The organism is Arthrobacter sp. 05T444, from assembly GCF_056395905.1.
In genome coordinates, this window is the sequence record NZ_JBFTKK010000013.1 from 1 (window position 1) to 56,335 (window position 56,335).

At 62.9% G+C, this 56,335-nt stretch carries 55 protein-coding genes and 2 pseudogenes (1 of these 57 cut by a window edge); 33 read left to right on the top strand and 24 right to left on the bottom strand.

Annotated elements, in window-relative coordinates:
- Positions 1-195, bottom strand: a 195-nt coding sequence (locus AC1DD3_RS13400; RefSeq protein ID WP_476881855.1) for a hypothetical protein, incomplete at its 3' end; no start/stop codon positions are given.
- Between AC1DD3_RS13400 and AC1DD3_RS13405 the strand changes: the two genes are divergently transcribed.
- From AC1DD3_RS13405 to AC1DD3_RS13425, 5 genes are all read left to right on the top strand, one after another.
- Complete coding sequence (locus AC1DD3_RS13405; protein ID WP_476881856.1) at positions 194-349, top strand: hypothetical protein; 156 nt, start codon at positions 194-196, stop codon at positions 347-349. The two genes, AC1DD3_RS13400 and AC1DD3_RS13405, sit on opposite strands and share 2 nt — an antisense overlap.
- 178 nt (positions 350-527) lie before the next feature.
- Complete coding sequence (locus AC1DD3_RS13410; protein WP_230121379.1) at positions 528-908, top strand: LuxR family transcriptional regulator; 381 nt, start codon at positions 528-530, stop codon at positions 906-908.
- A gap of 221 nt (positions 909-1,129) precedes the next feature.
- Positions 1,130-2,185: an iron-containing redox enzyme family protein gene (locus AC1DD3_RS13415; RefSeq protein ID WP_476881857.1), complete on the top strand. Its 1,056-nt coding sequence runs from the start codon at positions 1,130-1,132 to the stop codon at positions 2,183-2,185.
- Positions 2,182-3,222, top strand: coding sequence for a glycosyltransferase family 2 protein (locus tag AC1DD3_RS13420; RefSeq protein ID WP_476881858.1), 1,041 nt, complete (start codon positions 2,182-2,184; stop codon positions 3,220-3,222). Before AC1DD3_RS13415 ends, AC1DD3_RS13420 begins: the two co-directional genes overlap by 4 nt.
- Positions 3,219-3,464, top strand: coding sequence for a CDGSH iron-sulfur domain-containing protein (locus AC1DD3_RS13425; RefSeq protein WP_476881859.1), 246 nt, complete (start codon positions 3,219-3,221; stop codon positions 3,462-3,464). The genes AC1DD3_RS13420 and AC1DD3_RS13425 overlap by 4 nt, the downstream gene beginning before the upstream one ends.
- Here AC1DD3_RS13425 and AC1DD3_RS13430 read toward each other — a convergent pair.
- On the bottom strand, positions 3,415-4,314 hold the full coding sequence (locus tag AC1DD3_RS13430; RefSeq protein ID WP_476881860.1) for an LssY C-terminal domain-containing protein: 900 nt from the start codon (positions 4,312-4,314) through the stop codon (positions 3,415-3,417). The genes AC1DD3_RS13425 and AC1DD3_RS13430 overlap by 50 nt on opposite strands.
- 501 nt (positions 4,315-4,815) lie before the next feature.
- Here AC1DD3_RS13430 and AC1DD3_RS13435 point away from each other — a divergent pair.
- From AC1DD3_RS13435 to AC1DD3_RS13450, 4 genes and pseudogenes are all read left to right on the top strand, one after another.
- A complete protein-coding gene (locus AC1DD3_RS13435; protein WP_476881861.1) occupies positions 4,816-5,079 on the top strand; it encodes a hypothetical protein in 264 nt (87 codons plus the stop codon).
- A 1,122-nt stretch (positions 5,080-6,201) separates the two neighbouring features.
- Positions 6,202-6,894 (top strand): histidine phosphatase family protein, encoded by a 693-nt coding sequence (locus AC1DD3_RS13440; RefSeq protein WP_476881862.1) that lies wholly within the window; start codon positions 6,202-6,204, stop codon positions 6,892-6,894.
- Between the two features lie 24 nt (positions 6,895-6,918).
- On the top strand, positions 6,919-7,473 hold the full coding sequence (locus tag AC1DD3_RS13445) for a DUF3090 domain-containing protein (protein ID WP_476881863.1): 555 nt from the start codon (positions 6,919-6,921) through the stop codon (positions 7,471-7,473).
- Positions 7,473-8,239 (top strand): annotated as a pseudogene (locus AC1DD3_RS13450) (SCO1664 family protein). Before AC1DD3_RS13445 ends, AC1DD3_RS13450 begins: the two are co-directional and overlap by 1 nt.
- 597 nt (positions 8,240-8,836) lie before the next feature.
- Here the strand turns inward: AC1DD3_RS13450 and AC1DD3_RS13455 are convergent.
- The 4 genes from AC1DD3_RS13455 to AC1DD3_RS13470 are packed head-to-tail and all read right to left on the bottom strand — an operon-like array spanning position 8,837 to position 11,950.
- Positions 8,837-9,211, bottom strand: a complete 375-nt coding sequence (locus AC1DD3_RS13455) for a hypothetical protein (protein WP_476881864.1) — start codon at positions 9,209-9,211, stop codon at positions 8,837-8,839.
- A gap of 20 nt (positions 9,212-9,231) precedes the next feature.
- Complete coding sequence (locus tag AC1DD3_RS13460; RefSeq protein WP_476881865.1) at positions 9,232-10,836, bottom strand: radical SAM protein; 1,605 nt, start codon at positions 10,834-10,836, stop codon at positions 9,232-9,234.
- On the bottom strand, positions 10,833-11,195 hold the full coding sequence (locus AC1DD3_RS13465) for a hypothetical protein (RefSeq protein WP_476881866.1): 363 nt from the start codon (positions 11,193-11,195) through the stop codon (positions 10,833-10,835). Before AC1DD3_RS13465 ends, AC1DD3_RS13460 begins: the two co-directional genes overlap by 4 nt.
- Positions 11,192-11,950: a prolipoprotein diacylglyceryl transferase gene (locus AC1DD3_RS13470; protein ID WP_476881867.1), complete on the bottom strand. Its 759-nt coding sequence runs from the start codon at positions 11,948-11,950 to the stop codon at positions 11,192-11,194. Before AC1DD3_RS13470 ends, AC1DD3_RS13465 begins: the two co-directional genes overlap by 4 nt.
- Positions 11,951-12,865: 915 nt before the next feature.
- Between AC1DD3_RS13470 and AC1DD3_RS13475 the strand changes: the two genes are divergently transcribed.
- The 3 genes from AC1DD3_RS13475 (at position 12,866) to AC1DD3_RS13485 (ending at position 15,939) form a co-directional block, all read left to right on the top strand.
- On the top strand, positions 12,866-13,864 hold the full coding sequence (locus tag AC1DD3_RS13475; RefSeq protein ID WP_476881868.1) for an NADP-dependent oxidoreductase: 999 nt from the start codon (positions 12,866-12,868) through the stop codon (positions 13,862-13,864).
- Positions 13,865-13,912: 48 nt separating this feature from the next.
- Positions 13,913-14,779, top strand: a complete 867-nt coding sequence (locus AC1DD3_RS13480) for an alpha/beta fold hydrolase (RefSeq protein WP_476881869.1) — start codon at positions 13,913-13,915, stop codon at positions 14,777-14,779.
- Between the two features lie 557 nt (positions 14,780-15,336).
- Positions 15,337-15,939 (top strand): TetR/AcrR family transcriptional regulator, encoded by a 603-nt coding sequence (locus AC1DD3_RS13485; RefSeq protein ID WP_230121461.1) that lies wholly within the window; start codon positions 15,337-15,339, stop codon positions 15,937-15,939.
- Positions 15,940-16,565: 626 nt separating this feature from the next.
- Here the strand turns inward: AC1DD3_RS13485 and AC1DD3_RS13490 are convergent.
- Positions 16,566-17,267 carry a GntR family transcriptional regulator gene (locus tag AC1DD3_RS13490; protein WP_230121460.1) on the bottom strand — a complete coding sequence of 234 codons (702 nt, stop codon included), beginning with the start codon at positions 17,265-17,267 and terminating at the stop codon, positions 16,566-16,568.
- A 236-nt stretch (positions 17,268-17,503) separates the two neighbouring features.
- Between AC1DD3_RS13490 and AC1DD3_RS13495 the strand changes: the two genes are divergently transcribed.
- From AC1DD3_RS13495 to AC1DD3_RS13520, 6 genes are all read left to right on the top strand, one after another.
- Positions 17,504-18,670, top strand: coding sequence for a mandelate racemase/muconate lactonizing enzyme family protein (locus tag AC1DD3_RS13495; RefSeq protein WP_476881870.1), 1,167 nt, complete (start codon positions 17,504-17,506; stop codon positions 18,668-18,670).
- Positions 18,671-18,762: 92 nt separating this feature from the next.
- On the top strand, positions 18,763-20,136 hold the full coding sequence (locus AC1DD3_RS13500; RefSeq protein ID WP_476881871.1) for a cation:dicarboxylate symporter family transporter: 1,374 nt from the start codon (positions 18,763-18,765) through the stop codon (positions 20,134-20,136).
- A gap of 116 nt (positions 20,137-20,252) precedes the next feature.
- Positions 20,253-21,197 carry a phosphoglycerate dehydrogenase gene (locus AC1DD3_RS13505; RefSeq protein WP_476881872.1) on the top strand — a complete coding sequence of 315 codons (945 nt, stop codon included), beginning with the start codon at positions 20,253-20,255 and terminating at the stop codon, positions 21,195-21,197.
- Positions 21,198-21,231: 34 nt separating this feature from the next.
- Complete coding sequence (locus AC1DD3_RS13510) at positions 21,232-21,855, top strand: isocitrate/isopropylmalate family dehydrogenase (RefSeq protein WP_476881873.1); 624 nt, start codon at positions 21,232-21,234, stop codon at positions 21,853-21,855.
- A gap of 537 nt (positions 21,856-22,392) precedes the next feature.
- Positions 22,393-22,605 carry a ketopantoate reductase family protein gene (locus AC1DD3_RS13515; protein WP_476881874.1) on the top strand — a complete coding sequence of 71 codons (213 nt, stop codon included), beginning with the start codon at positions 22,393-22,395 and terminating at the stop codon, positions 22,603-22,605.
- Between the two features lie 49 nt (positions 22,606-22,654).
- Entirely contained in the window at positions 22,655-22,795 is a 141-nt protein-coding gene (locus AC1DD3_RS13520) for a ketopantoate reductase C-terminal domain-containing protein (RefSeq protein ID WP_476881875.1), read from the top strand.
- A 75-nt stretch (positions 22,796-22,870) separates the two neighbouring features.
- Here AC1DD3_RS13520 and AC1DD3_RS13525 read toward each other — a convergent pair whose 3' ends face one another.
- The 4 genes from AC1DD3_RS13525 to AC1DD3_RS13540 form a co-directional block, all read right to left on the bottom strand.
- Positions 22,871-23,569, bottom strand: coding sequence for a maleylpyruvate isomerase family mycothiol-dependent enzyme (locus AC1DD3_RS13525; protein WP_476881876.1), 699 nt, complete (start codon positions 23,567-23,569; stop codon positions 22,871-22,873).
- A 166-nt stretch (positions 23,570-23,735) separates the two neighbouring features.
- Complete coding sequence (locus tag AC1DD3_RS13530; RefSeq protein ID WP_476881877.1) at positions 23,736-25,211, bottom strand: aldehyde dehydrogenase family protein; 1,476 nt, start codon at positions 25,209-25,211, stop codon at positions 23,736-23,738.
- 71 nt (positions 25,212-25,282) lie between these two features.
- Entirely contained in the window at positions 25,283-25,660 is a 378-nt protein-coding gene (locus AC1DD3_RS13535; RefSeq protein WP_476881878.1) for a zinc-binding dehydrogenase, read from the bottom strand.
- Complete coding sequence (locus tag AC1DD3_RS13540; protein ID WP_476881879.1) at positions 25,645-26,382, bottom strand: alcohol dehydrogenase catalytic domain-containing protein; 738 nt, start codon at positions 26,380-26,382, stop codon at positions 25,645-25,647. Before AC1DD3_RS13540 ends, AC1DD3_RS13535 begins: the two co-directional genes overlap by 16 nt.
- A 200-nt stretch (positions 26,383-26,582) precedes the next feature.
- Here AC1DD3_RS13540 and AC1DD3_RS13545 point away from each other — a divergent pair, with 200 nt between their 5' ends.
- The 3 genes from AC1DD3_RS13545 (at position 26,583) to AC1DD3_RS13555 (ending at position 30,218) form a co-directional block, all read left to right on the top strand.
- The gene (locus tag AC1DD3_RS13545; RefSeq protein WP_476881880.1) at positions 26,583-27,062 is read left to right on the top strand and encodes an AraC-like ligand-binding domain-containing protein; all 480 of its coding nucleotides are present in this window, start codon (positions 26,583-26,585) and stop codon (positions 27,060-27,062) included.
- A gap of 638 nt (positions 27,063-27,700) precedes the next feature.
- Positions 27,701-29,095: an MFS transporter gene (locus AC1DD3_RS13550; protein WP_476881881.1), complete on the top strand. Its 1,395-nt coding sequence runs from the start codon at positions 27,701-27,703 to the stop codon at positions 29,093-29,095.
- A 211-nt stretch (positions 29,096-29,306) separates the two neighbouring features.
- Entirely contained in the window at positions 29,307-30,218 is a 912-nt protein-coding gene (locus tag AC1DD3_RS13555; protein WP_230118254.1) for a LysR substrate-binding domain-containing protein, read from the top strand.
- A 49-nt stretch (positions 30,219-30,267) separates the two neighbouring features.
- Here AC1DD3_RS13555 and AC1DD3_RS13560 read toward each other — a convergent pair whose 3' ends face one another.
- The 5 genes from AC1DD3_RS13560 to benA all read right to left on the bottom strand — a co-directional run bounded on the left by AC1DD3_RS13560 (position 30,268) and on the right by benA (position 37,659).
- Positions 30,268-33,099 carry an AAA family ATPase gene (locus AC1DD3_RS13560; protein ID WP_476881882.1) on the bottom strand — a complete coding sequence of 944 codons (2,832 nt, stop codon included), beginning with the start codon at positions 33,097-33,099 and terminating at the stop codon, positions 30,268-30,270.
- 61 nt (positions 33,100-33,160) lie between these two features.
- Positions 33,161-33,985 (bottom strand): benzoate diol dehydrogenase BenD, encoded by an 825-nt coding sequence (gene benD / locus AC1DD3_RS13565; RefSeq protein WP_230118256.1) that lies wholly within the window; start codon positions 33,983-33,985, stop codon positions 33,161-33,163.
- A 2-nt stretch (positions 33,986-33,987) separates the two neighbouring features.
- Entirely contained in the window at positions 33,988-35,562 is a 1,575-nt protein-coding gene (gene benC / locus AC1DD3_RS13570; RefSeq protein ID WP_476881883.1) for a benzoate 1,2-dioxygenase electron transfer component BenC, read from the bottom strand.
- Positions 35,563-35,702: 140 nt separating this feature from the next.
- Entirely contained in the window at positions 35,703-36,239 is a 537-nt protein-coding gene (gene benB / locus AC1DD3_RS13575; protein WP_230118258.1) for a benzoate 1,2-dioxygenase small subunit, read from the bottom strand.
- Between the two features lie 37 nt (positions 36,240-36,276).
- The gene (gene benA, locus AC1DD3_RS13580) at positions 36,277-37,659 is read right to left on the bottom strand and encodes a benzoate 1,2-dioxygenase large subunit (RefSeq protein ID WP_230118259.1); all 1,383 of its coding nucleotides are present in this window, start codon (positions 37,657-37,659) and stop codon (positions 36,277-36,279) included.
- A gap of 339 nt (positions 37,660-37,998) precedes the next feature.
- On the opposite strand from benA, the gene catA reads away from it, so the two are divergent.
- The 4 genes from catA (at position 37,999) to AC1DD3_RS13600 (ending at position 41,764) form a co-directional block, all read left to right on the top strand.
- Positions 37,999-38,883: a catechol 1,2-dioxygenase gene (catA, locus tag AC1DD3_RS13585; protein WP_230118260.1), complete on the top strand. Its 885-nt coding sequence runs from the start codon at positions 37,999-38,001 to the stop codon at positions 38,881-38,883.
- Positions 38,884-39,007: 124 nt separating this feature from the next.
- Positions 39,008-40,108 carry an enolase C-terminal domain-like protein gene (locus AC1DD3_RS13590; RefSeq protein WP_230118261.1) on the top strand — a complete coding sequence of 367 codons (1,101 nt, stop codon included), beginning with the start codon at positions 39,008-39,010 and terminating at the stop codon, positions 40,106-40,108.
- A gap of 23 nt (positions 40,109-40,131) precedes the next feature.
- Positions 40,132-40,410, top strand: coding sequence for a muconolactone Delta-isomerase (gene catC / locus AC1DD3_RS13595; protein WP_230118262.1), 279 nt, complete (start codon positions 40,132-40,134; stop codon positions 40,408-40,410).
- 73 nt (positions 40,411-40,483) lie between these two features.
- Positions 40,484-41,764: a benzoate/H(+) symporter BenE family transporter gene (locus AC1DD3_RS13600; RefSeq protein WP_476881884.1), complete on the top strand. Its 1,281-nt coding sequence runs from the start codon at positions 40,484-40,486 to the stop codon at positions 41,762-41,764.
- Between the two features lie 27 nt (positions 41,765-41,791).
- Here AC1DD3_RS13600 and AC1DD3_RS13605 read toward each other — a convergent pair.
- Positions 41,792-42,328: pseudogene (locus tag AC1DD3_RS13605) on the bottom strand (LLM class flavin-dependent oxidoreductase); the annotation flags it as partial.
- Between the two features lie 1,179 nt (positions 42,329-43,507).
- Here AC1DD3_RS13605 and AC1DD3_RS13610 point away from each other — a divergent pair.
- Entirely contained in the window at positions 43,508-43,684 is a 177-nt protein-coding gene (locus AC1DD3_RS13610; RefSeq protein ID WP_230118364.1) for a hypothetical protein, read from the top strand.
- A gap of 526 nt (positions 43,685-44,210) precedes the next feature.
- Here AC1DD3_RS13610 and AC1DD3_RS13615 read toward each other — a convergent pair.
- Positions 44,211-44,693 (bottom strand): winged helix-turn-helix transcriptional regulator, encoded by a 483-nt coding sequence (locus AC1DD3_RS13615; protein WP_476881885.1) that lies wholly within the window; start codon positions 44,691-44,693, stop codon positions 44,211-44,213.
- A gap of 126 nt (positions 44,694-44,819) precedes the next feature.
- Between AC1DD3_RS13615 and AC1DD3_RS13620 the strand changes: the two genes are divergently transcribed.
- Complete coding sequence (locus AC1DD3_RS13620; RefSeq protein ID WP_476881886.1) at positions 44,820-45,536, top strand: SDR family oxidoreductase; 717 nt, start codon at positions 44,820-44,822, stop codon at positions 45,534-45,536.
- Between the two features lie 47 nt (positions 45,537-45,583).
- A complete protein-coding gene (locus tag AC1DD3_RS13625; protein ID WP_230118268.1) occupies positions 45,584-46,108 on the top strand; it encodes a PaaI family thioesterase in 525 nt (174 codons plus the stop codon).
- Positions 46,109-46,706: 598 nt separating this feature from the next.
- Here the strand turns inward: AC1DD3_RS13625 and AC1DD3_RS13630 are convergent.
- Together AC1DD3_RS13630 and AC1DD3_RS13635 are read right to left on the bottom strand one after the other, a co-directional pair.
- Positions 46,707-47,480 (bottom strand): DeoR/GlpR family DNA-binding transcription regulator, encoded by a 774-nt coding sequence (locus tag AC1DD3_RS13630; protein WP_230118269.1) that lies wholly within the window; start codon positions 47,478-47,480, stop codon positions 46,707-46,709.
- 86 nt (positions 47,481-47,566) lie between these two features.
- The gene (locus AC1DD3_RS13635; protein ID WP_290369741.1) at positions 47,567-47,932 is read right to left on the bottom strand and encodes an SDR family NAD(P)-dependent oxidoreductase; all 366 of its coding nucleotides are present in this window, start codon (positions 47,930-47,932) and stop codon (positions 47,567-47,569) included.
- On the opposite strand from AC1DD3_RS13635, the gene AC1DD3_RS13640 reads away from it, so the two are divergent.
- The gene (locus AC1DD3_RS13640) at positions 47,846-48,196 is read left to right on the top strand and encodes a hypothetical protein (RefSeq protein WP_230118271.1); all 351 of its coding nucleotides are present in this window, start codon (positions 47,846-47,848) and stop codon (positions 48,194-48,196) included. The two genes, AC1DD3_RS13635 and AC1DD3_RS13640, sit on opposite strands and share 87 nt — an antisense overlap.
- Before the next feature lie 227 nt (positions 48,197-48,423).
- Here AC1DD3_RS13640 and AC1DD3_RS13645 read toward each other — a convergent pair whose 3' ends face one another.
- The 4 genes from AC1DD3_RS13645 to AC1DD3_RS13660 all read right to left on the bottom strand — a co-directional run bounded on the left by AC1DD3_RS13645 (position 48,424) and on the right by AC1DD3_RS13660 (position 51,386).
- A complete protein-coding gene (locus AC1DD3_RS13645; protein ID WP_230118272.1) occupies positions 48,424-48,627 on the bottom strand; it encodes a hypothetical protein in 204 nt (67 codons plus the stop codon).
- A gap of 416 nt (positions 48,628-49,043) precedes the next feature.
- A complete protein-coding gene (locus AC1DD3_RS13650; protein ID WP_230118273.1) occupies positions 49,044-49,361 on the bottom strand; it encodes a histone-like nucleoid-structuring protein Lsr2 in 318 nt (105 codons plus the stop codon).
- A 323-nt stretch (positions 49,362-49,684) separates the two neighbouring features.
- Positions 49,685-50,281, bottom strand: a complete 597-nt coding sequence (locus AC1DD3_RS13655; protein ID WP_230118274.1) for a PASTA domain-containing protein — start codon at positions 50,279-50,281, stop codon at positions 49,685-49,687.
- Positions 50,282-50,594: 313 nt separating this feature from the next.
- Positions 50,595-51,386 carry a hypothetical protein gene (locus AC1DD3_RS13660; protein WP_230118275.1) on the bottom strand — a complete coding sequence of 264 codons (792 nt, stop codon included), beginning with the start codon at positions 51,384-51,386 and terminating at the stop codon, positions 50,595-50,597.
- 617 nt (positions 51,387-52,003) lie between these two features.
- On the opposite strand from AC1DD3_RS13660, the gene AC1DD3_RS13665 reads away from it, so the two are divergent.
- From AC1DD3_RS13665 to AC1DD3_RS13680, 4 genes are all read left to right on the top strand, one after another.
- Entirely contained in the window at positions 52,004-52,669 is a 666-nt protein-coding gene (locus tag AC1DD3_RS13665) for a hypothetical protein (protein WP_476881887.1), read from the top strand.
- A 279-nt stretch (positions 52,670-52,948) separates the two neighbouring features.
- On the top strand, positions 52,949-53,485 hold the full coding sequence (locus AC1DD3_RS13670) for a M23 family metallopeptidase (RefSeq protein WP_230118277.1): 537 nt from the start codon (positions 52,949-52,951) through the stop codon (positions 53,483-53,485).
- 258 nt (positions 53,486-53,743) lie between these two features.
- On the top strand, positions 53,744-54,070 hold the full coding sequence (locus AC1DD3_RS13675; RefSeq protein WP_230118278.1) for a hypothetical protein: 327 nt from the start codon (positions 53,744-53,746) through the stop codon (positions 54,068-54,070).
- 216 nt (positions 54,071-54,286) lie between these two features.
- On the top strand, positions 54,287-56,335 hold the 5' portion of the coding sequence (locus tag AC1DD3_RS13680; RefSeq protein ID WP_476881941.1) for a helix-turn-helix transcriptional regulator. It continues 813 nt past the right edge of the window; 2,049 of the gene's 2,862 nt are visible here — the first part of the coding sequence; it begins with the start codon at positions 54,287-54,289; its stop codon lies beyond the right edge, outside the window.

Below are 56,335 nucleotides of genomic sequence, written 5' to 3' on the forward strand. Positions count from 1 at the left end.
CCGGACCTGAGAAATTCCCACACACCACTCTCCACCCAGCCGCGGCCAGCAGACTTCCTCGGGGCCTACCTCCGGACCCGGGTACTGCGGTGCCGGTGCGGCTTCCAAATGGAAATACCGCACTAACCCCAGCCACCCGGACCCCAGCGACGCCAGCCCGGCCCAGCCCTTGCCGAACCAGAGACGAACATTCATGACGAACCACATCACACCACCCCCGGATCCCCCGGCGGCAGCCGGCCGGGAATGGACCCGAGTTGAAGACCTCGACCTGTCACCGCAGGGACTCGCCGATGCGCCGGCGAGCCGGGAGGACCCCGACAGCCTCGTCCATCCAGGCAACAGCTGAGCAGCCACGTCCACCGGAGCCCGGCGCCGCTGCACCTGCGCAAAACCTTCTCTCAGGCCGCCCTTAGACCGCATGCAGGAGCGACTTGAGGTCGCTTAGCACTTAATGCTAATCATGCTTACTATATTCACTGGGGCACGATGCTGACCCCGGTCGCCGGAACCCACCAGGAGGACTCATGCCCAGGATGTTTACCGCAGTCGCCATCGGACTGTTCCTCGCCGGAGGCGCAGTTGACCTCGCCGCACCTTCGCTGGCGGCTCCCTCCGAAGCGGCTGCGTCCAGTTCGACAGTTGATGCCCGGACCATGCCTGCGGTGCGGGTCCAGACGGAGACCACCGGCGCTCCGGACGCGGCCGGGACGCCTGCGCCCAGCGGGCAATCGTCGCCCTCTGCGACGCCGTCGGGAAACCCGGTAAACCCGGGCACCGGTGAGCCGGCCGAATCAGAGGCCACCAGAACGAATCTCGCGCCCTACGTGATCGGTGGAATCGCTTTGGTCACCCTCTTCGCGGCCTTCATCTGGTGGCGGCGCCGGCGCGGCAAGACCGTCGTCTGAGGTCCCCCGTTTCGCCCGGCCTCGTCTTCAGACATGACAGCCCGGCGAACTACGTCCCGGTCACCAGCGCCGACAACTGGCTGCACCCTCTTTTGACCGTTGGCATGATCGCCTTGGCCGTGCTGCTCACCCGCGACGCCGGCCTTCGAACCTCGGCCGACCTGCCCCCACCCCCCTTCAACGTCCGCAGCCGCAACGGTTGAGGGCACCATAGGAGCACAATGAAGATCCCCGAACCGCGCGGACCCGTCACCGCCGGGCTGCTCAGCCTCCTTTCCGGCCATCCCGGGGCCGACCCGTCAGCACAGGCGCACTTGCACCAGCTGGTCACGGTGCAGTTGCCCCTCGTCGGGGACATCATCGAAGACGAGGACCTCCAGTTGGCCCTGTTCTGCCTCTACGAGCTGCACTACACGGGCCTGGACGGCGTGGATGACCGCTGGGAATGGAACCCCGACCTGATCCGGGTCCGCCATCTGCTCGAGGTACGGTTCGAAAATGCCTTGCGCTCCGCAGCGCACCAGCACGCCGAACACACCAGCCTGCCCCCGGCGGAAACAATGAGCAGCGATGATGTCGCCGCCGTCCTGTTCGAACTCGCCGCCCAGGGCGGCGGGCCAAGCGTGTCCCGCCATGTGGCCAAAAGGGCGGACCTTGAACAACTCCGCGAGTTCCTGATCCACAAGTCGGTGTATCAGCTGAAGGAAGCCGACCCGCACACTTGGGCCATTCCCCGCCTGAGCGGGCGGGCCAAGGCCGCGCTGGTGGAGATCCAGGCTGACGAATACGGTGGCGGCCGCCCGGACCGGATGCACAGTGCCCTGTTTGGCCGGACCATGCGGGGACTGGGCCTTAACGACCAATATGGCGGCTACGTGGACGCCGTTCCGGCGATCTCCCTGGCCTCGGTGAACGTGATGTCCCTGTTCGGTCTGAACCGCAGACTCCGCGGAGCCATCGCCGGGCATCTGGCGATCTACGAAATGACGTCCTCCCGGCCCAACCAGCTCTACGGTCAGGGGTTCCGGCGCCACGGATTCGGCCCAGACGTGACCTGGTACTTCGACGAGCACGTGGAAGCGGATGCGGTGCACGAGCAAATCGCCGGACGGGACCTCGCCGGCGGCCTGGTGGAGGCAGAACCGGGCCTCCTCGGGGACGTGCTCTTCGGCGCCACAGCCGTTCTTGCGATCGACGCCCGGCTCTCCTCCCTGATCATGGACGCTTGGGACAACGGCAGGTCCTCCCTGCGAGCCGCTGTCCCGGCCGGCCTGTGACGCTCCCCGAACCCCTGCGGGCCGAGTACATCCTTCCACTGCGCTGGGCGGAGGATTCCGGGCTGGACGAGCTGGTGCCTTATCTGGAGCAACTATGCTCGTGGATCCGGGTAACCGTCGTCGACGGATCAGCGGCGGATCTCTACGACTGCCACCAGGCGCGGTTCCCGGTAGCCGTCCGCCATATCCGGCCGGCGCCAGGCGCAGGCGGCAACGGCAAAGTCACGGCCGTACTGACAGCCGTGCGCCTCAGCTGCGCGGAGAGACTCGTGATCGCCGACGACGACGTCCGCTACACCTATGAGGGGCTCACGTCCGTACTCGGTGGTCTGGATCATGCCCACGTCGTGCGGCCGCAGAACTTTTTCAGCCCCCTGCCCTGGCACGCGTGCTGGGATACCGCCCGGACGCTGATTAACCGTGCCTTCGCCGACGACTTTCCAGGGACGCTGGCCGTCCGGCGTGACGCGCTGGTTGCTACCGGCGGATACAATGCCGTCCTCTTCGAAAACCTTGAGCTGATCCGGACCGTCACTGCCGCAGGCGGAGTGGAAAAGCGGATGCCTGCACTGTTCATTGCCCGCCGGCCTCCGGCGTCCCGGCACTTCCTGGAACAGCGGATCCGGCACGCTTACGACGGCTTCGCCCAGCCTCGCCGGCTCTGTGCGGAGCTAGCTTTGGTGCCTCTACTGGCTGCCGTGCTTGTCCAGCCGCCGCGCCTGGCTGTCCCCGCTATCCTGGGATCTGCCGTGGCTGCCGTGGCTCTGGCGGAAGTCGGGCGCAGACGGCACCGGGGCCAGTGCGTCTTTCCGGCCCGGACCGTCCTGTTCGCCCCGCTGTGGGTTGCCGAACGCGCCGTCTGCAGCTGGATCGCGCTGGCACTGCGGCTCGGAGGAGGCGTTCCTTACGCCGGGACCCGGCTCAAGACAGCCGCGCATTCCGTCACGGAGTTGCAGGTCAGGCACGGCGGCAAGATCCGCCTCGCATTCTCACCCGACCCTTCATTTCTTGCCCAACCCCAACGGGAGTACACATGAATCAGGACCAGCAGCAGTTTCCCGGCAACGGCTCGATCGTCCTCTGCCCCGACGGCCCCATCCTCGTCCGGGGCGACTTCGACATCGTCACCCCTTCAGGGGAACCAGCGCCGCGGCAACGGCGAACTGTGGCCCTGTGCCGGTGCGGGGCGTCCGCGATCAAGCCCTATTGCGACGGCACCCACAAGATGATCAAGTTCCGGACCGAGTCCCCAGCCGCTCCGGGGGATTCAGATCAATGATCGGAAGGTGGCCGTCGGTGCGGATGGAGTCACCGCCCCCGTTTCGGTGGTGATATCCGGTCGAGAAGTTCCTGATGACATGCACCGATTCGACCGCGTTGGCCGCCCGGAGGGTCTCAATGATGAAATCGCGCTCTTCGTCGGTGCGGTCAGCAATTTTGTGCGTGATCTGGAAGGTGAAGAGGGACAGACCGACACTTCTGTCGTAGGTGCCCGCACCCACCCAGTCCACTCCTATGCCTCCGGGCAGCATCCAGTCGTAGGGGCATCTCCAAAACCGGATGTGATGCCGTTTACGGGGGTTACCGTCGATCTCACGCTGAAAAGCGATGTCCTGCTTCTTTCCGAACACGTAGAGCGAACTGACCGGCGCGGCCGCATAGCTGCGCCCGACCACCGTTGATTCAAGGGTTCGCCAGGCAGTCGAGACAGTCAGGGGGTCGGCCTCGACCCATCCCGCCGTGATCATCGCCTGCCGCAACTCCCCTGCCGGGCCGATGACGGCGAGGTTGATGGGATCCCCGAGCACGCCGTCGCCGGTCCGTGCGCGGCCGATGAAGTAGTCCGGAATGTATAGGCTGCTTAGGATCCTGTGGACGCGCGGCAAGAGGGCGTACGCCAAGACCAGCCAGACAGGCAGGAACACCCACACCTGCTCGGGCCCGCGCGTCAGGCGTGCCAGTAGGAAGTAGTAGACCGCCCACCCCACCGCCCCCGTAACCGCCACGTAGAACAATCGCTGCGCCACAGCCAGGACAGTGGCCCAGCGGCTCTGCCTGCGCTCCCGACGGCTGTCAGCCCGGGCATGGTTCGGTTCAGCCGGAACAGCCCGGGAATCCCCACCTGACATCACAGCGCAGTCCTTTCCATGGCGATCGCCCCACAGCCCAAGGTCATCCCTCGCACGAAATTGTCCACCATCAGACCGCCTCAGACGAAAAACCCAGAATAGGCGAGAAAAGACTCCATGTGGCGACTGATTCACCGGTGACGGCTCTGCCCTTCAAGCCGACGTAACGCCGGCCGCCGCCAGCCGGAACTGGCGCTCCATCTAGGATCCACGAAGCCCGCGGCGGGAGTCGAGCACGTCGATCCGCCCGTCACTTTCACGTATCCGGCTCCTTTTCAGGGGGAGGTCCCCGATACGGCAGCCACGTGCCTCATACGAGATCCTCAGCAGACAAGCCGTTGACGGAATGTAGCCACCAAACATTGCCGCCCTCGGCGCCTTTTCCCATCCGCGTCGGAATCTGCTCCGAACAACTCATGTCACTGGCCCGATCTGACACTGCCGAAGCGCGTGGCAGCTGACGTGAAACCGGGACCGATGTAACTACTGAAAAGAGCGCAAATGACCTCCCCTTCGCACTTCGACCGGTTCCTCTCCGAAGCCATCGCCGTCGACCGGGAAGCAGGAGCAGGGCTTGGGCCGGACGCACTGTACGGCCTCTACACCAGTTGGTGCCTGATGACTGATGCCCACACTGCAACCGCGAGAGCGCTCTTCAAAGCGCTTAAGGACCGGCACGGCATCAGTTCCTCGAACAACGCCCTAGCCATGACAGGTCCCGCCGCGCGCAACTACATTCTGGCCAGCGCACCGAATGTCATCTGAGGCGACACCGGAACCACGTTCCCAGGAAACGTGCGGAGCAACGCCAAGGCGGGGCATGATCGTCATCGCCGACGGACGCCAGATGAAGGCGCGAGGGCTGAACATCGCAGGGACGCAACCGGTGAGCGCACCTTGGGTAATGCCCGTCTCCTTCCGAACGATGGGTCCTGGCGTCGCTACTGATTGTCATTCCCCTCCTGATCGCCGGCTGGTTCTCCGCCCGAAAGGGGATCTACGCCGCCGCCCTTGAACGGCGGGGCTGCACCGGCAGCTTCCCGGTCGTAGCCAACCGGCCGGAACGCCAGGGCCACTGGTTCTTCCCCTCCGCCTATTGCACAGCGGGACGGGCAGGCAACCGCCGCCCGTCCCGCCCCTGCATCAAACATACGGAATCCGGGCCAGTCCAGCACCGGTACGGCCCAGTCCGTGACCCAAAGTGTGGACACTGTCCACAGCCCTATTCTCGCCCCCAAACAGCCGCACCCCGCATCGACAGGGTGCGGCGCTTCTTTGCCTAGAAACACTTGATCCTGCTGGAGAAGTTCAACCGCGGCTGCGACCAAGTCCCGCCCCCGCCCGTTGCCGACTCCCGGGCACGCCGCACGGCACGCTCAGCCACTAGTGGCCGAATACGTAGAGTGGGTCAACCACCGATGTCTCCACGGCGAGATTGGCCATATCCCGCCAGTCGAATACGAGCAGCTCCACGCGGGCCACCCTGCCCAGGGGCTGCTCTCAATTTCCAACTAAAAACGTCTCCACAAAAGCCGGGGCTTTTACAAAGAGTGCCGTGCCCTGGTTCTGGGCGCACAGCGCGGGGTAGGTGTGGTCCATCACAACCGATGGCACACGACCCGCTCTGAGATGGCGGGAACTTCTGGATCCGACGCGGAGCGGGCACAGGACGTCCTCCATGCGGGGGTCGACTTCGGCCGGGGTTCTGGCCGCCGGTTTCCGGTTTTGCTGCGTCGTCCATTAGCTGGTCAATGCGTGCCGAGTCCGTCTGGGCGGGTTTGAGCCCGTCGGCGTGCTTGAAGTGTTCCGCCAGTGCTTTATCTGTCTGTTCGACGCGCGACCCGGTACGGTTCACACCGCCATCGAGCGGGTGGTTAGGCTTGGGGGATGGCGACAGTTATTCTCGTGCGGCACGGCCGCACCACAGCCAATGCCACTGGGCTGCTGGCCGGCCGGGCCGTCGGCGTCAGCCTGGACGAGATCGGGCGCGACCAGGCGGCTCTGACCGGAGACCGGCTCGCGGCCGTGCCCGTGGTCGGGGTGGTGTCGAGCCCGCTTGAGCGTTGTCAGCAGACCGCCCAGCTTATCCTCGATCGCCAGGCTGGCACGCCGTGCGCGCCGGTCGATCCCGATCTCACCGAGTGCGATTACGGCCAGTGGCAGGGCCGCACGCTCAGTGATCTCGCGACCGAGGATTTGTGGCCGGTTGTGCAGTCGCAACCGTCCGCCGTCGTCTTTCCCCGCGGTGAATCCATGGCCGCGATGCAGGCTCGGTCGGTGGCAGCGATTCGACGCCACGATGCAGCCTTCGAAGCCGAGTACGGGCCAGGGGCCGTGTGGGTGGCGGTAAGTCACGGTGACATCATCAAGTCAATCCTCGCCGACGCGCTCGGCATGCACCTTGACCTGTTCCAGCGTATTAACGTGGGCCCCGCCTCCGTATCGATCGTGCGCTACGGCGCTAGTCGGCCGAGCGTCTACGCGACCAACACCGATGCGGGTGATCTGTCGTGGCTGTCGAACGGCACCCACTCCGGCGACGCGCCGGTGGGCGGCGGTGCAGGGCAAAAGGCACCATGAACCTCATGTGCCTAAAATACTGACATGCCTACACGTGTTCACGAGTTTGCCTGGCCCGATCGGGTCGTCGTCGGCACGATTGGCCTCCCGGGGGCGCGCACGTTCTACCTTCAGGTACGCGCAGGGACGCAGATCGTGAGTATTGCCCTGGAGAAGCAGCAGTCGGCTCTGCTCGCGGAGAAGATCGACGAAATTCTCGACCAGCTCATCACGGTCGACGGCAACCCCTTCAGCGTTCCCACGAGTACTCCCATTGAACTTGTCGACAACGACCAGCTCGAGGCCGTTCAGGAGCAGTTTCGCACCGGCGCCATGAGCTTAGGTTGGGACCCAACCACGGCCCAGGTCGTAATAGAGGCCTACCCCATCGCCGATGTCGATGCTGATGACAACGACACATCGCTTGATGAGGACGGCGCTAACGAGCCCGAAATGCTGGTGGTGCGAATGCCCGTCGGCACCGCCCGCGCATTTGCCAAGCGCACCCGTGAGATCGTGGTCGCGGGGCGTCCGACGTGCTCGCTCTGCGGTTACCCCATAGACGCCGACGGGCACATCTGCACACTTCCCGAGGTCTGATGCCAGCGCCGGACCTAGTGACCGCCGAGCTGACGCTCACCGGCCGGATCACGACGGCTTCAAACGCTACATTTTTGGGCAGCATCGGCGACGTGGTGGTCGTCTACAAGCCGATAGCAGGCGAAAGTCCGCTGTGGGATTTTCCCCACGGCACCCTGGCTCACCGGGAGGTGGCCGCCTACCTGGTCTCGCAGGCCTTAGCTGGGACGTCGTGCCGCACACCTGGCTGCGCGATGGTCCGATGGGCGAAGGAATGGTGCAGCTCTGGCAGGAGCAAGACCCCGCCCAATGCGCCGTGAACCTGGTCGCGGCGGACCACGTGCCGGAGACGGGCTGGAAGCACGTTCTCGAGGGACGAGATGAGAACGGACGGATGGTCGCCCTCGTTCACGAAGACTCGCCAGCGCTCAGACGCATGGCGGTGTTCGACATGGTCGTCAACAACGCCGACCGCAAAGGCGACCACATTCTTGCCATGACGGACGGACACCGGCACGGCGTGGACCATGGGCTCACCTTTCACCGTGACCACAAGCTGCGCACGGTGCTGTGGGGATGGCTGGGCGACGCTCTGACCGCCGAGGAACGCGACGGCATCGATCGTGTCAGCGAAGGACTGCACGGTGGGCTGGGCCGAAACCTGGCGCACTTGCTCAGCGCCGAAGAAATTGCAACGCTCGCCGCGCGCTGCGCCCGGTTGCGCTTGGCAGGGAGGTTTCCGGCTCCGAGCGGTGAGATGTCGGCGGTGCCCTGGCCGCTGTTCTAAGGGAACGACGGCTACGGGCTTCGCAGGCTGTGTCACGTTGATGGCATGGATCTAAAGGTAGCGACGGAGCTCATCATCCCTGAGACCGGAGAATTGTTGGCACAGCGAGCCGGACAGCTCGAAATCAACAGCCGCACAGTACACAGGACGCTTCAGAAATGCATCTGGGCGGGCGCGATGACCAAGGACTCCGGAAGTTCTCTTGGTCGCCACCCCGACCTGGAGCACCGACTGGCTACAGGAGTGGGTCAGCAGCTATCGTGAGGACAAGATCCGGGATTGAAACTGAAGGCATGCCGTGGACAGCAGGGTGGGAATGAGCAGGAGCCGAAATTATGGCTCGCTGTGCTGGCAGGTGCTGTCGCCCTAGTCACTGCCTTCTTTCTCTGGGCATCGTGGAAGAGCGAGCAGATCATCGCAGGGCTTAAGTCAATCGCCGAGCGTCTACAAGCGGAGCCGGGATGGGAGAACCTGGATACCCCGGTCTCCGGTGGCTGCTGCACTGTGTATTCCTCTCGATGGGCCTTGCTCCCAGTACGCATATCGTTGGGACGCCCACCGGACAGGCAAGAGGCGGCTGCCAACATCCTGAGGCGTCTACGAGCCGAAAAGTTGAACTGCCAGCGAATATATCCCCCACAACCCAGCCGCCAACAGGACGCCCAGGTAGGCCAAGACCAGCCTCGTATCGCGGAGGTAACAGTTCGACTTCGTCAGGCCCCTCCGTCGCGCTTTCCAATAGCCTGCGAATCCGACTGCAGCGAACACGGCCACTGCCACCGGACCGGCTGACCAGCCGAGCAGGGCAACGGTCGCGAAGATGCAGAGCCGCAGCGGATCGACGGGCGGCGGGGACTGCGGATCCGTTTCAGGGTCAGGGCTGTGTCCGTGCCGGACTGCGTGCTTGGAGCGCACGAGCTGCGACGGCAATGGTCCGGCTGCAATACGCCGGGCATCAGAAGCTGAACTCATCATTTCTCCCTATCGCTGACTCAGATCTGGCGGACTGGGAGAAGCTCCCGGCCTGTTGCTGTGCTTATACGTTGCCTTGCCAAGGCCGGCCACGCCTGGACAGCGCAGAAGGGAGCGCACTGGTGGTCGCCGGTGTCGCTCTTTGTGCCCACGTGGACGCAGCATTGCGTAAGCCGTTCCTCGATCATGGTCGAGATGTCCATGAAGGGCTTGACCATGATGCGGGTGACCCGTTCGGCGAGGAGTCGACGCAGCCGCTGTTGCTGCCCTGGAAGCTTGCCGGCAGCCAGTGTGGTGAGCGTGCCGATGCCGAGGTCGCACTGGGTGCAGATGTTCTTCCAAAGATCCATTGTCCGCGGGTGGGACAGCGAGGACTGCTCGCTCAGCAGGTCCAGCAGGGAGGACTTCATCAGGTTGCGCAGTTCGAGCGGGATCGCGCTGTCGGCGATGCGGTTGGCGATGCTGTCAGGATTGAGTTCCAGCCAGGCGAGCAGTTGATCGTGCCCGATGAGGGCTGTCAGCGAACGCCAGACCCCTGAGTCGTCCTTCAGCATGTAGCCCACAGACGCGCAGTGCGGATGTGAGCACGGGAGTGCTGTCAGGTCGTGCCATGAGACCACCCCTCCGGTCTGCTCCGCGAGCCTATCGAGTACCCCCGTATGGGTGAGTCTGTCCAGGGGGTCGATGCCGTGCCCCCGGCCGGAACCGAACACCGGCTGAAGCGCAACCCCGCCCACGAACGGGGTTTCCAAAGCCCTCATGACGACGGCGCCCACCTCACCGTCGTTGACGCCCAGTGTCGCTGTCATCGTCAGGGTGGTGAAAACACCTGCCTCGGACAGGCGCGCGATGGCCATGTCCTTGAAGCGGGTCAGGTCTCCCCCTCGGTGGTGGATGGATGCTCCTTTGGACGGGCCGTCGTATTGGAGGTACACCTCTACGCGGTCCCGGTGCCTGGCCAGCAGTGCGAGCAGTTCGTCGTCGGTCGCTATCAGGATGCCGTTGCTGTTCACCATGATCCGGACGATCGGCCGAGCGACGAGCTCATCCAGAAGTTCGCCCAGATGGGGATAAAGCGTCGGCTCGCCGCCGGAGAGCATCAGCACGTCCAGCCGCCCGTTTTCGCGGGAAAGCCGGGTGTCGATATTCGCCAGCACCTCGCTGAGCGGCGCCACTCCCTGCAGCTGGGGGCCGGAGGCAGTGAAGCAGGTGGGGCAGCGCAGGTTGCAGTGCTCGATGATGTCCTGCAGGAGGATACACGTGTGCTGCGTCTGCATGGCGGGCAGCCCGTAGGCGTAAGCCTCCGGTACCTGGCGGTAATTGCCGGCCTGGTCCGGGATGTGTTGCTTAGTCGGCGCCTGCCACTTCTCCAGGTAGCGCAGAATTTCCGGAGACTCGTCGTACAACGTGCTGACGAGTCCGTGGTCCGGGCAGCCGCGTTCGAGCCAGACCCGGTCGTCGCGGATCAGCAGCGCGCCGGAGAGGCGCCGCACCTGCGCGAGCGGGGGGTTTGTCTCGTGGCAGGCGGGACAGAAGGCTGTGACGTACCGGTGGATGCGGTCCCCGCGCAGCGGCTGGCCGGGGCCGGGCAGCGCCAGCCGGGAAGAGAACGAGGACGGATTCATCTCAGGCCTCTCATCTGCGCGAGGCTTCCGACGCAGATCCCACCGCCGAGGAGGGTGAAGATCCCCAGGCCAATAAGCAGCCCCGCACCTAACCGGGAGGTGCGTGGCCGGACCGCCAGCACAACGGCTACCGCCAGATACGCAGCGATAGGTATGAACGCTGCAGGCCCAGCGAGGAACGTCTTGTACCCTTCATCCGGAGCGATACCCCTTGTTGTCCCGAAGTAAAGGGCATAAAGGGCAGGAGCCCCCAACAGGATCCCGAACCCCATGGAGCCGCGTCTTGGTTCAGAGGGCGGCTCCTCTTGCTGGGGCGGTGGGGGCGGGTTCCGGGGAACGTCGGGGTTGTCCTCGCTCATGCCACTTTTCCTTCCAACTTGGGGCGGAGTGGTTTACCGAAGACCCGCAGCATCCGCCAGAACAGCAGGGGAAGAATCACCAGGAGGAACCATTGGGGCCGGCTCATCCCTAGCCAGAGCATCTCGTTGCCGCGGACGAATTCGACTCCGAACCGGAAGAAGGCGTAGGAAGTGACGTAGCAGATGAAGAGGTCGCCAGGACCAGGCAAACGGTCCCGATAACGCCACATGAGCGCGAATGCGGCCGCATGGAACACGATTTCATAGGCAAAGGACGGGTGGAGTCCTACCCCGGGCGGTCCGCCCAGCATCGCAGCCTGGCCGGGCGTGAGCGTTATCCCCCATGCACCCCCGGTAGGGGTGCCGGGCAGTTCCGTAAGGAGGCAGCCCACCCGCCCGATGACCAGCGCCAATGCGACCGCGGGCGCAAGCAAATCACCGGTGGATTCGCGGTAACCTGTCAGCCGTTTACCCAGATGGACGCCCAGCCACGCGCCCACAAGGCCCGCGAGGATGCTGCGGTCGCCGTTGCCCCACCAGTCCGCCAAGGAGACCTGCCGGGAAACATCCCATGTGAGGACCCTTGAGCCGATGGCCCCGAAGGCGATAGCGAAACCGGCAATGGGCCACAACCGTGGGTCGGACAGGCCGCGCCGGCGCTTCTCAAAGGCGTAGAACAGCAGGGCTGCGAGGATTCCCAGCCCTAACAGGCCGGCGTGCACCAGCCCGTCTCCCGCGAAGGGAAGCCCGATCATGAGCAGAGTGTAGCAGTGAGCATTGCTGACCTCCGGTCTTATATTTGGACGTTCACGGGAATTGCATATGGACGTGGAGCCGCCACGCGGCTTCAGAGATGAACCGCTGAGAGACGGGTACAGGGTGAACGTGCTAGCGGAGCCCTAGTTCTTGAAGTTAGGGCACGGGATTGTGCACCAATGGCATCTTTGCCTTGGGCTGGGACAGGACGAGCAAACGCCGCACTCCAGCCTGCCCTTCCCCGCTCGGTGGGAAGCCGAGGTCACTATTTGGCGGGTGTATCCCGCGCCTCGTGCATAACTATTTCGGACACTCAGTACCGACCACTTGGGCTGGCTGGGACAGCGTGCCAATCGTTACTCAAGTCCATGACCACGGTGCTTCCGAACCCCGGATCAGCGAACTGGCATGGGCGGCTGCGAACAAGGGAGGACCACGATTACCCCGCTTCGAACGCGCAGAACGCGCGCGCTTCGCGGCTCACTCGTACTCGCAACCAGCGGGCTATCGTCTCGAGAGGCGGGTGCCCGGCACGCCCGCAGCTTACGAGGGCCATAGCGATGCGCCCCAACCTGTGTGCCCGTGCAGGAACTTCCAAGCCTGGGGCGCCAGCCGCTTCAATCACCCGCCGAGAGGACCAGAACCACAGACCCGAGGAACTCGAGGAACTCCAGCCCTTCCCGTGCTACGAGAGGGTTCCCCGTGGCATTGGCATGCAGCGTCGGCTGGGACACTTCCCCTTGACAAATATCTGAGTAAAGTCATAATTGAGGTGAATCAGAATTGAGTATGGTCCATTTGGTGCCGCCGCTAGGACAACGTGCCCGGCGCGACCGGATGGCGCCCCCGAGAGATTGCCTGCATCACCGGCAGCAACTACTAACCAACACCCGTCATAGAAGGGACATCACGGCATGCGAGCGTTTGTCGTCACCAAGTACAGGGAGCCGCTGCGCGAAGCGGAGGTCGCTGAGCCGACCGTCGGCGAACGCGACGTGCTCGTGCAGGTTCAAGCAGCCGGCCTGAACCAGTTGGACGAGAAGATCCGGCTGGGTGAGTTCAAGCAGATCCTCCCCTACAAGCTCCAGCTGATCCTCGGCAACGACGTAGCCGGCACCGTCCTCCAGGTCGGGGAAAAGGTGCGCGGGTTCAAGCCCGGTGATGAGGTCTACGGCCGCCCCGACAAGGACCGCATCGGCACGTTCGCCGAGCGCATCGCCGTCGCCGAGGAAGACCTCGCACTGAAGCCCGCATCGGCCAGCATGGAGGAAGCCGGCTCGCTGCCGCTTGTGGCGCTTACCGCATGGCAGGCCCTCGTCGAGCAGGGCAACGTGCGCCCCGGGCACAAGGTTCTCATTCACGCCGGCGCCGGCGGGGTCGGCTCGATCGCCATCCAGCTCGCCAAGCACCTCGGCGCGACCGTTGCAACCACCGCGAGCAGCTCCAACGCCGGCTTCCTGCGGGACCTCGGGGCGGACATCGTGATCGACTACCGCACCCAGGACTTTGAGCAGCTCCTCAGCGGATACGACCTGGTGCTGGACAGCCTCGGCGGGGAAAACCTGCAGAAGTCACTGCGCATCCTCAGGCCCGGTGGCAAAGCGATTGGGATCTCCGGCCCGCCTGATCCGGCGTTCGCCCGCAAAGCCGGCCTGAGTCCTGTGCTGCGTCTGGCGATCACCGGGCTCAGTAGCAAGATTCGGCGGCAGGCGAGGAAGCTCGGCGTCAGCTATGAGTTCCTCTTCATGCGTGCCAGCGGCGACCAACTGCGCCAGATCAGCGCCCTGGTCGACGACGGCGTGCTGCACCCCATCGTAGGGAAGGTCTTCACCTTCGACCAGGCCCCACAAGCGCTGCAGTCCCTGGCCGCGGGCGGCATCCGCGGCAAAGCAGTACTCACGGTCACCGACTGACCCGCCGCCAGCCATTCATCCCGCAGACCATCCAGGAGAACAACCGTCATGGGCAACACCGACACCCCGAAGGAATTCGTCGTCACCTCGTACGCGAAAGCACCTGCCAACGCCATCACAGCCGGAGGTGCCACCTACGCCTACCGCGAGCTGGGGCCAAAGGGCGGCATCCCCGTCGTGTTCCTCGTGCACCTCGCTGCCACAATGGATAACTGGGATCCCCGCATCATCGACCCCATTGCGAAGAACCGCCACGTCATCACCTTCGACCAGCCCGGTGTCGGCGCCTCAACCGGACGGGTTCCCGACAGTATCGAGGCAATGGCCGGAGACGCCTACACCTTCATCCAGGCCCTCGGGTTCGACAAAATCGACGTCTTCTCCTTCTCACTGGGAGGCATGATCGCCCAGGACCTGGCCCTCAAGCATCCCGACCTCGTCCACAAGCTCGTGCTGACCGGAACCGGCCCGCGGGGAGGCAAAGACATCGACAAGGTCGTCGGCACCACCTACTGGGACATACTCCGCGCAACGCTGACACGGTCGGACCCCAAGGAATTCCTGTTCTTCAACCGCAACACCACCGGCAAACCCGCCGCGAAAGCGTTCATCAAGCGTCTTCAGGAGCGCACCGTCGACCGTGACAAGCCGATCAGCACCCGTGCATTCCAGACGCAGCTGAAGGCAATCCAGAAGTTCGGCCGCTCCGCCCCGTCGGACCTGTCCACGCTCACGCACCTCACCCTCATCGCCAACGGCGACAACGACCGCATGGTGCCATCCGTTCTCTCAGAGGACCTGCACCGGCGCATCAAGGAATCCCAGCTGATCATCTACCCCGACTCCGGCCACGGCGGCATCTTCCAGTACCACGCCAACTTCGCCCCTGCCGCCGTCGAATTCCTCGCCCCCTGACCTTCACGCTCGCGACCAGAAGGCACCAATGGGCACCTCACCGTCAACCACGCAACCGCATGTGATAAGACACTTCACTTCCTCGATCCTGCTGTGGGTGCGCACCGACCAGTCCCGCCAAACCGGCATGGACTGCTGGAAGGGCCCGCACTCCGGCATCATCGCCGCCACCCCAGGCCTGTCGGAATACCGGCAGATCCACCTAGCCGAACACAACCCAGCCTGCGGCCCGCCACCACCGGGGCGGAGACCGCTATCCCGGATGACCGGAAGATCGACGGCATCGCGGAAGTCACCTTCCAATCCGCCGCTCTCCCCCTGGGGTTCGCCGACAGAGCGGCCCGCGACGCCTTCCGGTTGAGATGCTTTCCCGCCAGCTGACGCCGCTGGCCTCCGCGATCCACGCCTACGACGTCGACGCCGCCCTCACCTATGTCAGGCAGGGCCAGGCCCTCCCCCACTACGAAGAGTAGAGACGCCGTGGGAGGGACTCGGGCTTCCCGGGATCGTTATACTCATTACTGAGTCCAGTCAGTTTACATCCGGAGGAACCCTCAATGCCTGTCGCGTCCCAGCCGCTCGGACGGCGCGAGCGGAACAAGCAGCAGAAGCTCGATCGCATCACTGCCGCAGCCAGCGAGCTGTTCGCGGAGCACGGGGTCGAGGAGGTCACAACCCAGCAAATCGCCGATAAGGCCGACATCGGCACCGGAACCCTGTTCCTCTACGCCAAAACCAAAGGAGAACTGCTCCTGCTCGTACAGAACGCCCACTACGCCGAAGCGCTCGAGCGGGGCGGGACTCATGCTCAAGCCATCCCGGATGTGCTGGATGCAGTGACGGCCATTGTGCGGCCGATCGTTGAGTGCAACCGAACCCAGGTAGACAACGGGCGCACCTACCTGCGGGAGATGGTCTTCGGCGACCCGACGGAGCCACACCACAGCGAGGCCCTCTCCATCGTCGCGCAGACCGAGGAGGCCATCGCTGCAGTCCTGGGCAGGGAGGAGCTCGCCGGTGCCGGTGATGCCGCAACGACGGCACGCATTGTCTCGGCGATCATGTTTGTCAGCATGGCAGCAAGCGTGAACGCTGCCTTGAGTGCCGAGGCGATCGTGCAGGACATCAGGACCCAGATCAGCCTGCTCGTGCGCCGCTGACGCCTCCGGCAAGAACTTCGACAAGGTCCAATGTCCAGGGCACGCCCCGTGCACTTTGTACGCTGAATAATCCGATCCCTGTGCCGCCCGGCTACCACTGTAGGGGCGGCGGAACCGAACTCGGACTGAGCCGGGCAACAATATAAAGGAAGCTGTCCCGACTCGGCATCACGGTGCACAAGTAATGCCAGAGTTTGGGCAGGGTGGCGAAGGTCCGTTATCGGCGTTGGATTTGCCAAAGGGAGAGCCCAGCGCAGCAAGGAGATGTTTCCCCTTGTTCTGGTCAGATCGCAGAAGTTACCAGCCAACAACCGATGAAGCTCAGACCGCTTACCCTGCAGTTTCATCGCTGGTGTGTTGTTCATACACCACTGTTACCGTGACCAGGTCCTGCCAAGCCATTCCCACACCCTTGAATACACAGGGCCGGCCCAGGGTTCGGGTCAGTTGGGCCTTTAACAGTTCGCGGAGGTTCAGTGGCTTGATCTCCTGCCATTCCTCCACGCTGCGTGCCGGAATGAGGTCTCCGGCTTCCCGCCAGGCCGAGGCTCTGCCTTATAACCGGTGCGGGACAAGCGCCGCCGACAGCTACCGGTTCTTGACGATCGGAGGGAAATCGGCGGATACTAGGCGGTTTTCTCCATGGCTGGCGACTGTACGCTTTCGCGTTGCTCCAAAGCTCCGGTCACCGAGGCTGTGAGGCTGTTGGCGATATGGGTGCGTGCGAGCTCGGCCGCGCCGGCGCCGTCCCCGGCAATGATGAGCTCGAGTATCTGATGGTGCTGGTCCAGGTCGATGGTGCGGGGCTCATCCCCGGAGGGGAGCTCGAGGCCGATGCGGCGGTAGCGGTCGGATTTGTCCCACAGGTCATCCAGGAGCTTGATCATTACGTCGTTGTGCGAGGCGGCGTAGACGGCCCGGTGGAATTCCCGGTGCACTGTTATCGCGTCCTCGCCCCACACCCGGGTGACCGGCAGGAGCTTCTCGGCCGCTGTGCGCATTGCCGCGATATCTGCGTCCGTGCGGCGGGAGGCTGCCAATTCAGTTGCTGATGGTTCAAGTGAGAGACGGACTTCAAGGAGTTCGCGCGCTTCGGAGGCGCTCATGTCGGCCACACGGGAGTCGCGGTGGGTGTCCATGATGATCAGGCTCTCGCTCGCGAGTCGGCGGATCGCTTCACGCAGGGGGGTGATGCTCATTTGCATGTTCTCCGCCAGTTCGTACTGGGAGATGCGCGAGCCAGGGGCAAGGCCACCGGAGAGGATCAGCTGGCGGAGTTCGCTGTACGCCAGACTGCCCTTACTGGAAAAGACGTTCGTGGTGCCCATCTGCTGCTCCGAATCTCTTACCGAGGTGCGCCCCCGCTGCTCTCAGTGTAGAGCGTTGGAAACATCTTATAAGAAGATTCACGAAAGGCTTGTGCTCCGCGTCACCCCGGGCTAGTCTTGAGCCCAAGGTCTTATAAGATATTTGTTCCGAGGGCTTATGCTCCCATCACTACCAGGCCCAGCTTTAGATCAAGTCTTATAAGAAATAAGATACTCAGTCAGGAGAGAGTTCAAAGATGAAAATCGTTTCCGCCCACGTAGGCACCATCCCCATCAGTTCCTCGATCCGGAACGCCTTCATTGACTTCACCAAGATGGACTGCACGATCATCGCGCTCGTCTCCGATGTGTTCGTCGACGGAAAGCCTCTGGTGGGCTATGGTTTCAACTCCAACGGCCGCTACAACGCCACGGGAATCCTGAAAGACCGCATTCTGCCTCGCATCATGGATGCCCCTTCCGAGGATCTTCTCGATGAGGACGGCCAGCTCTCCCCGGAGAAGGCGTGGGACCTGATGATGTCCAACGAGAAGCCCGGCGGCCACGGCGAACGCTCGGTCGCCGTCGGCGTCGCCGACATGGCACTGCACGACCTCGCAGCGAAGATCGCCGGCGTCCCGCTGTACCGGTGGATCTCGGATCACTACGGTGATGGCAACCCGGACAAGGACGTCTTCGTCTACGCCGCCGGCGGCTACTACGCCCCCGGCAAGAGCCTCGAAGACCTGCAGAACGAAATGCGCGGCTTCCTCGCCAAGGGGTACAACGTGGTCAAAATGAAGATCGGCGGCGCCGACCTCGCCGAAGACCTGCGCCGCATCGAAGCCGTGATCGAGGTCCTCGACGGCGACGCTTCCCGCCTGATGGTGGACGTCAACGGCAAGTTCGACCTCGAGACGGCACTGGCGTACGGCAAGGCCATCGACCAGTACGGGCTGTTCTGGTACGAGGAAGTCGGCGACCCGCTGGACTACGCCCTGAACGCCACCCTTTCCGAGCACTACAAAAACCCGATCGCAACCGGAGAGAACCTGTTTTCCCTCCAGGACGCACGGAACCTGGTCCGCTACGGCGGGATGCGCCCGGACCGCGACTTCATCCAGGTCGACCCGGCCCTGAGCTACGGCCTGACCGAATACCGCCGGATCCAGGACATGCTGGCCCAGCACGGCTGGTCCTCACGCCGCTGCATCCCCCACGGCGGACACCAGTTCTCCCTGCACATCGCCGCAGCACTCAAGCTCGGCGGAAACGAGTCCTACCCGGGCGAGTTCCAGCCCACCGGCGGCTTCACTGACGACGCTGTCATCGTCAACAGCCGCGTGGCCCCGGGCGATCTGCCCGGCGTCGGGCTTGAAGGCAAGGCCGAGTTCTACAAGGTCCTGCGCGCACTGCACAACTAACCCCTCTGGTAGTGCCCGGTCCCGGGCAGGGTCACTGCCCGGGACTGCACCTCCCCATTTTTCTCTGTCTGTCGTGCAAAGGAGCACCCAAGATGTCGTCCCACACCATGCAGTACCCGCTACATTCCGCACCGCCCAAGCAGCGATCCCGGTTCGGCCGGCTGATCCGCGAACTCTGGTTCCAAGTTGTCCTGGGCGCCGTCCTGGGCGTCGCCGTCGGGCTGCTTCTGCCGTCCGTCGGTAAACAGCTCACCCCGCTCAGCGACTGGTTCATCGCGCTGGTGAAGATGATCGTCATCCCTGTGGTGTTCTGCGTCGTGTCCCTGGGCATCGCCTCGATGGACAGCCTGCGCAAAGCAGGCCGCATCGGCGTTAAGGCATTGGGCTACTTCATCGCCCTGTCACTGGTGTCGATGCTGATCGGCCTGGTCGTCGCCAATGTGTTCCACCCCGGCACAGGCATGAACATCGATCCGTCCAAACTGGACGCCAGCAAGGTGCCGGAGGCCGCCAGCAAAGGCTTCGACGGCCTCGAATTCGTCAGCAACATCATCCCGGATTCCCTGTTCGGGGCCCTGACCGGCCACACCATCATCGCCGCGCTCATGGTCTCCATCGTGTTCGGTGCCGCCCTGAACGTCTCCGGAGAATCCGGCGCCTTCCTCACCAAGGGCATCCAGGCCCTGTCCACCGTCATCTTCAAGATCGTCAGCTGGGTCATGCGCCTTGCCCCCATCGGCACGTTCGGGGCACTTGCGGCCGTGGTGGCCAACTACGGCACCCAGAGCCTGCAGCAACTCGGATACCTTGTCCTGCTGTTCACCGCAACCTGCATCGTCTACGTCGTCGTGGTCCTGGGCACCATCGCCCGGGCCTGCGGACTGAACATCTTTACAGTGATGCGCTACCTCAAGGCCGAACTGCTGATCGCCCTCAGCACCTGCTCCAGCGAAGCGGTCCTCCCCCAGCTGATCAAGAAGCTCGAAAACATGGGCGTCGGCAAATCCACCGTCGGCATCGTGATCCCGTCCGGATTCTCCTTCAACCTGGACGGATCCGCCGTCTACCTGACCATGGCCTCGGTGTTCCTGGCCCAGGCCGTCGGCATGGACCTCTCCTGGGAACAGCAGCTGGTCATGGTCGGCGTCATGATGCTCACCAGCAAAGGCACCGCGGGTATCGCCGGCGGCGCTTTCATCGTCCTGGCCAGCACACTCAGCTCCGTCGGCGGCATCCCGCTGGCCGCCCTCGCCCTCATCGTCGGCATCGACCGGCTCCTGAACGAAGGCCGCGTGTTCATCAACGTCCTCGGAAACGCAATGGCAGCAGTCGTCGTCGGCAAATGGGAAAAGGACTTCGACCCCGAACAAGCCCGCAAAGCCCTCCACGCCTCAGGCCAGAAAAAGAACGCCATCGAGTCAAACGCACCGACCGCAATTGAAGCGGAAAAGATCGAGGTCCACTAACACAGCACCCCTCAGGGCCGCCGTGCACTCCGCGGCGGCCCTGCCCGCGTGAACCGTAGGCCAACGGCCGCTTTCACAACGCATCCCCAGCCATCAAATTAGGAACGTACCGCACCATGGCTCGCATTCTGATCACCACCGACTACCTCCACCCGGGAGATGCCGTTGACCAGCTCCTGCGCGAACGCGGGCTGGAACCGGTCTACTCGCCATCCCGGGGGCCGCGGACCCTGGAGGAACGCCGCTCGTTGTTCGAGGGCATCTCCGGCGCGATCCTCGCCAGCGAACCGGTCACCGCCGACATGCTCACCGGTGCCGCCTCCCTTCAAGTCATCGCGCGCAGCGGAGTGGGGTACGACTCCATCGACATCCAGGCCGCGGCCGCACACGGGATCAGGGTCTGCAACGCCCCCGGAACAAACCACCACTCGGTCGCCGAACTGACCATCGGACTGATCATCATGGCCGCACGCCGCCTCCTGGAGGTCACCACCGCCGTCCGCCAAGGGCACTGGCCCCGGGAAGCCGGCCATGAACTGCGCGGTTCCACCCTGGGCATCATCGGCTACGGCCCCGGCGGACGAGCCACGGCAAACCTGGGTGTCGCCCTCGGCATGACCGTCCTGGTCAGCACAGCCCACCCGGACCGCGACAACACCGCTGTCCAGTTCACGGACCTCGACACCGTCCTCCGCGACGCAGACTACCTCTCCCTGCACACCCGCGCAGGCCAGAGCACCGGCAAACTCATCGATGGGCCCCGGCTGCAAGCGATGAAACCCACCGCCGTCCTCATCAACACCGCCCGCGGCTCACTCGTGGATGAAGGGGCCCTGGCCAAGGCACTTTCCGACGGCACCCTCGCCGGCGCCGCGCTGGACGTGCTCGAGAGCGAACCCCTGCCCGGCGACAGCCCCCTCCGGGGCCTGGACAACGTGCTCATCACCTCCCACCTCGCCGGACAAACGATCGAGGCACGGACACGGGCGGGGCTGGCAGCCGCGCACGCCGTCATCGACGTCCTCGAAAACCGCGAACCGGCACACCCCGTCGACCGCTAGCCCCGAGTACCGCCAACGACGAAGAAGGATCCTGATGTCGAAACCCCACCGCATCGCAGTCATTCCCGGCGACGGAATCGGCACCGAAGTCGTGCCCGAAGGGCTGCGCGTCCTGGACGCCGCAGCCTCAGCCTTCGACCTGAACCTCACCTACGAGCACTTCGACTACGCCTCGGCTGACTACTACACCCGGCACGGGAAAATGCTGCCCGACGGATGGTTCGAGGAACTGAACCAGTTCGACTCCATCTTTTTCGGCGCCGTCGGGTGGCCCGACGTCGTCCCCGACCACGTCTCACTGTGGGGCAGCCTCCTGCAGTTCCGCCGCCACTTCGACCAGTACGTCAGCCTCCGCCCGGTCAAACTCCTACCCGGCGTGCCCAGCCCCCTGACCGGCAGCGTCCCGGGTGATGTCGACTTCTACGTCGTACGCGAAAACACCGAGGGCGAGTACTCCAGCATCGGCGGGAAGATCTTCGAAGGCACCGACCGCGAAACCGTCATCCAGGAAACCGTCATGACCCGCACCGGCGTGGACCGGATCCTCAAATACGCCTTCGACCTGGTCCGGGCCGGCCTTGATGCCCTCGAGCTTCATCAATTCGGAAATGTGGGCACACAGCTTGGGGATGCCGTCGCTGGCACCGTACTGGAATGAGCGTTCCCCGCTTTCGAGCAGGATCCGCTGGGCGTCTGCAGCGATCCGGTCGAACGGGAGGGCACCGAGGTAAGGTGCACCATTAGCGAACGAGATCATGCCCGGCCGCTGGGCGGCCCTGAACACTTTGCGGACTTCCGAGGGGCGCGCGGCGAGGGTGCGCTGCGCTAGGTGCTGCTGCCGGACGGGGACGCTGACGTCCCCGGGAATGCTGGCAGGGCCTGGAGATGTTTCCACTGATACGGACACGGGATACCTTTCAATCGCGAGTATCCTCCCAGTGTCGCGTTGGCCCGCGAATGCTGTCTAAGACCAAAGTCCGCGGGTTAGCATACCTGGACGGCATGATGCGCTTGAAGCGGCGTGGGCCAGAGCCCAATAGGCGACGGCTGTTCGGTGCAGCTCAAACGGACGATGGCGGGAGGTCCCGCCGTCGTATTGGCCACCGTTGGGCATTACGAGCGGCAGATCACGAGGTCTTTGCGTGTGATTCGGCCGGTTTGCTCGCGTGCGTCGGCAGACATAGGTGGGCGGAGGATGAGCAATGCCTCCGCCGAAGAAGCCATCCAGGAACCCAACTGGGAGTGGCTTGCCTTCAACGCCGCCCTGAACACCCTAAGCGCCGTGACCGGACAAACAGTAGGCCAATTTGGAGCAAGCGCCCCGGCCCGCGAACTCGTGGCCCGCGTCGTCGACGAGACAATTGCCGTGGCACAAACCCAAAGCGTCAACCTATCTGCGGCGAGTTGATGCGGCCCTGGAAAATGCCTACGCGTACGCCGGTGAGCACAAGGCCTCAATGCTCCAGGATCGGGAGGCGCGGCGCCGCACGGAGGCTGACTTCATTGGCGGGGCAATTGTTCGTCTTGGCGAGCATTCAGGCGTTTCTGTTCCCGTGCTCGACCCACTGACCCCACTCGCGGCCGCGCCGATCCGGTAGCAGAATCTTCGGACCGCTGTCGGCGGTTGAACCCAACCGGAAACGAGCTGAAGACGGGCCCGCAGGATACGGGTCTTACCAGGACGGCAGTATGGGCAGCGGGCCGTCAGCCTCGACATTGTCGGTCACACCGCGGGCCAGCCATTCGAGCAATCCCTCGCGGTCGGACATAACGCGCAGGGCACCGTCGCCGATCACCCACTCGTCGCGTTCCTCCGTCACGAGCGTCATCCCCGGCGCCCCCTTGGCGCGCATGGTGCGCACGGCGGCTTCCAGGGCGTTGAGCACAGAGTCCGGGTCCGCTTCCTCTATGGTCCATGCGGTGTCGAGGTCGTGGTGGTGCACCACGATCTCGGCGATCCGCAACGCCACAATGGACGTCGCAGGAATCTGCTTACCGTGCAAGTGCACTTCCTCCGCGGCGATCTCCCCGCCGAGCCGGAGGGCCTCTGCGGCGAAATAGGCGGAGGACTGGCGGAGTTTGCCCAGCAGTTCCCGGCGCGGCAGGGCGGCCAGCTCGGCTATCTCCCGGGCGCGAGCCTCCTGCGAGGCATACAGTTGCTGCTCTTCGCCGGACGTTGCCCAGTCGATGAGCTTGACTAAGGCCTGGCCGTTCGAAGCGATGTGGGCGATGACATCCGCCCGGGTCCAACCCGCGCACAAGGATGGGGTGGCCATTTCGACGTCGGACAGCGACTCTACGGTGGCCATGAACATATCGGTCTCCCGGCCCAGGCGGGACAGGTCCGAGTGCAGGCGTGCGGGATTGATCATAAATTCACCTTATCCATTGGCCCGGACGCCGGCTGGCAATCCGGGCCAATGATTCATATTGAAATCGTACCGATCCATACCGTTTGTGATGGCTGTAAGCGGCACGATGGAAACGGAAGTGCCCCGTCAATGCACGCTTATCCGTGCATCGGCGGGGCACCCGGCATTAGAGTCGCCTGACTCCAACCGTGTGGTCGGTGGTGAATTCAGCAATAGCCCAGTCTCCGTTGAACCGGCCCAACCCGGAGTTGCCCTCGCCACCGAAAGGGACGTGCGATTCGTCATGGACGGGCATCTCATTGATATGCGTCATGCCGGCCTTGATGCCCAGGCCGAATTGCACGCCGCGATCGAGGTCCTGGGAGAACACGGAACTGGAAAGTCCGAACTCTGTGGCATTGGCCAATTCCAGTGCGTGGGCTTCGTTGTTGGCCTTGATGATGCCCACCAACGGTCCAAAGATCTCCTCGCGGGCAATCTCCATGTCGGGACGGACGTCGGCGAACACGTGCGGCGGCACGACCCGGCCTGTGATTTCGCCTTCAAGGACAGCGCGGGCGCCCTCAGCCTTGGCTGTTGCGATTTTCGTTTTCAGCCCTTCAAGCTGGCTGTCGTTAACCACCGGACCCACCAGGGTCTGCGCTGAAGCGGGGTCGCCGAATGGCACTCCAGAGGCCGCCGCGGTGAAACGCTCCACAAATTCATCGTAGAGCGGGGCCTCAACAATGATCCGGTTGACCACCATGCAGATCTGTCCCTGATGCAGGAACTTGCCCAACACGGCAGCTTCCACTGCAGCATCCAGATTGGCATCCGCCAGGACCACCAGGGGCGCGTTACCGCCGAGTTCCAAGGCAACGTGCTTGAGGTGATTACCACCGGCGGCAAGCTTGCCAACATTCTGCCCGATCGGCGTCGACCCCGTGAACGAAATCAAGCCAGGGACGGGATGGGTGACAAAGTCATCGCCGATTTCGGATCCGGCGCCCACCACCACGTTCAGCACTCCCGGCGGCAACCCCGCTTCCTCGAATACCCTCGCGAGGATCAGCCCGCCCGTAACTGGTGTATCACTGGCCGGTTTGATAACCACTGCGTTGCCCAAGGCGAGGGCCGGTGCCACTGAACGCTCGGACAGGTGAAGCGGAAAATTCCACGGGCTGATGACGCCGACCACGCCGATGGGGCGCCGGTAGACCCGCAACTCTTTGCCGGGCGTATTGGACTCGACGATGCGACCGTGGACGCGGGTGGGGAAAGACGACGCCTCCGAGGTAATACCGGCGGCCAGGGACACCTCAACCTGGGCCTTGCCCATGGTGGAGCCGGACTCTTTGATGAGCCAGTCCACAATTTCCTCGCGACGCTCCTCCAGGATCTGCGCTGCCCGGAGAATTACCTGGCGGCGGGCGGCAGGAGGCTGGGCGGCCCACTCCTTTTGCGCCGCTTCGGCAGCCCTATACGCCTCGTCCAGGTCCTGCTTGTTGGCTTGGCGGATGGAAGCCAGCACCGAGTCGTCGAAGGGGTTGGTGACTGTCAAAGTCGTCTCGGACCTGCCCTCACGCCACGTCCCGCCGATGAACTGCTGGGTGACGGGCAGGCCGGCAAAAGTCGCCGTGATTTCCAAGGTGGTCGTTGTCATGGTTTTGCTCCTGGGAGGAGTGGAGTGGGTGAAGTGGAATCGTGGCGGGCCTGCATTGGGTCCGCCGGTGGTCAGAAGACCAAGACAGGCTTGATGACTTCGCCGGATTCGGAAGCGTCGAAAGCGTCGTTGATGTCGGCAAACGCAAACGTTTTGGTCAACTTTTCCAGCGGGAACTTTCCTTGCTGCCAGAGTCGGATGAGCTGCGGAATGAAGACCTGTGGCACGGAATCTCCTTCGATAATGGTGCGGAAGTGCCACCCTTTGAGTAACGAAGCACCAACTTCGAAGGACACCTCTGTGCCCGGGGCCGGGGCCCCGACGAGGGCCACCGTTCCACCGGTCCCCAGGATGCCGGCAGCCTGCCGCAAGACGGCGGGAATACCCGTGGTGTCCAGGGCATAGTCGACGCCGCGCCCACCGGTGATCTGCGCTATCTCTGCTGCCACGTCCGTGGAGCGGCTGGTGATAGCGTGAGTGGCACCAGGTCCTTTGCTGTGGCCAGCCGGGACTCGACGATGTCGACCGCAACAATGGTTGTCGCACCCACAGCCGCGGCGGCCATGAGGGCCGCGCAGCCAACGGCGCCGGTGCCGAAGACAACAATGCTGGAACCCGGACGTACGTCCAATGAGTTGGTGACCGCACCGGCCCCTGTCTGGAGGCCGCAGCCGAGGGGGCCGAGCAACTCCAGCGGAAGATTCCCGTCTACCTTCACGACGCTGCGGGCAGCAACGTTTACGTGCGTCGCGAACGACGATTGGCCGAAAAAGTGTGAGGAGACTGCTGACTCGCCATCGTTCAAGGCTGTGGAACCGTCGGGACGGGTACCCGCGAAATTGCGGCCGAAGAAGTCGCTGCAGTCGGCGGGCCGTCCGGTCACGCACTGCCCGCATACTCCACAGGAATTGGCGGAAAGAACCACAGAGTCTCCGACGGCGACGGAGGTCACCAAGGAGCCGACCGCCTCTACTATTCCTGCCCCCTCGTGCCCGAGAACCGCCGGCAAGGGCGTGGGGTAGACCTGGTCGCGGACGATCGCGTCGGTGTGACAGACGCCGGTTGCGACGAGCTTCACCCTGACCTCGTCGGGGCGGGGCTCATCCAGGGAGAGTTGGACGATCTCGAAAGGGGCTTTGGGCGCCGTAGCGAGGGCAGCAGTGACCTTCATTGGAATGGCTCCTCAGTGTAAGTCTTGAATTGGCGGAAGCTGACACGTGCGGCGCACGGTATGGGGTCGACGGCGGTGAGCGGCTTTCGGGGCCAAGGACCCAACGCTGGGCCTTGCAGCCGTCAAGCGTTTGGTTGCCGAGGAGAGTCCGTGCGTCCGGACCGGTGCCTATACTGTGACACGGAGCACAACGCGCGGGGTTGTCCTCCACGTTTGGCGGGCTTGAGGTAGTGGCTCTGGGCAGTTCCGCCGGGCAGGTTTCCGGTGCGCTGGCGGCGAAGGAGCTCGGCCACGTCGGAGTATATGGAATCTCGGGCACGCCACAGCAACTCGTCCGTTCACCCCGTGCAGTACGCCAGTCGCCGACGGATTTACTCAAGGTGTGCGCGATGCGCCGCGGGCGCTGCATCATCGAACAGTCCGGACGCGAGCTGACGGTCGAACCCGGGGAATTTGGCTTTTACGACACAGCGGTGCCCGACCGGCTCACATTCCACGGCGCATGGCAATGCGAGGTCATGACGGCGCCGTCAACGTCCCTGGGCGCGCCACGTGCGGCCGTTGACGAAGCGCGGTCGCACCCTTGGTCGGCCACAACCGGGGCCGGGACGGTGCTGGCGCAGTTCATCAGTGCCTGCACCTCCATGACTGTGCCCGCATCGGCAGCGAGGAACCACTAGGCCGCGGCCGGTGAAGCACTGCTGGCCAGCGTAGTCCTGCAGGATTATGAGCCCGGCTCCGAGGACATGGCTGAGTTCCTCCGGCATGAAATCGAGTCCTATGTCGATCGAAACCTGCAGGACCCGAACCTGGGCCTGAAGCAGATCGCATCCTCGCACCACGTCTCCGTGCGAACGGTTCAGCGGCTGTTCGTAGGAAGCGGGATGAGGCTGACCGGCCTGGTGCGGCAGAGACGCTTGGAGGCCGTCCGTCGTGACCTTGCGGCTCACCGCACTGCCCATCTCACCATCGCGGAAGGAGCGGCGAGATGGTGCATCCATGACGCTCAGTGGCTCGCCAAGCTTTCAAGTCCGAGTTTGGCATGGCGCCGTCGGAGTTCCGCAAATCCTCCGTGGGGCGTACAAACAGCGAATCTGCGCTGTAGACGCGTTCTTTCGCTGGCAGCAGCACTACTCTTTCCGAAATACGACTAACCATTACTGATTGATATCTTTAAAGTATGGATCCTACCCCGGCCTAATCCCGGGTATTTGCCGCATATGGCGGGCGTCACACCTCTGGAACACTGGAGCAAAGCCAAGGGACACAGGTTCACCCCACGGCACTCCATCCATGCTCCGTCAGAGAGGACAGGCATATGGCTACGCTCCACGCCGTCATCGCCGAAGACCCGCGCAAAGAGGCGCGCACAGCAAACTGGGTGGCCTTCGTCATCTGCGCAGCACTGTTATTCGATGGCTACGACCTTGTTGTATACGGCACCGTCCTGCCCGGATTGCTTGCCGACTCGAGCCAGATCGGCGCATTCGACGCCGCCGCTGCCGGCCTCTTGGGCTCGTGGGCGCTGGTTGGTGTGCTGGTCGGGTCGCTGGCCTGCGGGGCGGTCGGCGACTTCTTCGGCCGCCGCCGGCTCATGCTCCTGGGCATCGCCTGGTTCTCGGTGGGAATGTTCGTCACGGCGCTGACCACAACCGTGGCGTCCTTCGGCGCTTTGCGTTTCATCACTGGCGTGGGCCTCGGTGTCGTCATCGCCACCGCAGGCGCCACGATGGCAGAGTTCGCGCCAGCCGGCCGGCGACAGTTCTACAACGCGATCGTCTATTCTGGTGTCCCCGCTGGCGGTGTGTTCGCCTCCGTCATGGGCATTCTGCTCCTTAGTAACATTGGTTGGCGCGGACTCTTCATGATCGGCGCCCTCCCCCTCGTCCTGCTCGTGCCCATCGCCTGGTTCAAACTTCCGGAGTCCCCCCGCTGGCTGTTGGCGCGCGGCCGTGAGGAGGAGGCCCTGGCTGCTTCGCAGCGGACCGGCGTTTCGCTCCTTGAAGAACATGTCATCCGGCAGATCGGCGCAGCCCCGCAGAAGACCGGCTTCGCGGCTGTGTTTTCCAAACAGTTCGCCGTGGCTTCCGTGCTTCTGGCCTTGATGTCCTTCTCCGGCCTGCTGTTGACCTACGGCTTGAACACGTGGCTGCCGAAAATCATGGAGGGATACGGCTACGGGCGAACATACGCCCTGTTCTTCCCCCTGGCGTTGAACCTCGGTGCGGTGGCGGGAGGTTTGCTGCTCTCGCGCTACGCTGACAAGGCCGGTCCCCAGCGGGTTATTGCCAGCACCTTCGTCCTGGCCACTATTTCACTGGTGCTGATGACCTTCGGCTTCCCCCTGCCGATGTTGTTCCTGTGCATCGCCATCGCCGGAGTGGGCACCCTCGGCACCCAGGTGCTGGTTTACGGTTTCCAGTCAAACTACTTCACCACTAACGCGCGGGCAGCCGGTGTGGCCTGGTGTGCCAGTGTGGGCCGCTTGGGCGGCATCCTCGGGCCAATCATTGGCGGCTGGCTGGCGGCGGCGGGAATCGGCGGAGCCACCGCGTTTTACATCTACGGTGGCGTCGCCCTGCTGGGTGCAATCGTCACGGTTCTGGTCCCCCGTCAGCGCAAGCTGGAAGAAGCTGAGCACAGGGCCGAGGCAATCGTTGAGCACTCCGTGGACGAGGACCTCAGCACCGCCACTCCCCCGGCGCGCCTTTGACCCAGCGCATCCGGCCGCTGCCTTGAATGAGCCGGATCTACCGCGAGGGTGCCCAGGCCAGGCTTGGGCACCCGGCCGGACGCCAGTAAGCCGAGCCAAGCCCTGCCATTATGTCTGGATCAGACAAGGGTGGTGGGCTTTATACTTGATTTCTGAATCAATGTGGTTTGGCGCCTGACCGTAGGCGCCACACGGAGGGACGGCACAACCAATGGAGATCAGGCAGCTCAACTACTTTATTGCCGTTGCCGAGGAGCGCCACTTCGGCCGCGCCGCCAAACGCCTGCATATGGCCCAGCCACCTCTGTCCCAGCAAATCCGGCAGCTGGAAGAGCAACTGGGTGTGCGCCTGCTGAATCGCACCACCCGCCGGGTGGAACTCACGGCCGCCGGGCAGGCGCTGCTGGACCGGGGCCGGCAGATCGTCAATGCGGTCGGAACACTCCGGGCTGACGTGTATCAGGTCGGGCAAGGCGCATCCGGCGTTCTGCGCGTGGGCTTCTCCGGCTCAGCAACCTACGGCGTTATGCCACCGATCGTTCGACTGGCCAAGCAGGTACTTCCTGGGCTGTCGCTGAATCTGCATGGCGAGATGCTCACCCCGGCCATGGAGGCCGGCCTGCGGGATGGCACCTTGGATGCGGCCCTGTTGCGGCCGCCCATCGCCTCCCAGGAGATCGATTACCGCATCGTGACGCGCGAGGCGCTCATCGTGGCGTTGCCGTCCTTCAGCGCCCTGGCTATGGACCGGCCGGTGGCCATGCACGAACTCCAGGATCAGGAATTTATCTCCTACCCGCCGGAGTCGGTGCTTTACCGGACCACCGCAGGTCTTTGCCGCGAGGCAGGTTTCCAGCCACGCATCACCCAAGTCATCAGTGAGACGTCCACGATGCTCTCGTTTGTGGCTGCCGGTAGTGGAGTTGCCATCCTTCCGGCGAGCGTCCGTGCCCTGCAGCTTGAGGGCGTCGTTTACCGCGATATCGAACAAGCCCCCGAGGTGGAGCTGGCCGTGGCGTGGCGGCGTGAGGACCGGTCATCACTGCTCCAAAGCTTCCTGGATGTTGTAGGCACCGCGACCAAAGACCTGCCCAACCGCACTCCCAGCCCTCCAGGATCCTGATACGGGGCGGGGCCGGGCCGGGCCGGTTCGATGCCAGATGGCCCGCGCTTCAGTCCGTGGGGCGGAATCGTGCGGCCAGTTCGCTGCGGGAGCGGATCCCTAACTTCCCATAGATGCGGGTTAGGTGGTACTGCACAGTCTTGTCGGCCAGGAACAGTGCGCGGGCAGCCTCTTTGTTGGTGGCCCCGGTCGCCACGAGTTCCGCCACTGACTGCTCCTGGGCAGTGAGCTGGACCTGCGGTCCTGTCACGGCTGCGAGCACGGCGTCAGATGGGTCGGGCATGTTGCCGACGTCCAGGCCGGTCGCCTTCAGCTCCCGATCGCAGCTGTCGACATACGTGGCAGCGCCCAGGGAATCATAGAGATCCCTGGCCACGCGCAGCACTGAGGATGCCAAGCGCCTTTTGCCGGCACGTCGCATGCTTTGCCCGAAGGCAAAGCTCACCCGTGCCCGCAGATATGGCCGGTTGAGCCCTCGCAGATGACCCAGCGCCGTCTCGAAATGCTCCCGGGCGGTGTCTGGATCCCCCTGGGCGGCAACGAGCCGGCCCCGGGCCCACGCCATTCTTGCCAGATCTGACGGCACGGCCCGCTCCCGCGGCACCTGCTCGAAGGCGGTAAGGAAAGCGTCTGCCGTATCCAGCTGGTCGGTCATGACCAGGGCATTGACGTAGGAGTCCTGCCACGGCCAAAACGACACCCTGCTTTCTGTCCAGGGGTCCAGCTCCGTCAGTGGCTGCAGCACGGACAGGGCGCTTTCGTAGTCCGCCCGTGCCTCATGGAAGCGCGCCCGGGCCAGGCTGGCAGGGACCTGCATGGCGCGATAGGTGCCGGGCTGCACCGCCGCCTGGGAGACGTAGTACCGTGCACGGTCCCAGTCCCCGCGCATGGACCAGAGCTCGGCGGCTGTCCAATAAAGTAACGGGCGGATCAGCGGCATCCGAGAGGTCTCCAGCCGGACCGAGGCCCGTGCAACCGTGGCCCCCGCCGCATCCCAGTTGCCGAGTACAAGTTGGGTGCGGGCCAACCACGCCTCTGCCCAGAGGGAGATCCGCAACGAGCCGCCGCGGAACTCAGTCGGGGCAGCGGCTTCGAGATTTACAAGCGCTGTCTCTGCGTCGTCCAGCCGCAGGGCCAGCCATCCGGCTCCCATCTGCACGCGTTGCTTTTGCGCGTTTTCGGAAGCGTGTTCGAAAGCCTGGCGATAGGAGGCCTCGGCTTCAGCCAGCCTGCCTTGGGCGTAAAGTCCCAGCCCATAAATGGCCTCGGATTCGATGTAGGCGGGGGTACCTGCCGTTGTCAGTGACATGGCTTGCTCCGCCCAACGGGTGATGACAGGGCCATCCCAGGAGGCCACCCCGTGCAGGACCAGGCGTTGGGCCACTTGGGCGGCGGCGGTGGGGTCCTGTTGCGGGTTGCTTGTTCGCCAGGCCATTTCCAATTGGGTTTGGGCGCTGTGGTTCTGTCCGGACGCGGTGGAGAGGTAGCCAAGAACGGAGGAACGCAGTGGCGAGGGTGCCATGGCGTCGACGGCGGCGCCCCACATTTGGGCCTGGGCAATGTTGCCGGACCCCACGAGGGCATCTACTGCTCTCAGCTGGCGATCGTTGCCGACCCGGACGTCACCCGAAAGCCGGGACGCGGAAAACAATGCGGTCGAGACATCGTGCCAGGCACCTACGAGGGCCTGTTGCCGGGCGTACTCCTCAAGCTCCGAGGCCAGGGCCTCGTCTGGTCCCGGGGTAGCCGACACCCGGTGACCCAGGCGGTCGCCCTCATTCTGCACCGAGTCCGCAGCCCTGCGGTGCAGGCGCATGCGCTGGCTCGGTGCAATTTGCTCGTAGACGGACTCGGTCATTCCCGTTTCGAAGAATGTCACCAGCGAGTGGGCCTGGTCCACTGAGAGGCCCAGCAGGCCGGCCCGGTGGCCCTCGTCGAGGGCATCCATCACGTGCTCGATCCCGCTGACACGGGCGACCTCAGCCACCCCGGCATTGCGGCCGAGTACGGACGTGGCCTCGGCCACGGCTACCAGGTCGGGGGACGCGGCTTGGAGGAGGCTACGCACTTGGGCCCGCACGCGTGAACTCGGAGGCAAGGACGAAAACCACGTCTGCCAGGTTTCCGGTGGAAGCTCGCCGAGAAGTTCGACAACCGGCTGCGGCCATCCCCCGGTATGCCGCACGATCTCGTGGGCGGCCGTGGCGTTCAGGTCGATGCCAAACCACCGCCGTGCGAGCTCCTGGACCCGCTGCGGTGACAGCGGATCCAGTGGAAGGCGGGAAACCTGATGCCCGCTGAGGAAGGCCAACACGCCGGCTGGCACCAGCCGGGCCTGAGCGGGATCCAGGGTGATCAGGAACAGGACTCTCTTGCTGCGCAGCCGGCGCATGACAAAGACGAGGACGTGCAGAGTTTCTGCGTCCAGATGCTGAACGTCGTCAACGGCAACCACCACGCTCCCGTGCAATTGCAGCCCGTCGAGGTGTGCACCCAGAGTGGACGCATAGTTGGCGGCCTGGACGGGGCTGAGTATGCCGCCCAGCTCCGCGGAACGGTCGTTTCCTCTGCCAGGGTCCTTTGCCAAACGCGGCGGCGGGGTGACCATGAGCTGGGAGTAGCCGGCGAGCGGGAGCTGCGCTTCCCATTCATCGCCCGTGGCGGACAGCACCCGCACGCCACGCGCGGCGCCCCGGCAGTGCTCCAGGAAAAGATCCAACACCGCCGTCTTTCCGGATCCCCGGGGGCCACTGAGCACCACCGTGCGCACGTTGCCTTTACGCACAGTGCGGAGCGTGTCCAGCAACTCCTCGAAGACCTCGGTATGGCCGAGCAGCGCCAGGTCCTCCTCGGGGTTGCCGTGGTGGTGGCCCGGAATCATGCTGGCAAGCTTACGCGACCGCGCGTCGCGGCCACGCCAGCGGGTTTCAGTCACAGCAGGCTCAGCCCAGGTCTCCGCCTGCCACCGGAAGGATGCTGCCAGTGACATACGATGCTTCGTCGGAGGCCAGGAATACGATGGGCGCAGCCTGCTCATCCAGTGTGCCGTACCGCTTCAAAAAGGATGATTCCACGGTCTGGTCCACAATGGCCTGGTACCACGCCATTTCGGTAGCTGACTGGGCTTCCGGTCCGCGCTTGACCTTTCGTGGCGGAGCTTCGGTGCCGCCCGGGGCGGTAGCAACGACGCGGATGCCGCGCCCGGCAACCTCCATGGCCAGGGACTGGGTCAGGGCGTTCACACCGCCCTTCGCTGCGGCGTAGGGGACGCGGTGCATTCCGCGGGTGGCCACTGAGGAGACGTTCACGATGGTGCCGGAGTCCTGGGCGAGCATCGCCGGGAGGACGGCGCGGCAGGACCACAGGGTGGGAAACAGCGAACGGCGGATCTCCCGCTCAATCTTCTCCTCGTCGTATTCTTCGAAAGGGCGGGCCCAAATGGTTCCTCCCACGTTATTGACGAGCACGTCAACCCTTCCGTGAAGGGCCAAGGCGGCGTTCACTGCCTGTTCTGCTCCGGCGAAGCTTTCCAGGTCCGCCGTGACGAAGCTGGCTGACCCGCCGCAGCCAGACTCCTGGGCGGCTTCCTGGATTCCCTTTGCAACGTCCTGCACAATGTCGGCGCGGTCAACCAGGACCACCGAGCCTCCTTCAGCGCCGACCCTCTCCGCGACTTTCTGCCCGATTCCCTGGGCCGCGCCGGTGACCACGGCCACTTTGCCGGCGAAGCGGCCGGGCGTGATGAACTGTCCTGAGTACGCAGCCACCGTCAGAAGCCCTTGGCCGTTGCGTTGATCGCTTCGGCCATAGTTCCTTTTGCCTCGCGGGCGTGAGCCATGATCACTTCCCGGGCCCGCTCCTTGTCGCCGCGCTCAAACGCGTCCACGACATCCAGGTGATCCTGAGCGACCCGGTCAAAGATATGCGTGCCCTCTGCAAAAGTGGCTGCCATTTGGGCGTGGACGTCGAGCCGACGGTAAGACTCGAGCAGCATGGGGTTGTCGGAGATCATGAACAGGTACTCATGGAACTCTTCATTGGTCCTGACATACTCTTCCGGGTCGAGAACCCTTCCGGCATCCACCGCCCGGATGGTCGCTTCGGCAAGACGACGGAACTGGTGCAACTGCTCCTTGCTCAGGCGATCCAACATCAGCTCGGTCACGGCAAGTTCAAGGCCCATGCGGGCGTCCAGGTGCGCGAAACTGTCTTCCTTACGGAACTCGAGCCGGCCGGTCTCCATGGACGAAATGGCTTCCACGCGGCTGATAGTGTCACCTGTGGTCTCCACCTTCTCCGCGGGGGCGGGCGCGCCTGTCTCGGCGTCCCCGCCGGTGGTTTCCTTGGGAGCGAAACGTTCAAAGTAGAAGTTGGCTGGCTGTATGCCCTCGGTGTCCAGCCACTTGGAGACGGCATTGACCATGGGCGGCGGTCCGCAAAGGTAGATATCGACGTCGCCGTCGTTGAGGTGGGACGGCTGGATGATCTTCGTGACGTATCCCGTGTGCGGGGCGGACGTATCCGCCTCGGAGGCAATGTAATCCCAGGTGAAGGTCGGCAACTTCGCTTCGTAGGTGCGCAGCCAGTCGAGTCCCACGATGTCGGCTTCACGGGAGACGCCGTAAATCAGGTGGACCGGCGTGGCCGGGGGGTTCTCGGACAACTTCTCCAGAATGGACAGGAGGGGGGCCAGACCGGTGCCGCCTGCCAATAGGAGCAGGGGGCGCTTGGGCTCGCGAAGGAAGAAGGAGCCGTAAGGGCCCGTGAACTCGATGGTGTCCCCTACTGCCGCGCGGTCACGCAGGTACTCGGACATTGCGCCCTGCGGCGTGATGCGCACCATGAAGGAGGCATCCATCCCTTTGGGGCCGTTGCTGAACGAGTATGAGCGCTCCGCGTCGGTGCCCGGGACCTTGATGTTGACGTACTGGCCGGGCAGGAAAGCCAGTGCATCCCGGTTCTGCACCTCCAAGGTGAAAGAGATGGTGGACTCCGAGTGCTTGTCGAGTTCCTTCAGCGTGGACGCAAAAGTGGCAGCTGAGGTTTTCGCGGATTCGGAGGTCGCCGGGATCTGAATGGCGAGGTCCGATTCCGGAACGGCCTGGCAGGTGAGGAGGTAGCCCTTCTCCAGCTCCTCTTCGGTCATGGCGTCGTCGATATAGTCGCCGGGGTCGAACGAGCCGGAGTCGCAAAACGCCTTGCACGTGCCGCAGGCGCCATCCCGACAATCTGAAGGGATGTTGATGCGCGCCTTGTACGCCGCGTCCATGACGGTCTCATAGTCGCCGACTTTGATGACTTTGGTGACGCCATCTTCGAAACTGAGGGCTACCTGATGGCCCATGATTCCTCCTGGTTGGGGGTCGCATCCTCGCAACCCCCGGAAAGTTAGTGCGGTTATCTCTTGCGAGCAAATCTGGCGGCGGGCCGCTCCTGGCTGCCTTGCTGCGGCCGCGCCGTACGCGTGCCGGGTGCCGGGTGCCGTCAGATCATGTAGACATCCACCACGTGGTGGATGTAGTCGTTCTTCAGTACAACCTTCTTTTTCAGGATCACCGGCTGCTCACCGGAGAGATCGATGGTGTAGAAGCTCGTGCCGAAATAGGTGTCGGTGGTGTTGTACCGGAAGTACAGAGTGAACCAGTTGAAGCGGACCTTGACCTGGTCGCCGTCGTGCTCCAGGACTTCAACGTCCGTGATGTTGTGCCCGGTGCGCGGCTCAGGGAGGGAGGTAGCGGAGGAGCGGTCCGTCTTGATGCGGAAAACCCGGTCCTCGATGCCGCCGCGGTTGTCGTAATAGATGAGCGAGATCTCGTTCTGGGGGTCCACCGTGAGCCGGTCGTCGACGTCCCACGCCGGCATCCAGTACTCGGAGTCCGGGTGGTAGCACTGGAGCCACTCGTCGAAGTGGCGGTCGTCAAGTAGTCGGGCTTCCCGGTAGAGGAAGGCGCGGACAGTTTCGAGGGTCGCGATTTCGTCGGCGCTCTTGAGCGCGGTCAAGGGGTTTATGAGGTTGGCCATTGTTTCAGCACTCTCTGTAAGGATTCGGAAGTCTTAATTACGCCGTGACCGGCAAGGATTCCTGGGCAGCGGATTCCGCCTCGGCGAGGGCCCTATCCATTACTTCCTTCCAGTACCCGTGCTGGACCGGGTAGAGACCCTCGTCTTCGGTGCGTACACCGGAGGCGATCACCCGCGACATGCCCAGCGCTGTTGCCTGCTCGTCAGGACCGGCAATTTCGTGGGTGGAGCCTCGCGTCATGTCGTTCCACGGCGCGGAGGTGGCCCAGTAGGTCTTGTTGCAGGATCGGAACTCCTCGAGGTCGTCCGGTGTGGCCATGCCGGTTGCGTTGAAGAAGTCCTCGTACTGGCGGATGCGCTTAGAGCGGTTTTCCTGCGATTCACCCTTCGGCGCGATGCAGTAGATCGTCACCTCGGTCTGGTCCGCTGATATGGGACGGAAGTGACGGATCTGCGACGAGAACTGGTCCATGATGTACACATTCGGGTACAGGCAGAGGTTGCGCGAGATGTTGATCATGAAGTTTGCCATCTCCTCGCCATACTTTTCGACGAGCTCGTCGCGGCGGTCCCACAACGGACGGTCCTCGGGGTTGGTCCACTCCTGCCACAGCAGCAGGTGCCCGTGATCGTAGGAATAGAAGCCGCCTTTAACCTTGCCCCACTTGCCGGCGTCCATGGCCTTGGTCTTGTTGGCGGAGTCACCGGCGGTGCGGCGGGCGGTGGTCGCGGCGTAGTTCCAGTGCACGGCGGTGACGTGGTAGCCGTCGGCGCCGTTTTCCGCCTGGACCTTCCAGTTGCCGTCATAGGTGTAGGTGGATGACCCGCGCAGCACCTCGAGCCCCTCCGGGGACTGGTCCACAATCGAATCGATGACTTTGGTGGCATCTCCCAGGTGCTCCTCCAGCGGGAGGACGTCAGCATTCAATGAGCCGAACAGGAAGCCCCGGTAGGAGTCGAAGCGGGCCACCTTGGTGAGGTCGTGTGAGCCCTCCTTGTTGAAGGTTTCCGGGTACCCGGCATTGCGGGAATCCTTGACCTTAAGGAGCTCTCCGGAGTTCTTGAATGTCCAGCCGTGGAAGGGACAGGTGAAGGTGGTCCTGTTGTCGGTCTTGCGCCGGCACAGCATGGCGCCACGGTGGGAGCAGGCGTTGACGATGCAGTTGATCTTCTCGTCCTTGTCCCGAGTAAGGACGACGGGAGTCCGGCCAATGTAGGTGGTGAAGTAGTCCCCCACGTTGGGGATCTGGGATTCATGGGCAAGGTAGACCCAGTTGCCCTCGAAGATGTGCTTCATCTCCAATTCAAAGATTTCCTGGTCGGTGAAGATTTCACGCTTCGCCCGGATAACGCCGTTCTCTCGATCGTCGACGACGGCGTCAGCCAGGACTCCACGGACACGTGTCAGATTCTCGGTCATGGTGTGCTCCTTCTTGGGAGAGGGTGCGGGTAGGCGGGCAGCGACTGTGCGGCCACGCCTGTTCCCCTCGGACGGAATGCATGTGTTCCACCCAGTCTGCTGCAAGGTGACAGCGCTCACATCAGGCAAAACCCTAGTGCTGACCAAGGGTTCCTTTATGTAAGTTCAGAGACATAATAATGGCCATATAAGTCCTTGTTTCGTCCTTATTAGCTGGCTAGCATGAGATGGACGTCACGCGAAGCCGGTGAACCTGCGGGTGCACAGCCTGCGGACGGAGCGTTTCGGGGAACGGGCTCATATCCCGTTCCTTATGCATCTAGGAGTGTGGAGATCACTATGACTGAGAATCAGTTGGACACCCGCCAGGAAAATGAGGGCAGCGCTGTGGAGGCCGGTTCGAAGGCGACCGAGCGCTTCGCCGCGTCGGGCAAGCTTGTGGTAACGGGGGTTCCCAAGGAGCGAGTGAGCTTGCTCGCCGGCGCCCTCATCAAAGCCGCTAACGACATCGTCGTCGAACACGAAGTCACCTACGAGGAGTACAACGCCCTGAAAGCCTGGCTGATCAAGGTGGGCAACGACGGCGAGTGGCCGCTGTTCCTCGACGTGTGGCTTGAGCACACCGTGGAGGATGTCAACTCACAGGACCGGCCCGGCACCAAAGGCACCATCGAGGGACCCTACTATGTCCCGAACTCGCCTGAGCTGGATTCCCCCGCCACGGTTGAGATGCGTGATGACGAAGCGGGTGTTCCGCTGCAGTTCAGCGGCCGGTTCACCGATACCGACGGCAACCCGATCCACGGGGCACAGCTGGAGATTTGGCATGCGGACGCGGCGGGCTTCTACTCTCAGTACGCCCCGGGTTTGCCGGACTGGCTGTTCCGCGCCAATGTGCAGGCTGACAGCGAAGGACGATTCGTCCTCCACACCATGCGCCCGGCTCCGTACCAGATTCCCACTGACGGGGCCTGTGGGCAGCTGATCAGTGCTGCGGGCTGGCACGCCTGGCGCCCCGCCCACATTCACATCAAGGTGTCAGCGCCCGGTTATCAGTCTGTAACCCAGCAGCTTTACTTCCCCGGTGACCCGCACAATGCGGACGACATTGCCTCAGCTGTCAAGCCGGAGCTGATGCTGAACACCACTCCACGGACGGACGGCGCTGCCGGCGAAGAAGCCTCATATGACTACGTCCTCGCCAAAGTGGGACAGTCCGAGTAGAAGCTCCTGACGTGGTCGGGTTCATGATTTCCATCCAATGAGGTGCCCCAGGGCAGTGAGCCCTGGGGCACCGTTCTTCCCGGCACCACTGGACTGCCTGACACAACCGAAAGGAACCGAGCCGTTGAAGATCGAGCGGATCGAAGTGATCCCGTACTCCATCCCGTACACGCACCCCCTGAAGTTCGCCAGCGGCGAGGTGGCAAACGCTGACCACGTTCTTGTGCGTGTGTACACCGACGACGGCGTCGTGGGAGTCGCGGACGCCCCTCCCCGTCCTTATACCTACGGCGAGACGCAAGAGTCCATCGGGACAATCATCGAGAAGACCTTCGCCCCGCAGCTGACCGGTCTGGAGATTGTGGATCGGGAAAAGATCCATGCAGTAATGCGCCGGACCATACACAACCAGGTGGCGAAAGGCGCCGTCGACATCGCGGTGTGGGACGCGATCGGCAAGACGCTCGGCACTCCGGTGCACAAGCTACTGGGTGGGTATACCGACCGCATGCGGGTCAGCCACATGCTCGGCTTCCGGCCAGCGCAGGAACTCCTCGACGAGGCCCTGCGTTTCGGCGAGGAATACGGCATCACCACCTTCAAGCTGAAAGTGGGCCGTCGGCCGCTGTCACTGGACGTGGAGGCCTGCCACGTGCTGCGCGAGGGACTGGGCGAAGACGTGGAGATATACCTTGACGCGAACCGCGGCTGGACCGCGAACGAAGCCCTCGAGGTGCTCCGGAGGACTGAGGGGCTTGGACTGACCATGCTCGAGGAACCGTGCGATGCCAAGGAATCACTGAGCCGCCGCCGGCTGGTCGATAAATCGCCAATCCCGGTGGTGGGCGATGAATCCGTCCCCACGGCCGGGGACGCGTCCCGGGAACTGCTTTCCGGTGGCTGCAACGCCATCTGCATCAAGACCGCCCGTTCCGGCTTCACAGAGGCCACGGAGATATTGGGGCTATGCACTGGGCTCGGCGTGGATGTGACCATGGGCAACCAGATCGACACCCAGATCGGCTCACTTGCGACCGTCACCTTCGGCGCCGCCCACGAGGCCACGAGTCGCCGGGCAGGGGAACTGTCGAACTTCCTCGATATGGCCGATGACCTGCTGGCTGATCCGCTCCGAATCATCGACGGCACGATCTCCGTGCGCGATCTGCCGGGGGTCGGAGCAGAGATCGACGAGGACAAACTCGCAACCTACCGCCTGTCCTAGGCCCACTCACCAAGGAGAATCAAATGTTGTTTTTGGCCCGTATGGACGTGCACTTCCCAGCGCACCTCTCCGCCGAGGACGTCACCCGCATGCAGGGGTTGGAGAAGGAGTATTCCCACGCCCTGCAACAGGAAGGCCGCCTTGCCTCCATCTGGCGAGTGGCCGGCGAGTATGCGAACTATTCGGTGTTCGACGTCGGATCAAACGACGAACTGCACCAGATCCTGAGCAGCTTCCCTATGTACCCCTTCATGACAATCAAGGTCACACCGTTGGCCCAGCATCCCAACTCCATCCGCTGAGGAATCTCTTCAGCCACCAGGGCGACTTTTGTGGTCACCAGAACCCCACGTCCGTCATCTCTCAGGAGACATCATGCCCCGCTTCCCAAGGGCCGCGTCGGTGATCACCGGGTCACGACCGCGCCCGGTCCATGGAGCCCACCCCCTCTTCGAACGGCCCGGGCTCCGTCCGGCTGGCGTACGCGACATCTGGCGGGACATCGGCCCGCACTACGTCTCGGACGGGGTCGTCGGACTGGCTTTCTCAGCATCCGGGCCGGTAGCAGTGACCCTTACCGTCGGGTCGCTAGGCGGACTGACGGAGGCCCAGCTCGCGTCGTGGGTCTTCGCCATGTTTCTCTCGGCCGGCGCGGCCACCCTGGTCATGTCACTGATCTATCGCCAGCCGTTGGGTTTCGCCTGGTCCATCCCGGGGACCGTGCTGTTGGGGCCGTCGCTGCAGCATCTGTCGTTTCCTGAGGTGGTAGGGGCATTCTTTTCTGCCGGGGTGCTGATACTCGCACTTGGTTGTTCCGGAGTGGTGCGTCCGATCATGGCCGCGATTCCCGTGCCGATCGTAATGGCCATGGTTGCCGCCGTGTTCCTGCGGTTCGGGACGGACATTGTCTCCTCCACACAAGCCGACCCCGCAGTGGCGGCACCCATGGTGGTGGCGTTCCTTGTACTCACCGCAGTGCCCTCGCTGGGCAAACGCCTCCCGCCGGTACTCGGCACTTTGGCAACAGGCGTCGTCGCCGTCGTGGTCAGTGGCCGGTTCACGATATTGGCGGGCGGACCCATCCTGGCAGCACCCGTGTTCACTGCCCCCGCGTTCACTTGGGCCGCCCAACTGGAACTGGTGATCCCGTTGGCACTCACGGTCCTACTGGTGCAGAACGGACAGGGTGCCGCCGTACTCCGGGCCGCAGGACATAACCCTCCGATCAACGTCTTCGCGATGAGCTCCGGTTTGTTCTCCCTGCTCAACGCCTTACTCGGCGCTGTCTCCGCGTGCGTGACTGGCCCTACCAATGCCCTGCTGACCGCCTCCGGGCAGAAAAGGCGCCAGTACACGGCCGCGGTGGTCTACGGACTGCTGTCCCTGGCCTGCGCTCTGTTGGCCCCCACGCTCACCAGCCTCATGCTGGCAACGCCCGAAGCATTCGTCCTGACTCTTGGCGGTATAGCTATGCTGCGTGCACTCCAACAGGCCTTCGTTACCGCCTTTGCCACAAACTTCACCCTGGGAGCCCTGGTGACTTTCGTCGTCACGATCTCTGGCCTGGACCTCTTCAACATCCATGCCGCATTCTGGGGCGTGCTCATCGGCTACGGCATATCGCGCCTGCTCGAGCGCCAAGACCACAAGCCCTGACTCCCAATTTGCGTTGGGGCCAGGATCCTATGTATCTGGCGGTTGCTCAAAGGCGGACGTCGTCAGGAGAAGATCGTTGGCGCCCGTGACGGCCACGAGACTCTCCAGCCGGTCGGCCACGGCGTCCAGGGTGCCCACAAAGCGCGTGAGCAACCGAGCACGGGCGATCCCGCGGTCGTCGTCGCTAAGGCCGTTTTCAGCGACCGCCGAGGGACCCAGCTCTGGTCCTGAACCGACGCCTTTGCGGATCTGGACCAGGCGTTCGGCGTAGCCGCGGCCAATCCGGTGGGCTTCGGAGTCGGAATCGGCCACCACAACATCTACTGAAACGGTGATGTATGGCGTCGCTAGTCTGGCTGATGGACGGAGGGCCTCACGATACGCTCCGATCGCATCCGGCACGAAGGACGGCGTTACATGGTAGTTGGAGCCGAAGGGCAGCGCCAGGGAGCCTGCGATGCCGGCGCTTAGGCCCGCCGTGGTGCCGTGCACCCAGACGTCATTGTCCGTATCCTTCGGCAACGCCGCCTGCAGCGGTTCACCGCTGGCGTCGGGGAGCGAGCCGTCAAGGAGGGAAAGGACGCTCTCGACGTCCTGCTCGAAGGGGTCCGCGGCCTAAGCGTTCGGGCTCGGGGCCGCCGTCGTGCCTGAGTATTCAGTCACGTTCGCCCCACCAGGTGTCCAGGTAGTACCAACGCCCATACCGCCGAGCCAAATGTGCGCAGTCATCCGGCGGGGCGCCGGAGATCACGTCCACGTTGCGGCCGCCCTGGAAATTCTGCGCTGTCGCCTACTGCGGCCTGCTGAGACCGCGGAAGCCATGCGGGCTCAGCCGGCGCTGGGCAAGCCGAGTAGCTCGCTGGCTGCGACGCTGTCTGTGACAAGAGTTGTCCCCAACCCGTTGCCATGACAGCCTTGAATCAATTCATGCCACTCCTTGACGACTTCTCATATGTTCCTCTCCTGCCAGCGGTGCACCGCAAACTGACTTCACGAAATCGGCATCTCTTTTCGTGTCCGTTGGGCTACACCCCAAGGTGACGTCAGGGTCGGAAGCCAGGCGTGCTCAGAATGAGGTTCGCTTCTTCTTTTCCCACATTGGCTTGGGAAGGCTCTCAGATCGAAACGCCGAGACCGAAGTATCGAAATGTTGCAGCGCGTCCGTCGCCCAGGCCGCAGCGCGGGCAGTGAGTTTCGCCCTCGGCCCGGCCAGTGCATGATCCTTCGGTGAATGTCGTTCTCGGGCCGTCGCGGTCCGGGCAGCGCCAGACACGCTTGGGGGCGTCAGATTGTTTGTGTAGGAGAGCTGGAGTCGCTGGATGATTGGAGAAGCATTGTGATACCGGCATTGGCCGTCGGATGTCCGGACAGAAATCGAGGACAACCTGGAGTTCATGCTGGATCCGGCGAACTGCGGCCGCTAGGAATCCTGGCAGGCAACAGTATTTTCACTGCGTGCCGACGATGTCGTGGAGGCCGTCCGAATCGAAGGCCGACCGCTGCACACCACCTGTAAAGCCAAGCTGAAGGGCGTGCATCACGAGCACGGTCAGCAGATCTAAGGCAGGATTGGTGAGACATTTTTCGCCTTATACGCGGGTATCGGGCGTTCAGGAGTATGCGCCAAAGACCACGTGTCCGTGGCCGGCCTGACGTGCTGCTGTACAAGCAACCGGCCTATGCCATCTCTGCTGCCCTGAAAAAAATCAACGGACCAGCGCGGCCGACCTGCCGGTCATAGAGATCAACGAAGCCTTCGCCGCCGTTGCCGCCCAGTTCCTGCACGAACTCGGCACGGACCAGGAAGGCATCAACCAACACGGCGGGGCCATCGCGCTCGGTCGTCCTGTAGGCGCGCCCGGAGTCCGACTCATTGGCACGCTGGCTAGGCAACTCTCACTTGCCGGCGCCGGCAAGTGAGACCCGCTGGAATCAGCGGCGGCGGAGGACAGCGCAGGCTGTCATCCTAAGGGCGAACTAGCATTCACGGGACTGGGTCCGCCGCGGGCGGGCGCTGGCGAGAGCAGTAGAAGGCATGGTGACCATGGTCGCGAATGTCCTCGTTGCCTCCTTTGGCACACCATAGGGCATGGGGCACTTCGTCTTGGAAGTCAAACGTGTCACTGTGGACCCGGCAGCGCGCGGCCTCGTGCGGCGACTCGACTGGTGGCCGGACTGGAGCAGATGGCAGCCGTGGCTGGCGCCAGGCGGGTCACTCTTCAAACTGGCGGCGAACAACCAGAAGCAAAAGCCCTGTACCCGAAGATCGGCTATAGATACACACGCGGCTATTCGCCCTACGACACCGCGACATCACAGTCAGTCTGCTTCGAGAAGCATCCTGAGGCTTGATTCCAGGGAATTCGACCGGCGGAACGCCGTGCGCAACCGTGGCCAGAGGACGACGGCGGTGGTACCACCGTCGTCCTCTGTCCGGTTTTTGTTCTTACTGGTCGGACGCCGGGTCCGTACCGGCCACTGACACAAGCGGCCCCAGCATCAGACTTCCTGGGGTGAACTCCTGACCGCATTCCGCACACGACACCACCGGTTTCAGGTCGGCCCCGCAACTGTGCCGGTAAGAGGCACGGGGTGTCTCGTCGCGCATCCATGTACTGCTCCACGCTGCGAGTGAAATGAGGATGGGCGCGACTTCGGCCCCGGAAGTTGTGAGGTGGTACTCGTAGCGCGGGGGGCGCTCGGAGTACTGGACACGCTCGATCACGCCTTGGCTTTCGAGTGTGCGCAGTCGGCCCACCAGGATGTCGCGGGACGCGCCGGTATTTCGCGCGATCTGATCGAACCGGTGAACGCCCAACGACATCTCACGAAGCGCCAGCAGCGCCCACCGCTCCCCGAGCACGTCGAGCCCCGCCGCGATGAAACACGCCCTGGGCGCATCTACTGCCTTGTCGGTCGGCCGATTCATCGTTCACCTGCTTTCGGTACTTTCTTCAAGTATACAAGTCAGTTGGAAAATCCAACTCACTCGACTACTCTGATGTTCTGAGGTCGCGACAACCGCGTCGCCGCCTATCTGAGATCAGGAGAATCCATGCCACTGCTATCTGGCGCCGTCGTCCTCGTTACCGGTGCAAATGGAGGCCTGGGCCGCGAGCTCGTGGAACAGGCCCTCGCCCGGGGTGCTGCGAAGGTGTATGCGACGGCCCGCCGCCCGCAAGAGTGGAACGACTCCCGGGTCGTCCCCCTCGCCCTCGATGTCACCAACCCTGACTCGATCCGGGCCGCCGTTACCCAGGCCCGAGACGTCACCGTTCTGATCAACAACGCCGGCATGAGCGTCGAATCGGACACCCTGTTGGCGCTCTCCGACGAGGAGTTCCGTGAAGTCATGGAGACCAACTTCTTCGGACCGGTCGCCCTGACCAGGGCATTCGCACCGGTGCTCGCCGCCAGCAAGCCATCAGCGGTCCTCAACATCCACTCAGTGCTCAGCTGGATCGCACTCACCGGCGCCTACAGCGCATCAAAGGCCGCACTGTGGTCGGCGACCAACTCCTTCCGCGTGGAACTGGCCCCCCAAGGTACGCAGGTCACGGGTGTTCACGTCGGCTATATGGACACAGCCATGGCCAAGGGCGTGAATGCCCCCAAGACCTCCCCCGAGGAAGTCGCCCGGAAGTCGCTCGATGGGCTCGAGCAGGGTGATTACGAGGTTATCGTGGACGAAATCAGCGCCGGCGTGAAGCTCGGACTGTCTGGTTCGATCTCGGATCTGTACCCGGCACTGAGTACCAATGCTTCGATATGACCGCGACAAACCCTGAAGACCTGCAGAGCGCTAAGGAGGAAACCCCGGTGTCAACCAACACCTCGGCGCAACGCTCGGAAACCTTCACCTGGATTGATCCGGCAGTCGCACTCAAACAGCTGCCACGGCTGTCGGGTCTGGACTACTTTTCCGGCCTCCGCGACGGCAGCATTGCGCCGCCGCCGATCGCTTCCCTCATGAATTTCGATCTCGTCGATGCGAGGTACGGACACGTCGAGTTCCAGTGCTGGCCGGGAGAAGCGCACTACAACCCCCTCGGAATGGTGCACGGCGGCCTGGCCTGCACGCTCCTCGACACGGTGCTCGGCTGCGCAGCACACAGTACCTTGGAAGCAGGGATCGGCTACACCTCTATCGACCTCGCGGTCAAGTACCTGCGACCCATCACGCTCCAGAAGGGTGCTCTGCGCGCCGAGGGGTCAGTCGTGAAAACCGGCCAGCGGGTGATCTTCACCGAAGGCCGCCTCAGCACCGCCGACGGAGAACTCCTCGCCACCGCCACGAGCACGCTGCTCATCTTCCCCCACCAACCGGGCCCTCTGACAACATGACTGATACCGGCACCGCCGTGGCCCTGACGCCAGCCGCTCAGGTTCGCGCCTTGCCCCAGGCCCCCCCTTTCTGGAATGCCGGCGTTGAGCCGTTTCGGCGTTCCCTTGGGGCTTGCCGGTCTTGGCGGCGGCTGGTCCGCCGGGAGGGCACCTCCTTCCACGCACAGGAAGCCCGGGGGTATGGCCGGATCCTTCCCCGTACGACGCGTTCGAGTGCGCTGTGGCTTTCATCGAGGGCATGGGTGGGCGTCGGTCCTCGCAACCGAAAGCCGGTCAATCCACCGACGTGGCAGCCAGGACCCGGTACCGGTACGCCTGCCGAATCTCGCGAGCATGGGAGTTCGGCGCCGCTCGCGCGGGCGCCAACGGCCGGTCATTTAACAAGACAGAGGCAGGGGCGGGGGCAACAACAAGCGGGCGAGCGACCGCGGCAGAGGTGTTTGACAGGCAAATTGTCCACAGGACCAATTTGCGAACGGCGTGATTCCGCAGGTTCTGCCTCCCCGGATCTGGCTCGTTCTGCCATCGAAGATGGTCCTTTTCCACGCCCTCCAGAGCCGCAGACACCGCTCGCGAAGGGCATAGCGGCTCTGGGGAGTCAGATCTCGGCGATATGGATTCCAACGCCAAGGTCCTGGATCGCGTGCCGCGTCGGCTCAGCGAGAGCTGAGTCCGTGACAATAGCGTGAAGCTTCGCGAGGGGCACAATGTTGAAGCGCTCAAGGGATCCGAAGTTCTCGCTGCCGGCTAGCAGGACGCCCAAGGACGCCGCGTCGAGCGCCGCCCGCTCGAGGAGAACCGTCTCGGCCGACGTCGTGGTGACCCCGTGCTCGACGTCCCAAGCTTGAGTGCTGAGGAAGCAGAGGTCGAGGTTCACCGAGGAAAGGGTCGCGGCAGCGAAGGGGCCGCTGCTCGAGCGGCTATCAACGTCGATCGTGCCGCCCGTGTGGATCGTCTCGATCTGTGGGTAATCGAAGAGAGCAGCCGCGGCATAGTACGAGTTCGTCACGACGGTGATGCCTTTGCGGGCGGCTAGGAACGGGACGACCAATTCGCATATGATTCCCGCGTCGAGGAAGACGACCATGCCGTCTTCGACGAGGGCCGCCGCGAGTTCGCCTACGGCCCGCTTGTGCTGCAGGCTGAGCTGAGAGCGTGACGAGCGCTCGGCCGGCGGCTGGGTGCCAGAATTCTCCGCCAGGCGGACTCCACCTTGGACCGCTACGACGTGGCCGCTGGCCTCGAGGTTGGAGATGTCGCGGCGCACGGTCATATACGAGACCCTCAGGAGTTCCGTGATGTCGCGGATGCTCAGGACTCCAGCCGTCCGGAGGAGGCGCAGCAGCTCCTTCTGCCGCTGCTCCGGAATCATTGGACTTCCCACGGTCCCTCCCCTCGTGCCCGCGCTTTTGCCCGAAATCACGGTTGCCGGGCTCGGACCCTCCAGCGACCTCACGCTCAGGTCCCCATACCGAGGTGCGCACCTCCGGCCACGTCGAGTGTCACGCCGGTGATGTAGCGGTTGTCCGGGTCGGCGAGGAAAAGGATGGCGCGGCCGACTTCGTCGGGTTCGGCGAACCGGCGCATTGGAAGTTGCGCGGCGCGCTTGGCCCGGTTGGCGGTTGCGTCCGGTCCTGAGTCTTTTGCGAATTGTGCCCACATGGGAGTGTTCACCGGTCCCGGTGCGATGGCGTTGACCGATTTACCACGGTCAACGCCGTTGTCACCGAGATGGCCGTGGACTATGACCTTGCGCCCGAATGGCTGAATTCCAACGCATCGCCCTTCGTTCCAGACAACGCCACCTGGGTCGAACTGGAGCAACTGGATGGACTCACCATCCGCGCAGCGGACACAGAAACACTCCTGGCCATGAAAATCGCCGCCGAACGGGACAAGGATATGCTCGATATCGCCCGCCTCCTGCGCCGCCTCAACATCACCAACGCCGACGACGCCGTGAACCTCGCCTACGGCAAGTATGGCGAACACTCCATCCCGCTATCCGCGGGCCGGGACAACTACCTCATCGTCGTCGACGACGCCCTTGACGCAGCTACAGCTCTCAAGCCCGAACCCGGAGTATAGTCCAGTGCCTTCAAGAGCCACCGGCATCAGACTTGGGTCCATTCGCCTCACCTCGGATCCCGTCGGACTTTGTACGTTGCTAACCCCATGAGGAAATCAGGGAGCACGCAGCCTCGGCTCAGCGGGCTCCAGGAAGATGACTCCATGCCAGGTTCATCACACCGACGGCGATCAGCACGAGACCACGGTAGCTCGTCGTTGTCAGTTCCGAGGATGCGCCACCGCTGCTAACTGGCCGGCGTCACGACGTCCTCCAGCATTGACCTGTCGAAGAATCGGACCTCGCCCGTTGCCTGGAAGAACACTGGAACTACTGAAGTGTTCGCGTCCTTCGAGGTTTCGTAGATCTCGGGCGCGCTCGCGTGTTTTCGCGCAATGGTTCCAATCAAGTCGGTGCCGCGAACCCGGACGGTTCGATATTTATAGCTCATTTGGACCCTTTCGTCGGCCAAGGCAAACCCTACCCGGAATAGGACTGCCTTCGACCCAAAGCACTTCCATCACGGCTGACAAAAGATCCGTTATCGGCGGTTGGGGGTCAGTCGAAAGCGGCTGAGGATTCCAAGGGGCGGCGAAGGCCTTCTAAAGCGGGAACCACGTTACTAGAAAGTTCGCCCGGGCTAGCAGTGCCGGTACCCAATGCTATAAGTAAGACGATACAAACTTTTCAGGTAATCCGTGCGCAGCATAGGGCGATACCTTCGGGTAAATAACCAATCAAGATCAGAAGCCGAAATGAGGCCTGATCCTGATTGTTACGTTGGCCGCCCGATTTTCTACAGTCCTGGGCCCGTTATAGCCAAAGTCAGTCCCGTGAACTCACTAGCCTCTTGGCTGTCATCTGTTGCTAGTGGGCAGCTTGGTACTTCTCCACCACGTCGGCCTGAATCCGGCCGCGGGTATTGACCTGAATACCGTTGTCGAGAGCCCACATCCGAATGGCCTTGGCGTCATTGCCACTCGATTTACGTACTGGCCGGCCACGGCCACCAGAAGTCTTACGGGCGGCATCGGTATAACGGCGTAGGGTTTCGCGGAGTTCGTTAGCGTGCTCGTCGTTGAGATCAATCTCATATTCCGCACCGTCAACAGCAAAATTCACGGTTTCGCTGGCCTTTGAGCCATCGAGATCATCTTCAAGGGTAACTACTGTTTTACGTGCCATACAAAAAGACTATCACCGCCGCGCTGTTATCGGCTTGCTCATTAGGGACTTGCCCCGGCTGAAGGGATTTGCGCTTCTAAATAATCCTACGTCTGTGAACCAGCGCACCCGTGCCTTTTTAGACTCCAAGTGGACGGGGTCAAGTGCGAAGCGCTGACGGCAGGTTGTTTTATGAGCTGCCGGATCTTGACGACTGAATTGAGCAATCAGTTGTTGATCGTGTCCGGCGCGAATGACGCATCCGGCGTTCCTGACTGCTGTCTCGCCGGCTGACACGGTATTGCGTGATACCGGAGGCAGCTTCACCTGGCTCTGCGGCTCGGTTACGAGACGTGGATTTCCTGCCAGGGAGCGATTCTTTCTCCGGGGCTTGGGGTTTGCGATTGGATAATGCTCGCCGGTTTCGGTGCGGGCATGTTCACCTTGAGGGTGAAATCAGTGCGGGTAATGAGAGATTGGGCCTGTTCTAGGGTCTTCCCCGTCAGGTTGGGGGCTACGGTCGACGCATGGGCGGTTGCGGCATCCAGCATATCCCGCCGGGCGTCGGTTGCATTAGCGGAGGCGAAATAAAATCCCGCGGCAGCAGAAGCCAAGGAAACAATCGGGCCGATCAAGGTCTTTTGTAGGTCAGCATTGCTCGAAATAAGAGAAGCAACGGACATGATGACAAGCGTCCCGACCAATAGAACGGCCAAAATAGGCCGAGTCAGGGATGTTGTATTTTCTCGGGCACGATGTTGCCGGAACTTGAAAACCACAATAGAAACCAAACTGATAATAACCAGGGCAATGACAAACCACAGTAGGGCGCTGGCAGCGCTGACAGGGAAGTCCAATGAAGTATCCGCTGCTATTTCTCCGTGCGTCGTCTTCGCTGTGAACTGATATTGGGGCATGGAAGCGGCCGTGTGCTTTTCCACGAAAAATTCCTTTCAAAATGTAGTGCAGGGCCGTGGTTCTGTCGCCCGGTTCCCTGCTATTTGCTTTCCGAATCCTCCTGCCGGAGGCAGAGAAATGGTGGTGCCGTATCTATGTGCCGGCTGTGAGCGTGGTCCTATGACGGGTTTGACGCCCCGCCTGGGCTGACGAGAAACAGCGCAGACAGGCTCGCCGATATTTGCTGACAAGGGGCGTTCCTCAGTCCTCCCGCAAGATTGCGGGGAGGACTGAGGAGTCCCATGCCTGACACCGCATACGGCCGGGTTCGCCGAGGGGTAGTCGACGCAGGTCGTGTTAGGACTTAGTTAGCTGGCCAAGGACGTCCTTGACCTCTTGGGCAATGTCGCCCGCAGCCTTAATTCCGTCGATGAGCTCGTTCCTTAGATCCCGGTATGACGGTGTGTCGGCCTGATACACGTCGACCCGGGCGCCATAGCGCCCGACTGCCTCAGGGAAGTCGTCACGGAATGTTTCCTGCCCATACGAGGCGCAAGCCGGGTCAGGGACCGAGCACCGGGTCGCCGCCGCGAATTCACGTGACACCCAAATTGCATGACCGCCCTCATCCACCACGAGGAGGAGCACCTTCCCTCTTAGCCCTCCGGTCCAGTTGTCATTCTTGGTATAAACGGAACACACGGCCTGACCCGAGCGGTAGAGCGTGCCGACCGTACTCATGGTCTTGGCGTAGCCGACGTTCTCATTGAGTTTGCTGATTGTAACCACGGCCCCAGGAGCGTAAACCGTGTTCGACGACCAGACTGCGTTCCCGTCGGAGCGGTAGATAACGAGGTTGCGGTCATCGCCCAGGACGAGCCTTGAGCCTCCGTTTCCTTCGGTGTGCGTCGCCCATACCGGGACTCCGCCCGGAGTGAGCAAAACAAGGTTCCCGTCGGGCTGCATGACGGCGCGATCTGGCCTGTGTTCCACCGGCAGCTGCCAGGTCCCCGTGTCCCAAACAGCCTGATTCCCAAACGCATACAGGACCAGGTTGCCGTCCCCTTGCATCACAAGGGTGTACTTACCGTTACTGGATGCAATGGACGAATTCGCAGACAGAGTAACGCCTGAATTAAGAGTGTCCACTCTCTTTACCTTCCTCGAATAGTGCCGGCTGGTTGCCCGGACACATCGAGTTTCTTTCAGCGCCCCTGTTTCAACATCCGCAGTTCGACATATGCGGCGGGGTCAAAAGCTTTAGTTCACATGTTCGCCCCGCGGCGACGGGAACCAACCCGGTTCTCGCGTACGTGGTTTCCGACGGTAGCGGCGATCCGTGCTGTCGCAGGGGAGGACGATTCGGTGCCTCCGTTCAGTGTGGCGCCTGGATTTGCAGGCTCGTAAAGGTCCAGACCTAGCGCGATGGCCGGAGGGCCGCTCCATGCGTTAGGGGCCGGCATTACACGTTGGATGCCGGCTGGGGCCGGCGCCGCGGAGTTCGGGATGCCTAGAAAACCACACCCAGACTTTATCTCCCGGGGATGTCGTCCGTGGGCTCCGAAGCGTTGCCATGTTTCCGATGACTGCATTATCTGCCTGTGACGGAGGTCGCTCTCGTATCGGCTGCCTTGGCTAAGGGTTTTGGCCTGCCCGAGTACGTCGCATTGCAGATGTTGAGACCGCTGTGTGGGAACAGACTCAATCTACCTGGCACCGACAGGAGCCTGAGATACACCAAACAAAACCCAGCAAAGGATTCAATAATGTCCAGAGTTACCTACAACGGCGTTTATCTTCGTATCGAACTTGATCACGAAGAAACTGCGAAATTCACGGACACCCTGACCAATGGAGACGTGCGCGCGATTACGGCATTCCTGGCCGCGCTTGGGGTTTCCGCCGTCGTGGCGCCCATAGTCGCGGCAGCGGTGGCAGTACATCTGGCGTGGGAAATACCGGCGACGAAAGCCGCCGACAAAGGCGATGGTGTCTTCCTAACCGCGTACGGGTTCCCTCTCAACCCTGCCGCGTTCATTCCCTCGACAAGATACCCGCATCCCCAAAACGACACATGGTTCTCATCGGATGACGGAGTTATCGGCTCCTCCGAGGGCGACGTCATCGAAACCCATATCGAGCACGGAGTGATAGATCCGAACGCCGTGGCCTTCCGACTCAACAACCAGAGCCCTGAAGGGTGGGACAAACGAATGATCCTGCGCGATGGGAACGGCGCCGAATACCGCATCGAGGCCAAAGGGTACGCCTCCAACGAGAACGCCATCTATGTGAATGAGGCCGCCAACGACGCGCCCCTCACATTCTGGAAGCCGAAGATTTTTGGAATCTGGACGGAAATTTTTTCGGTCCGGGGCATTCGCAACATACCGGGCGGTGCCCGCGTGTCATTTACCTGGGCTCAAGACTGAGGCCCAGTTCATGCAAGCGACGACTATGCCATCTGCTCCCGGTCGATCGGGTCCGCACCGGGAGCTCTGGTACCCCACCCACAGGCAACAGCATGACTTGAACTCCTTGTGGTGCTGTGCCATCCCAACACGTTCAGAAAGACCATCAGTGAATCCGCATCATCGCGCTATCAACAGGACCATCGGCGCCCCAGCACGGGTCCGCAATTACAGAAGTCCGTGCGCACCGAATGAGCTTGTCTCCGCAGCTTCCGCACGACCAACGGAAGGAATCGTTCGGTGAGACCAGTTCCAGAGACGTTCCCGGTCTCGCAGGACTTCGGAGGAGGGGCGACGGCCGGTGTGGCACCAAGTCCGGACCCGAACAGCGGAATCGCCTACCTCGTCTACCTCTACGGCAACTACCAACCGCTTGGCCACGCTGGTCGGGACATCGCTTGTCCTATCGGTACGCCTGTCCGCGCCATGGCTGGAGGAACGGTGTTGTGGGCGGACTGGGCCACTAACCTCCCGGGCGATGATTCTTGGGTCGGGTGGGCGTCACGATGGTTCCTCTATAAGCGATTTCCTGGCATCTGTTCAGTCATCCAGCACCCGTGGGGCATCGGCGTTTACGCGCACCTGTCCGATAACAACATGGCCCCTGCCGGGATGAAAGTCCGGGAGGGGCAAGTTATCGGGCTTTCCGGCAACACGAAAGCCATCGGCCCGGCCGAATACGTCGGCGCGCACCTGCACGTCGAAGCGCTCATCGACCTCGGCTACTCCAACGCCAACGGTCTCATCTATGGCCGGACCGACCCGGCACAGTTCTAAAGCGGCGCCGCTCAGGACCACAGTATTGACCCCGACATCGCCCGCTACATAGCGGGCGATGTCCCTCAAACGCACGTGGAAATTCAGGTGGCGACATTGTCGACGGTGCCGGGTTCAGGCCGCTCCTTCCAAAGGACGTATAACGCATCTCAAGTGACGGTCACACCGGGCCCTTAACCGGCGGTCCCAAAAGTCTGGGCAATCACGCCCATAGCCTCTGGCAACTGAACAAACATAACAACCGAGGAGAAGCACAAAATGAGTAAAGACCGCGGCAAACAACATCGCCAGCTAAAGGCATCACCGCCGTCCATCATCGACCAGTCGCCAGCCATCACTCTTCAAGGGCTGCAACCATCCCGCGCCTTCGCGAGTGGGGCACAGAACCTGGACCACCACGCCGGTCGTCCCGAGAGGGACCTTGCGGTTGCCGACGAGAAAACGAAGCAGAACCTTCGGTACTGCGATTACTACTGCTTTATGTCATTGAAAGATTTTACGGCCTGGGTCCAGAGGGACGACGAAAGCGACCCGTCCATTTCCTATTCTGTGACCGCATTGGCAACTGAACTTCCCTTCTACTAACGATCACAGAGGTTGAGCCTCTAGCCGGACTTCAAAGTGAGCCCACAGGCATTTTGAGTGGGCCACAGCGGGTCGACTACCAACCACGCGTTTACTATTACCCGCAGACATCACTAAATTGGGAGTGTTGGATATATTGGGCTGTCCCGACTCTGGCAGTTGGAGTAGTTGCCTCGCAGCCTAAAGGACCGCGCCACTAGAGGTCGTCCTAATATGATGATTTTTGGCAGGAGCTCTGAGCTTGCCCACTTATCTGCCCGACTTGACCTGGCTTATGGCGGATCGGGCCAGATAATGCTTGTGTCCGGGCCGGCCGGGATTGGGAAGACCAATTTACTCGATTGCGCGACTTTGTCGTGGGAGTCCAGAGGCGGCGCGACGCTGTGCGGCCGAAGTCCCGCTCTCGTGGGCCATGAACTGCCCTATCTTCCATGGGCGCAGGCGCTCGATTCGCCCCGGGGGACCCTGAGCACCCGTGCCCTTGAGAACTTGGGTCGGGCTGCCCGCTGTTTGCAGAGTGATGTGCAGGGAGGCCCACGCTCCCAGGCTGCGGCGTTCTGGCAGGCCCTAGTCCGAACTGCAGACGAAACGCCCTTGCTGGTTGTGTTGGATGACCTCCAGTGGAGCGACGACTCCTCCCTAGGCCTCCTCGCGTCGGGAATCGCGGAACTACCCCGCGCCCCCATATTTTTGGCCGTCGCGTTCCGCGTCTCCCCTGACATGAATCAGTCCCTGCGGCACCTGTGGCCTGAATGGGAGCGTCTGGAACTCTGCCATCATGCCCGCCTCTCAGCACTAGAAGACGGGGCGATAGTCCAGTTGCTAAAGAAAGCAGGCTATGACGGCAGGACTGAAGAACTTCTAAAAAGGGCGGCTGGCAATCCCTACTACGCCCTCACGCTGGCCCGCGCCGCGAGTGACAGTAGCCGCGCAACGCTTCCTGCCAGTCTGCTGGATTTTCTTTCGTCCCAGTTAATTCTTGCTGGCGAAGACGTTCGGCGGCTTGCACAGACTGTGGCTCTTGCGGGAGGCAGTATGGAGTTCCTCATTTTGGCCCGGGCGTTCGGGGGTGATGGTGTCTCTTCGGAGAAACAGATCATTAAGGCGGTCAATCAAAACATCCTGATTTTTGACGTTTCGACTGAAACGGTGGCTCTGGCGCACGACTTGATAGGGGAAGCGGCCACGCATTTGCTTGGACCTGAGGCCCGGGCAAGCATCCACCGCGCGCTAGCTCTCGCGTATGAGTCAGCAACACAGGATGTGCCTTTCCGCACGCCTAAGATGGCTACCCACTGGAGGGAAGCGGGTGAAGCGCCACGTGCCTTCGAGGCCTACCTCCTCGCGGCAGACGAAGCTTCATCCAGCGGTGCGTACAAGGAGCAATGGCACCACCTCGAGCAAGCAATGCTGCTCAGTGAAAGGTCGGCCCCGGCATCAGAGGAGCGCCGCAAATGGATGAATCATCTGCCAATCGCTGCGGAAGCCTCATACCGTGCAGGTAATGCTGCTATGGCGGCACGGTTGGCTCAGCAGGCCTTGGATTCTATGGAGCCCGAGATCGCTGACGAGTTGGATCTGGCCGAAAGACTGGTCCAGTACCTGCGGTGGGCAGGCGACGGGCCGGCAGCAGTGGAACGCGCCCGGTTAACAGCCCGTCGCGCTGGGTCAGCTGAGGGCGTCAGCGTACTGCGGAAAGCCGAAATCACTGCGACTCTTGCTGGCGCTCTGATTGGTTCAGGGCAAGCAGAAGAGGCCATGGAAGCCGCCGCCCAAGTTTTGGCTCTGTGCGCAGAGCAGCCCGGTGACCGTTCAGGGCAGACACGGGCGAACGCGCTGACCACCACAGGGATAGCCTACGCCTTGGCGGGTCGGATAGATGAGGGCGTGGAGATACTTGACCAGGCTCTGGCCCTCGCCCGCCAGCATGACGCAGGCGAAAACCTCCTCCGCACGCTGAATAATCACTCTTTCGTGCTTCAGGAAGCCGGACGCTACGAAGCGGCCGCGGGAGATGCCCTAGAAGGTTACCTTCTGGCAGGGGAACTCCATCTCGACCTAGGTGTAAACGGCCTGTGCATTAGTAACCTCGTGAGCTGTCTCGAATGGCTCGGGCGCTGGGACGAAGCAATGACATGGGTAGGCAAGGGACTCAAGGACGCGGTCGGGTACGAAATCAAAGCCGGCCTTCACGGCACCGCCGCGCTCATACTGGCATATCGTGGAGAACAGGTGGAGGCCTTGGCTTGGATGGAAACTGCCCTG

Bases quoted from the DNA above. Each gene is read 5' to 3' on its own strand.
- AC1DD3_RS13405 (WP_476881856.1), top strand. From the start codon at position 194: ATGACGAACCACATCACACCACCCCCGGATCCCCCGGCGGCAGCCGGC.
- AC1DD3_RS13410 (WP_230121379.1), top strand. From the start codon at position 528: ATGCCCAGGATGTTTACCGCAGTCGCCATCGGACTGTTCCTCGCCGGA.
- AC1DD3_RS13415 (WP_476881857.1), top strand. From the start codon at position 1,130: ATGAAGATCCCCGAACCGCGCGGACCCGTCACCGCCGGGCTGCTCAGC.
- AC1DD3_RS13425 (WP_476881859.1), top strand. From the start codon at position 3,219: ATGAATCAGGACCAGCAGCAGTTTCCCGGCAACGGCTCGATCGTCCTC.
- AC1DD3_RS13430 (WP_476881860.1), bottom strand. From the start codon at position 4,314: ATGTCAGGTGGGGATTCCCGGGCTGTTCCGGCTGAACCGAACCATGCC.
- AC1DD3_RS13435 (WP_476881861.1), top strand. From the start codon at position 4,816: ATGACCTCCCCTTCGCACTTCGACCGGTTCCTCTCCGAAGCCATCGCC.
- AC1DD3_RS13440 (WP_476881862.1), top strand. From the start codon at position 6,202: ATGGCGACAGTTATTCTCGTGCGGCACGGCCGCACCACAGCCAATGCC.
- AC1DD3_RS13445 (WP_476881863.1), top strand. From the start codon at position 6,919: ATGCCTACACGTGTTCACGAGTTTGCCTGGCCCGATCGGGTCGTCGTC.
- AC1DD3_RS13455 (WP_476881864.1), bottom strand. From the start codon at position 9,211: ATGAGTTCAGCTTCTGATGCCCGGCGTATTGCAGCCGGACCATTGCCG.
- AC1DD3_RS13460 (WP_476881865.1), bottom strand. From the start codon at position 10,836: ATGAATCCGTCCTCGTTCTCTTCCCGGCTGGCGCTGCCCGGCCCCGGC.
- AC1DD3_RS13465 (WP_476881866.1), bottom strand. From the start codon at position 11,195: ATGAGCGAGGACAACCCCGACGTTCCCCGGAACCCGCCCCCACCGCCC.
- AC1DD3_RS13470 (WP_476881867.1), bottom strand. From the start codon at position 11,950: ATGATCGGGCTTCCCTTCGCGGGAGACGGGCTGGTGCACGCCGGCCTG.
- AC1DD3_RS13475 (WP_476881868.1), top strand. From the start codon at position 12,866: ATGCGAGCGTTTGTCGTCACCAAGTACAGGGAGCCGCTGCGCGAAGCG.
- AC1DD3_RS13480 (WP_476881869.1), top strand. From the start codon at position 13,913: ATGGGCAACACCGACACCCCGAAGGAATTCGTCGTCACCTCGTACGCG.
- AC1DD3_RS13485 (WP_230121461.1), top strand. From the start codon at position 15,337: ATGCCTGTCGCGTCCCAGCCGCTCGGACGGCGCGAGCGGAACAAGCAG.
- AC1DD3_RS13490 (WP_230121460.1), bottom strand. From the start codon at position 17,267: ATGGGCACCACGAACGTCTTTTCCAGTAAGGGCAGTCTGGCGTACAGC.
- AC1DD3_RS13495 (WP_476881870.1), top strand. From the start codon at position 17,504: ATGAAAATCGTTTCCGCCCACGTAGGCACCATCCCCATCAGTTCCTCG.
- AC1DD3_RS13500 (WP_476881871.1), top strand. From the start codon at position 18,763: ATGTCGTCCCACACCATGCAGTACCCGCTACATTCCGCACCGCCCAAG.
- AC1DD3_RS13505 (WP_476881872.1), top strand. From the start codon at position 20,253: ATGGCTCGCATTCTGATCACCACCGACTACCTCCACCCGGGAGATGCC.
- AC1DD3_RS13510 (WP_476881873.1), top strand. From the start codon at position 21,232: ATGTCGAAACCCCACCGCATCGCAGTCATTCCCGGCGACGGAATCGGC.
- AC1DD3_RS13515 (WP_476881874.1), top strand. From the start codon at position 22,393: ATGAGCAATGCCTCCGCCGAAGAAGCCATCCAGGAACCCAACTGGGAG.
- AC1DD3_RS13520 (WP_476881875.1), top strand. From the start codon at position 22,655: ATGCTCCAGGATCGGGAGGCGCGGCGCCGCACGGAGGCTGACTTCATT.
- AC1DD3_RS13525 (WP_476881876.1), bottom strand. From the start codon at position 23,569: ATGATCAATCCCGCACGCCTGCACTCGGACCTGTCCCGCCTGGGCCGG.
- AC1DD3_RS13530 (WP_476881877.1), bottom strand. From the start codon at position 25,211: ATGACAACGACCACCTTGGAAATCACGGCGACTTTTGCCGGCCTGCCC.
- AC1DD3_RS13540 (WP_476881879.1), bottom strand. From the start codon at position 26,382: ATGAAGGTCACTGCTGCCCTCGCTACGGCGCCCAAAGCCCCTTTCGAG.
- AC1DD3_RS13550 (WP_476881881.1), top strand. From the start codon at position 27,701: ATGGCTACGCTCCACGCCGTCATCGCCGAAGACCCGCGCAAAGAGGCG.
- AC1DD3_RS13555 (WP_230118254.1), top strand. From the start codon at position 29,307: ATGGAGATCAGGCAGCTCAACTACTTTATTGCCGTTGCCGAGGAGCGC.
- AC1DD3_RS13560 (WP_476881882.1), bottom strand. From the start codon at position 33,099: ATGATTCCGGGCCACCACCACGGCAACCCCGAGGAGGACCTGGCGCTG.
- benC (WP_476881883.1), bottom strand. From the start codon at position 35,562: ATGGGCCATCAGGTAGCCCTCAGTTTCGAAGATGGCGTCACCAAAGTC.
- benB (WP_230118258.1), bottom strand. From the start codon at position 36,239: ATGGCCAACCTCATAAACCCCTTGACCGCGCTCAAGAGCGCCGACGAA.
- benA (WP_230118259.1), bottom strand. From the start codon at position 37,659: ATGACCGAGAATCTGACACGTGTCCGTGGAGTCCTGGCTGACGCCGTC.
- catA (WP_230118260.1), top strand. From the start codon at position 37,999: ATGACTGAGAATCAGTTGGACACCCGCCAGGAAAATGAGGGCAGCGCT.
- catC (WP_230118262.1), top strand. From the start codon at position 40,132: ATGTTGTTTTTGGCCCGTATGGACGTGCACTTCCCAGCGCACCTCTCC.
- AC1DD3_RS13600 (WP_476881884.1), top strand. From the start codon at position 40,484: ATGCCCCGCTTCCCAAGGGCCGCGTCGGTGATCACCGGGTCACGACCG.
- AC1DD3_RS13615 (WP_476881885.1), bottom strand. From the start codon at position 44,693: ATGAATCGGCCGACCGACAAGGCAGTAGATGCGCCCAGGGCGTGTTTC.
- AC1DD3_RS13620 (WP_476881886.1), top strand. From the start codon at position 44,820: ATGCCACTGCTATCTGGCGCCGTCGTCCTCGTTACCGGTGCAAATGGA.
- AC1DD3_RS13630 (WP_230118269.1), bottom strand. From the start codon at position 47,480: ATGATTCCGGAGCAGCGGCAGAAGGAGCTGCTGCGCCTCCTCCGGACG.
- AC1DD3_RS13645 (WP_230118272.1), bottom strand. From the start codon at position 48,627: ATGAGCTATAAATATCGAACCGTCCGGGTTCGCGGCACCGACTTGATT.
- AC1DD3_RS13650 (WP_230118273.1), bottom strand. From the start codon at position 49,361: ATGGCACGTAAAACAGTAGTTACCCTTGAAGATGATCTCGATGGCTCA.
- AC1DD3_RS13665 (WP_476881887.1), top strand. From the start codon at position 52,004: ATGTCCAGAGTTACCTACAACGGCGTTTATCTTCGTATCGAACTTGAT.
- AC1DD3_RS13675 (WP_230118278.1), top strand. From the start codon at position 53,744: ATGAGTAAAGACCGCGGCAAACAACATCGCCAGCTAAAGGCATCACCG.